The organism is Truepera sp. (genome assembly GCA_032027045.1).
Lineage (GTDB): Bacteria > Deinococcota > Deinococci > Deinococcales > Trueperaceae > JAAYYF01.
In genome coordinates this window covers 2,668,971-2,726,641 of the sequence record JAVSMU010000001.1, presented here as the reverse complement: position 1 = coordinate 2,726,641, position 57,671 = coordinate 2,668,971, and the positions used below count along the sequence as shown (strand labels likewise).

Annotated in this window: 45 protein-coding genes and 1 other annotated feature (1 of these 46 only partly in view); of the genes, 14 read left to right on the top strand and 31 right to left on the bottom strand. The window is 64.1% G+C overall.

The genetic code is table 11. The features are described 5' to 3' along the window. From brxL to ROY82_12265, 11 genes are all read right to left on the bottom strand, one after another. On the bottom strand, positions 1-1,180 hold the 5' portion of the coding sequence (gene brxL / locus ROY82_12315; GenBank protein MDT3683243.1) for a BREX system Lon protease-like protein BrxL. 905 nt of this gene lie to the left of the window's left edge; the window shows 1,180 of its 2,085 coding nt (coding positions 1-1,180); it begins with the start codon at positions 1,178-1,180; its stop codon lies off the left edge, out of view. A 5-nt stretch (positions 1,181-1,185) separates the two neighbouring features. After that, a complete protein-coding gene (locus ROY82_12310) occupies positions 1,186-3,711 on the bottom strand; it encodes a PglZ domain-containing protein (GenBank protein ID MDT3683242.1) in 2,526 nt (841 codons plus the stop codon). Beyond that, entirely contained in the window at positions 3,708-5,570 is a 1,863-nt protein-coding gene (locus ROY82_12305) for a DUF262 domain-containing protein (protein ID MDT3683241.1), read from the bottom strand. The genes ROY82_12310 and ROY82_12305 overlap by 4 nt, the downstream gene beginning before the upstream one ends. Then, complete coding sequence (locus ROY82_12300) at positions 5,567-7,441, bottom strand: hypothetical protein (protein ID MDT3683240.1); 1,875 nt, start codon at positions 7,439-7,441, stop codon at positions 5,567-5,569. Before ROY82_12300 ends, ROY82_12305 begins: the two co-directional genes overlap by 4 nt. Next, on the bottom strand, positions 7,438-9,285 hold the full coding sequence (locus ROY82_12295) for a hypothetical protein (GenBank protein ID MDT3683239.1): 1,848 nt from the start codon (positions 9,283-9,285) through the stop codon (positions 7,438-7,440). The genes ROY82_12300 and ROY82_12295 overlap by 4 nt, the downstream gene beginning before the upstream one ends. Positions 9,286-9,329: 44 nt before the next feature. Then, a complete protein-coding gene (gene brxC, locus ROY82_12290; protein ID MDT3683238.1) occupies positions 9,330-12,962 on the bottom strand; it encodes a BREX system P-loop protein BrxC in 3,633 nt (1,210 codons plus the stop codon). 23 nt (positions 12,963-12,985) lie between these two features. Continuing rightward, positions 12,986-13,561 carry a DUF1788 domain-containing protein gene (locus tag ROY82_12285; GenBank protein ID MDT3683237.1) on the bottom strand — a complete coding sequence of 192 codons (576 nt, stop codon included), beginning with the start codon at positions 13,559-13,561 and terminating at the stop codon, positions 12,986-12,988. Continuing rightward, positions 13,542-14,330: a DUF1819 family protein gene (locus ROY82_12280; GenBank protein MDT3683236.1), complete on the bottom strand. Its 789-nt coding sequence runs from the start codon at positions 14,328-14,330 to the stop codon at positions 13,542-13,544. Before ROY82_12280 ends, ROY82_12285 begins: the two co-directional genes overlap by 20 nt. Then, the gene (locus ROY82_12275) at positions 14,327-14,836 is read right to left on the bottom strand and encodes a BrxE family protein (GenBank protein MDT3683235.1); all 510 of its coding nucleotides are present in this window, start codon (positions 14,834-14,836) and stop codon (positions 14,327-14,329) included. The genes ROY82_12280 and ROY82_12275 overlap by 4 nt, the downstream gene beginning before the upstream one ends. 312 nt (positions 14,837-15,148) lie before the next feature. Then, positions 15,149-15,868, bottom strand: a complete 720-nt coding sequence (locus ROY82_12270; protein MDT3683234.1) for a CBS domain-containing protein — start codon at positions 15,866-15,868, stop codon at positions 15,149-15,151. Positions 15,869-16,510: 642 nt separating this feature from the next. Continuing rightward, a complete protein-coding gene (locus ROY82_12265) occupies positions 16,511-17,665 on the bottom strand; it encodes an ADP-ribosylglycohydrolase family protein (protein MDT3683233.1) in 1,155 nt (384 codons plus the stop codon). Positions 17,666-17,776: 111 nt separating this feature from the next. On the opposite strand from ROY82_12265, the gene ROY82_12260 reads away from it, so the two are divergent. The 3 genes from ROY82_12260 (at position 17,777) to ROY82_12250 (ending at position 20,317) form a co-directional block, all read left to right on the top strand. Next, a complete protein-coding gene (locus ROY82_12260) occupies positions 17,777-18,097 on the top strand; it encodes a hypothetical protein (protein MDT3683232.1) in 321 nt (106 codons plus the stop codon). Continuing rightward, positions 18,055-18,186, top strand: a sequence feature (AL1L pseudoknot). Its footprint overlaps the gene before it by 43 nt. Then, a complete protein-coding gene (locus ROY82_12255) occupies positions 18,109-19,050 on the top strand; it encodes an IS3 family transposase (GenBank protein ID MDT3683231.1) in 942 nt (313 codons plus the stop codon). Its footprint overlaps the feature before it by 78 nt. A gap of 130 nt (positions 19,051-19,180) precedes the next feature. Continuing rightward, positions 19,181-20,317, top strand: coding sequence for a glycosyltransferase (locus tag ROY82_12250; protein ID MDT3683230.1), 1,137 nt, complete (start codon positions 19,181-19,183; stop codon positions 20,315-20,317). Positions 20,318-20,622: 305 nt separating this feature from the next. Here ROY82_12250 and ROY82_12245 read toward each other — a convergent pair whose 3' ends face one another. The 3 genes from ROY82_12245 to ROY82_12235 all read right to left on the bottom strand — a co-directional run bounded on the left by ROY82_12245 (position 20,623) and on the right by ROY82_12235 (position 25,555). Further along, the gene (locus tag ROY82_12245) at positions 20,623-22,509 is read right to left on the bottom strand and encodes a right-handed parallel beta-helix repeat-containing protein (GenBank protein ID MDT3683229.1); all 1,887 of its coding nucleotides are present in this window, start codon (positions 22,507-22,509) and stop codon (positions 20,623-20,625) included. A 708-nt stretch (positions 22,510-23,217) separates the two neighbouring features. After that, complete coding sequence (locus ROY82_12240) at positions 23,218-24,483, bottom strand: O-antigen ligase family protein (protein MDT3683228.1); 1,266 nt, start codon at positions 24,481-24,483, stop codon at positions 23,218-23,220. After that, positions 24,461-25,555 (bottom strand): glycosyltransferase, encoded by a 1,095-nt coding sequence (locus ROY82_12235; GenBank protein ID MDT3683227.1) that lies wholly within the window; start codon positions 25,553-25,555, stop codon positions 24,461-24,463. Before ROY82_12235 ends, ROY82_12240 begins: the two co-directional genes overlap by 23 nt. Before the next feature lie 102 nt (positions 25,556-25,657). Between ROY82_12235 and ROY82_12230 the strand changes: the two genes are divergently transcribed. Further along, positions 25,658-27,076, top strand: a complete 1,419-nt coding sequence (locus tag ROY82_12230) for an oligosaccharide flippase family protein (protein ID MDT3683226.1) — start codon at positions 25,658-25,660, stop codon at positions 27,074-27,076. A 73-nt stretch (positions 27,077-27,149) separates the two neighbouring features. Here the strand turns inward: ROY82_12230 and ROY82_12225 are convergent, their stop codons facing one another. The 4 genes from ROY82_12225 to asnB (ROY82_12210) form a co-directional block, all read right to left on the bottom strand. Continuing rightward, entirely contained in the window at positions 27,150-28,769 is a 1,620-nt protein-coding gene (locus ROY82_12225; GenBank protein ID MDT3683225.1) for a CpsD/CapB family tyrosine-protein kinase, read from the bottom strand. Positions 28,770-28,846: 77 nt separating this feature from the next. Next, positions 28,847-30,040 (bottom strand): DegT/DnrJ/EryC1/StrS aminotransferase family protein, encoded by a 1,194-nt coding sequence (locus ROY82_12220; GenBank protein MDT3683224.1) that lies wholly within the window; start codon positions 30,038-30,040, stop codon positions 28,847-28,849. 218 nt (positions 30,041-30,258) lie between these two features. Further along, a complete protein-coding gene (locus ROY82_12215) occupies positions 30,259-31,380 on the bottom strand; it encodes a glycosyltransferase family 4 protein (protein MDT3683223.1) in 1,122 nt (373 codons plus the stop codon). After that, a complete protein-coding gene (asnB, locus tag ROY82_12210; protein ID MDT3683222.1) occupies positions 31,377-33,236 on the bottom strand; it encodes an asparagine synthase (glutamine-hydrolyzing) in 1,860 nt (619 codons plus the stop codon). The genes ROY82_12215 and asnB (ROY82_12210) overlap by 4 nt, the downstream gene beginning before the upstream one ends. A 169-nt stretch (positions 33,237-33,405) precedes the next feature. Between asnB (ROY82_12210) and asnB (ROY82_12205) the strand changes: the two genes are divergently transcribed. From asnB (ROY82_12205) to nadE, 4 genes are all read left to right on the top strand, one after another. Then, positions 33,406-35,409, top strand: a complete 2,004-nt coding sequence (asnB, locus tag ROY82_12205; GenBank protein MDT3683221.1) for an asparagine synthase (glutamine-hydrolyzing) — start codon at positions 33,406-33,408, stop codon at positions 35,407-35,409. Positions 35,410-35,486: 77 nt separating this feature from the next. Next, positions 35,487-37,085 (top strand): class I adenylate-forming enzyme family protein, encoded by a 1,599-nt coding sequence (locus tag ROY82_12200; GenBank protein ID MDT3683220.1) that lies wholly within the window; start codon positions 35,487-35,489, stop codon positions 37,083-37,085. A 63-nt stretch (positions 37,086-37,148) separates the two neighbouring features. After that, on the top strand, positions 37,149-37,409 hold the full coding sequence (locus ROY82_12195) for an acyl carrier protein (protein ID MDT3683219.1): 261 nt from the start codon (positions 37,149-37,151) through the stop codon (positions 37,407-37,409). Between the two features lie 12 nt (positions 37,410-37,421). Next, entirely contained in the window at positions 37,422-38,408 is a 987-nt protein-coding gene (gene nadE, locus ROY82_12190; protein MDT3683218.1) for an NAD(+) synthase, read from the top strand. A gap of 181 nt (positions 38,409-38,589) precedes the next feature. Here the strand turns inward: nadE and ROY82_12185 are convergent, their stop codons facing one another. The 6 genes from ROY82_12185 to ROY82_12160 all read right to left on the bottom strand — a co-directional run bounded on the left by ROY82_12185 (position 38,590) and on the right by ROY82_12160 (position 45,740). Next, the gene (locus ROY82_12185; GenBank protein MDT3683217.1) at positions 38,590-39,510 is read right to left on the bottom strand and encodes an NAD-dependent epimerase/dehydratase family protein; all 921 of its coding nucleotides are present in this window, start codon (positions 39,508-39,510) and stop codon (positions 38,590-38,592) included. A gap of 2 nt (positions 39,511-39,512) precedes the next feature. Then, on the bottom strand, positions 39,513-40,322 hold the full coding sequence (locus ROY82_12180; protein ID MDT3683216.1) for an aldo/keto reductase: 810 nt from the start codon (positions 40,320-40,322) through the stop codon (positions 39,513-39,515). 71 nt (positions 40,323-40,393) lie between these two features. Next, on the bottom strand, positions 40,394-42,295 hold the full coding sequence (locus ROY82_12175; GenBank protein MDT3683215.1) for a nucleoside-diphosphate sugar epimerase/dehydratase: 1,902 nt from the start codon (positions 42,293-42,295) through the stop codon (positions 40,394-40,396). A gap of 317 nt (positions 42,296-42,612) precedes the next feature. Continuing rightward, complete coding sequence (locus tag ROY82_12170; protein ID MDT3683214.1) at positions 42,613-43,629, bottom strand: NAD-dependent epimerase; 1,017 nt, start codon at positions 43,627-43,629, stop codon at positions 42,613-42,615. Next, entirely contained in the window at positions 43,629-44,927 is a 1,299-nt protein-coding gene (locus tag ROY82_12165) for a nucleotide sugar dehydrogenase (protein MDT3683213.1), read from the bottom strand. The genes ROY82_12170 and ROY82_12165 overlap by 1 nt, the downstream gene beginning before the upstream one ends. 195 nt (positions 44,928-45,122) lie before the next feature. Then, positions 45,123-45,740 (bottom strand): hypothetical protein, encoded by a 618-nt coding sequence (locus ROY82_12160; GenBank protein ID MDT3683212.1) that lies wholly within the window; start codon positions 45,738-45,740, stop codon positions 45,123-45,125. A 202-nt stretch (positions 45,741-45,942) separates the two neighbouring features. Here ROY82_12160 and murJ point away from each other — a divergent pair, with 202 nt between their 5' ends. Continuing rightward, the gene (murJ, locus tag ROY82_12155; GenBank protein MDT3683211.1) at positions 45,943-47,469 is read left to right on the top strand and encodes a murein biosynthesis integral membrane protein MurJ; all 1,527 of its coding nucleotides are present in this window, start codon (positions 45,943-45,945) and stop codon (positions 47,467-47,469) included. 96 nt (positions 47,470-47,565) lie between these two features. On the opposite strand, the gene fabF is transcribed toward murJ, so the two are convergent. The 7 genes from fabF to ROY82_12120 form a co-directional block, all read right to left on the bottom strand. Next, the gene (gene fabF / locus ROY82_12150; protein MDT3683210.1) at positions 47,566-48,795 is read right to left on the bottom strand and encodes a beta-ketoacyl-ACP synthase II; all 1,230 of its coding nucleotides are present in this window, start codon (positions 48,793-48,795) and stop codon (positions 47,566-47,568) included. 99 nt (positions 48,796-48,894) lie between these two features. After that, positions 48,895-49,134, bottom strand: coding sequence for an acyl carrier protein (gene acpP, locus ROY82_12145; protein MDT3683209.1), 240 nt, complete (start codon positions 49,132-49,134; stop codon positions 48,895-48,897). 161 nt (positions 49,135-49,295) lie between these two features. Beyond that, on the bottom strand, positions 49,296-50,045 hold the full coding sequence (gene fabG / locus ROY82_12140) for a 3-oxoacyl-[acyl-carrier-protein] reductase (GenBank protein ID MDT3683208.1): 750 nt from the start codon (positions 50,043-50,045) through the stop codon (positions 49,296-49,298). Then, positions 50,042-51,007, bottom strand: coding sequence for an ACP S-malonyltransferase (gene fabD / locus ROY82_12135; protein ID MDT3683207.1), 966 nt, complete (start codon positions 51,005-51,007; stop codon positions 50,042-50,044). The genes fabG and fabD overlap by 4 nt, the downstream gene beginning before the upstream one ends. Beyond that, the gene (locus ROY82_12130; GenBank protein ID MDT3683206.1) at positions 51,004-51,993 is read right to left on the bottom strand and encodes a beta-ketoacyl-ACP synthase III; all 990 of its coding nucleotides are present in this window, start codon (positions 51,991-51,993) and stop codon (positions 51,004-51,006) included. The genes fabD and ROY82_12130 overlap by 4 nt, the downstream gene beginning before the upstream one ends. Positions 51,994-52,138: 145 nt before the next feature. Beyond that, on the bottom strand, positions 52,139-52,324 hold the full coding sequence (gene rpmF, locus ROY82_12125; protein MDT3683205.1) for a 50S ribosomal protein L32: 186 nt from the start codon (positions 52,322-52,324) through the stop codon (positions 52,139-52,141). 105 nt (positions 52,325-52,429) lie between these two features. Beyond that, positions 52,430-53,011 carry a DUF177 domain-containing protein gene (locus tag ROY82_12120; protein MDT3683204.1) on the bottom strand — a complete coding sequence of 194 codons (582 nt, stop codon included), beginning with the start codon at positions 53,009-53,011 and terminating at the stop codon, positions 52,430-52,432. 88 nt (positions 53,012-53,099) lie between these two features. On the opposite strand from ROY82_12120, the gene hisA reads away from it, so the two are divergent. The 5 genes from hisA to ROY82_12095 all read left to right on the top strand — a co-directional run bounded on the left by hisA (position 53,100) and on the right by ROY82_12095 (position 57,628). Then, positions 53,100-53,801: a 1-(5-phosphoribosyl)-5-[(5-phosphoribosylamino)methylideneamino]imidazole-4-carboxamide isomerase gene (gene hisA / locus ROY82_12115; GenBank protein MDT3683203.1), complete on the top strand. Its 702-nt coding sequence runs from the start codon at positions 53,100-53,102 to the stop codon at positions 53,799-53,801. Positions 53,802-53,811: 10 nt separating this feature from the next. Next, a complete protein-coding gene (gene mutM, locus ROY82_12110) occupies positions 53,812-54,804 on the top strand; it encodes a bifunctional DNA-formamidopyrimidine glycosylase/DNA-(apurinic or apyrimidinic site) lyase (protein MDT3683202.1) in 993 nt (330 codons plus the stop codon). 13 nt (positions 54,805-54,817) lie between these two features. After that, positions 54,818-55,210 carry a thioesterase family protein gene (locus ROY82_12105; protein MDT3683201.1) on the top strand — a complete coding sequence of 131 codons (393 nt, stop codon included), beginning with the start codon at positions 54,818-54,820 and terminating at the stop codon, positions 55,208-55,210. Between the two features lie 325 nt (positions 55,211-55,535). Further along, positions 55,536-56,411, top strand: a complete 876-nt coding sequence (locus ROY82_12100) for an SDR family oxidoreductase (GenBank protein MDT3683200.1) — start codon at positions 55,536-55,538, stop codon at positions 56,409-56,411. Between the two features lie 152 nt (positions 56,412-56,563). Next, positions 56,564-57,628, top strand: a complete 1,065-nt coding sequence (locus ROY82_12095; protein MDT3683199.1) for a spermidine/putrescine ABC transporter substrate-binding protein — start codon at positions 56,564-56,566, stop codon at positions 57,626-57,628. Positions 57,629-57,671 lie beyond the last annotated feature (43 nt).

Below are 57,671 nucleotides of genomic sequence, written 5' to 3'. Positions count from 1 at the left end.
GGCTCACCTCTTCGTAGCGGTTGGTGGCTTTGAACTGGTGGTGGAAGGCCTCGGCCAAGTAGTCGGTGATGAAGCCGAAGCGGTTCGTTAGATAGGCGCTGCTGTTCTTGGGAAACTCCCAGCCAGGGATATACGCCGCGAACCGGTCCATTACTGCCAGGTCGAGCTCTGGCGGCAGTGGCTGGAACAGGTCGTACTGGCTGGAGTTCACGATCTGCTCGACCGAGAGGTCGATGTTGCCGACGAAGCTCAGGCTGGCGTCGGCGATCACTTCGACCCCACGGGAGAAGCGGCCGTTGGCCATGTAGTCCTTCATGATCTGGATGGTGTCGGGATCCTTGACTTTGATCCCGCCGACCTCGTCGAAGGCTACGGTGTCCCAGAACCCAACCAAGCCCACCTTGCGGCGTGCGTTGTTGTAGAAGAGCGTCGCCTTGGTGGCCTGACCGCCCGATATCAACGTGGCGTAGGGGGAGAACTCGCTGAAGAAGTACGACTTCCCAGTCCCGCGGGGGCCCAGCTCGATGTAGTTGTAGTTCGATTCAACCAGCGGCGCTAGCCGCGCGATGTAGTGAAACTGCACGCGCTTGTCGAGTTTGGTGGGCTCTAGGCCAACTGAACGCAGGATAGTAGCTAGCCACTCGTCGCGCGTGAAGGCTTTGCGACCCTCGGCGTACTGCTCGAAGTCGAAGCGGGCCAGCTGGACGGGTCGCAGGTCCTCAACGTAGAACGCGTAGTCGTCGTCTTCGATTTCGTTGAAAGCCAGCGTTACTTCAGCCCAAATACCGCCTTCCAGCAGGCGATCGTTATCGCGGTAGTACTTCTCAGAGATGGCGATGCGCTGCGAGCCGAAGTTCTCCAGCGCGGCCCAATGGCGCTTCTCCTTCTCGACGTAGCGAACGTGCACCTTGTCAATGAAGCGGTGCTTCCCCTTGGTGGCAACCTTCGATTGGGCGGCGTTGGCCTCGTCCGGACGGACGTAATTCTCCTGCAGCGTGTCTAGCACTGCTTCCATGCCGGCCTGGATCTCCGCTTCGTCGTTGCTGGCGCAGAACTTGGCCAGCAGGAACTCCAGCACGAAGGTAGGGACGTTGGTTCCCTTTTTGATGCGGTGCAGCAGGTCCTTGCGGAGCAGCTTGCCGTCGAAGCGCTCGTTGAGCTTCTGGTCCAGTTCGTCCATTCGACTCACTCCACGTAATCCGTTTCAAGTGCGAGGCTCGTGTAGGCCGCCATAGTAGTTGGGTTCAGCGCCACAATCTTGAAGGCACCGCGGAAGTCTTCGTCCATGCGCATTACTACCTGCGTGCGCCTGCCAGGCACCAGAGTAACGGCCCGCGAGGCTGGGTTAACGTCTCCGCCTGGGCGCGGCTCACCGACTACGTTCCCCTTGGTGTCTTGGGCTTCGAGGAGGATCTCTAGGCTCCTGTCTTGGGAGAACATGTCCGCTATAAGCGTTACATCGATGACAGGAACGCGCGTCGTGACTCGGTTGGCACCGTTCTTGTAAGAAACCTCGACATCGACGCGGCGGGTCTGTGCCGAGTCGCTCGAGCTAAGGCGAGCTACCAGGACCGGCACCACAGCCTCCTGCAGAGAGGCGCCACCGTGGAAGTAGAGATGCCCCGAGCGGTACGAGACCATCCCGCGTGGCATGGCCACCTGCGCGAAATCGCCCTTGATACCGAGCTTCTCTGCGCCGACAACCAGGTTGTGCCCGTCCGGCGTACCATCGCCCAGCAGCATGCGGTCGTGCGCGTTCACCAACCAGTTGCCCTGCGGCTTCATGCCCACGTCACCCGCGCCCGACGCCGCATTGAGGAAGAAGCCATGGTCAGTGACAACGATTGCCTCCTGGAAGCCCATACCGCGGAGCTTGTGGATTGCCGCGCGGATCCATCTTAGGGTGGCGGGGATGAGGCCCAGGGTGGTCTCGGGGTTGGTCTCCAGCTGCTTGTCGATTTCGGTCGAACGCAGCACCAAGAGGTCCACCGATTCCGCGACCTTGGTCTTGCTACGCGAGAAGTCGGCGAGAGTGAGCTCAGCGAACCGGTCACCGTAGCGCTTGGATAGGTAGCCCATGCGCTGCTGAACGTTCGTCACGGGGTTCTCACCCAGGAACGGAGCCAAAGCGCCGTTCGCCTGCCTCAAGGTGAGATCTGCATGCGCTCCGGGCAGCAGGCTGGCCATGCCCACCGCCGTAACGCTCGGCAGTTGGGCGTACGCGGCCTCGAGTTCGACCGGGCCGTCCTCAGACAACATCTTCTGCAGCGCGACACCGAGTTCGTAACGCAGGGCGTCGACCATGATGTAGGCGACCTTGCGCCCGTTGTCCTTGAGGGGCTCCGCCACCAGGCGATCGAAAGTGTCGGCATTGGCGTTGAGGCCCGAGGGGGGCCACCCGGAACCGTCTAGGTGCTTAACGAACGCACCCTGCACGACTTCGATGAGCTTCCCGTACCTGGCCCGGGCCTGGTCGATGACCTCCTGCATGAGTCCGTACGGGTCCAGCAGGTCACCGGCCGCCTGCTCGAACTCGCGCTGCAAACGGTCTGCTTCTCGCAAGTTGGACAGGTAGAAGGAGATCAGATCGCCCTGCGTCCGCACGAGGGCCGGCAGTTGCCGCTCAAGGTCCTCGCACGATTCCACCAGGCTCATGCCGGCGCGTACAAGCTCCCACTGTGCTTGGCTCTCGCCGCTGCCGGCCCACACCGAACCCTCGCGGGTGCTCAGCACTCGACGGGTAACGTCCAGGTCGCCGTTAGCCAGGCCTCTGATCGCTGCCTGCATAAGGCTGCGCTCTTCGAACGGGAAGGTATCCCGCGTGCCTAGGTCGTCGATACCCTCGCAGAGCTCCTCGAGATGGAGGTCCTGCTCGATGGCTTGGGCCCGTTCGATGTAGTCCGCGCGGCCGAAAGGGTCGGTACGCAGCTGGGTACATACGTCCTCGATGACCGAACGGGCGGTGTCGGGAGCATGTGGAACGCCTTGCAAGGCTTCGGGCAGCGCCACTGGAAGATCGAACACGAACTCGCTGAAGAGCACGTACCGCCACAGCTCATCGGCGATGGTCAACCACGACTTGCTGCGCGTCTTCAGGTCGAGACCGATGCTGGCGCGGAGGAACTCGCGAGCCTCGTGCTGCCAACCTTCGTGCGACGCCAAGGCATCACGCTGATGCACGGTTGGCGCCAGTAGGGCGCGGAGGATTTCCCTCGAGGACTCGGCTTTCAGGCTTGCCCGCAACTGCGGCCAATCGACGCCGCCGCCGATGGCATCGATGACTGCGAACGACGGGCCACCGGGAGTCGTGTCGAACACCTTGCGGATCTCGGTAGCGTAGTCCGGCTTAGAGCGCAGGCAAAGGCTCAGGTACTCGTCACCGTCGTCCTGCGGGAACATGGCGCCGACTTCCGCATAGACGGCGAAGGGGTCATCCTGCTTCTCATCTTCCGTTCGCGGCGCCTTCGTGGGAACGTACACCAGCAGCCCTTCCAGAGACGAACCTTGCCGGCCGAGGTCGCGTAGCGTAGCCAACGCCTGTTCACGACTCTCGATGCTGCTGGCAGAGGCATCGACCACGCACAGCTCGGCGCTAGCCAGGCTGAGGCACACGTCGCGGTAGCGCTCATCGGCGTCGTACACAACCAGGCAACCTGTCTTCTGCAAGCGTGGGCGCAGGACAAGCTCGCGGATGAACTCGACGATGCTCATGCGATGTACTCGGACGTCCCCGTGCTCTTGTCGCCGAACCGACTCCAAAGACCGTTTACGTCTACTTCTTGGCCTCTGGTAAGCGCTTCGACAGCGATCAGAACCAGGTTAGCGCGATGCCTCAGGAAGGTGTCGAAATCAGGGCTGAGCTCTTCCCGTAGCGCCTCGCCTTCCAGGTCTGCGTAACGGGCTCGTGAGAGCAAATCAAACGAGATCAGATGGGAACGAAGACGGTCTTGCACCACATCGGCATCGGCCCAGTCGATACGCTCTTGGAGGTATTCCAGCGGATCCTTACGCCCCAGCATCCGGTTGGTCTTCCAGGTTATGAGGGCGCAGTTTAGTGCTACGTCGGGGTCAAGCTCAGCTGCCTCTAGCAACGCCACTGGGAAGACGTGGTGGTACTCGCGGTTCTGGATACTCTCGTATGAAGCGCTCTTGTGATCCGCGAAGTCGATAGCGCCGAGGCGCGTCGTTACGGCCAGGATGCCCCGGTCCAAGATACCGGCAGACCTTGGCCACCCTGCGCCCATCATGGCATCGACGTCGGCAAGGGGGTGCTCCGAACGGTTCAATACCGGTACAGAGTCGACCTCCTCTTCCGTGAAGCCCGGAGAGCTCAGCAATGCCTTCAAAGCCCGGAAATCGTTGAAGGCTCGAGAGGCCGCCGAGTTCTCATATCGGTCTGTGAAAAACGCCGACCAGAGGTAGCGGCGCAACAACTTCTCCGCTTTGCCTAGGAAGTCTCCATGATCGGGGATTGAATCGTAGGCGGCAGCGATGACTGCGAGGACAGCATTGGTGGGCAGCCGGATAGAGTCGAACACTCCTTGGCCCTCTAAGAACGAGGCCATCCGCTCGAGTCCGCGCTGCAGCTTGGGCCAGTACTCGAGGAGCAGGCCTTTATCCATCTCGACCATGCCACGCGTGTTCGGAAGCTTGTCCTGTAGTAGCGCCGAAGTGGTGAGAATCAGGTCTGAAACTTCCCCGTATCGGCTCGCTTTGGGGCATGCCTGATCTAGGCTCTCTACAAGTGCGTGCAGCGACTTACCGGCCACGCTTTCGACCTCGGCGACGATTATGTCGTAGAGGGAAAGCGGCTTACTGTTCGTGTTCATGTTGATGAACACCTGAAGGGCCACGTCCTTGCTGGTATCGGCCGGCAGCGAAAGATAGGGCAGGTTGAAGTGCGTTACCCGCTCGCGCATCGTGGTTATCTCCGCCTTTATCTGGCTCTTCTTCTCGAAATAGGCCACGTACTTAGTGCCGACATCCGGGTCCTGCGGTGAGGGTTGTAGGGGTGAGGTAGCAGCATCTATCCACCTATCGATCTCGACGGCCATATCTCCCGGCCGCAGAAGCGAGATCGGGATATAACCCCTCCTCAGGCACTGCGCTGGCTCGTCGGCCCACCTAGGCATCCGGTGACCGTTCTTGTTGTTCCAGCGCCTTACGAACCGCACCTCCAACGCATCAGATGAAGGGTCACTACTTTCGGCCAGTTGTGGAACGAAGACGAAGTATGTCTCTTGCTCGTAGTTGTTGTGGATTGCGCGCCAGAACGCTGTCAGCCGCTGCTGACCGTCTAGCAAGTGCTGAGTGACGGTTCCCGGCTTCTCCGGCTCGGCCGTAACGAGGTAGCGGGAGGCGAACTTCTCCTTACCGGCCACCTCAAGAGCAAGCGTTACCCCCACCGGCAAGTTATTGATGATGGTGTTCAGGAAGCTTGCAATCCGCCAGCGATCCCACGCCTCGAAGCGCTGGAAGCGCGGCAGCTTCACCCTTCCTTGCTGAATGTCCTGGAACCAAACGCCTAACGTGCGGTCCTGGGCTTTGCTCGACTGCTGCAAGATGCTCACTTGCTCGGTCCCCCACTCTGTCCACTTCGCCTGCTCGAAGCGGGCTCGGGCTCTTCGTAAAGATCCTCTAGCCCGTGGGCCATGGCGAGCGACTTATCGCTCCGGCACGTCTCCCGCACCCGCTCCGGCCAGTAGTTCATCGCCAAATGCGCCCAGTCGTAGTCGCCCTTCTCCAGCTTCGCCCACGTCTCCTTCAACACCTTCTGCCATGCCCGGTGACGGAACAACGACCACAACGGCGCCGCGCTGATCTGCACCCCATCATCATGCTTAGGCTTGTAAGTCGGCGCGAGCCTCAGGAGCGCATCACGCAGCTCGATAAGCTCCAGCTCGAACGCTTGCAGCTCCTCGAAGCGCTTCTCCTCAGCCCGCGACCGCCCCGTCCCCTTCTCGCGCAACGCTCGCGCCTCAGCCGCAACCTGCCCAAGCTTCGGCTCCACGAAGTCGTTCACCGCTCTATACAACGTCTGATCCGACAGGCTAGGGTAGTACAGCCACAGGGTGTAGCTGCCCGAAGCCGTGGACAACGGCCAGTAGATGGGCGCCTTGCGCCGGCTCTTCGAGTACCGCTTCAGGTGGAACTCGAAGAATTCACGCCCAAGCCAGCGCCGCACCTCGTCTGGCACGGCCACATCCACCCGCACCAGCACCTCCTCCACCAGACGCGCCAAGTCATGCGGGTGCCCCGGATCATCGACCAGGATGCCAGCTTGCGCGTGGAACGGCTCCGCTCCCTCCTGCAACATGCCCGGGCTCCGCGCCGGCAAGGGATCGAACGGCTCAGGCTCAGCCGGCGCCGCCCGCTCGCCCGTCGCCAAACGCCAGTCGAAGCGCCCGAAAGCCACCCCCACCGCCCACGACAACAACCCATCCACCGGCGGCGCCTCAGGCTCGGAAGCTTCCTCCTCTTCGTCAGGCTCCTCATCCGAAGCCTGACCCCCACCTACCGACTCCAACGCCGCCAAACGATCGGCCGCCGAGAAGCCGTAAAGGTCGAACGCTATCTCATCGATCTCCGCCTGAATATGCGCCAACTCCGCCTCGATCGCAGCGGGATGGAACCCCCCAATACGCCCCCGCAACGCCAACGGCAACAAGAACGCATGCGACGTCTCCGTCGTCGTATCCAAAGCCCGCTTCAACGACCACGCACGCCGAGCCAAAGCGGCCAACTCCACTTCCTGCTCAGGCAGCAGGTTAGGAACCGGCGTCCGCTGAATAACACCAACCTCATAAGAGCCAAAAGCCATCTGCAAAGATACAAGTAGACCGAAAGCACGGCTATTCGCAGTGGCGAGCAGCGCTAGCAATGCAGGATGATCGTCTTCTGCTACAAATATACATGGGCCCTTGTGTCCGAAAATCGAATTCCTCGGTAACGCACGAATACTCAACCCGCTCTGCGTGCGCAGGGGCCAGGTCAATCCGGGGCGGAAGTAGTACCCAGGATTACGAATTACGCTCCCAGCGAACGAGGATAGCTCTGCTCCTTCGGCCTGCCAGTTAACCACCAGATAGACATCTGCATAGAACCGTGAGAAGGCGCCTCCCTTAGCAAATGAGAACCACCCTTCATTCCCAACATTGGCTAAAACCTCCCACCAACCACGCACGAATCGAAAGTCATCCGCTGTGGCTAGTCCTTGCTTAACCGCTCGGCTGTCCCCTTGAAACAAAGGTAAGCGACGGAAGGCCTCACGCACCTCTTCGCCAACCCAATACGCAAAGGGCTTGCCGGGCACCGCATCAAAGGCCTCTGGCTGCACAAAGAACTTTCTTGTGTCTCTATTGCCAACCCGAAGGCGTTCGCTTACCGCTGCCAGCGCCAATGCTTTGTCGTCTTCACTCAGCAATCTCAAAAAGTAGCTCACGCGCGCTTCTCCAGCACATAGGCCGCCGCTTCTACCATCGCGTCATCCATCACCCCATGCCCTAGATCGGCCATGACCTCAGGATGGGCGATGCCTAGCACCACTTCCTCTCGCCACTTCTGGTAGCTCGAAAGGAAAAAGCACGTGCGCGAGGTTATGGCCCCAAGGCGCCCTCCAGAACGCATCAACTCAAGGCCTCGTTCGACCATGATCGCTAGAAGGTCGTTCTTACTACGCGGATAGGCCTTGGTGAGATGCGCCTTCGCCCCCGCGGGTAGCGCACCGAACGGCGGGTTCATAAGGACAACATCGAAGACCTCGCGGCATAGGTCGATCAGCCGAAGCCCCTGCATCGCGTCCTGGGCGAAGAGCCGTCCCTGGAAAGTAGATTGTGAAGCCTGCGCGAACTCTGTTAAGGCGGTACGGAGTCGCGCCTCGGCTTCGCTCCAGCGCTCGGCGTCTTGCTCTTCGTAGAGTTGCCCGTGCTCTCCAAAAACCTTCCGGACGAGCCTAGGAATCTCTTGCTCCACCCGTAGGAGCACTCCCATCTCGGCCACGTCCTCCAAGAACTTGAGGCTCTCCTCAAACAGCGTCGCGTCTCGGGAGTCGAGGGTGGCCGCTACCTGCTCACGAAGCGCCTTCTCGGCAGGCGGGGCGATTGCAGCCACCACGTTGCCATGGCCGACAGCCGGACGTTCCTTAGCCTTCACGCCGGCTTGATGCCACGCACGCTGGGCACGAAGCCAGAGCGCCAACGAGGCGATCTGAGCCGCTCGCGGATCGATGTCGACACCGTAGAGGTTGTGCTCGATGATGAGCCTGGGAACGTCCCGTAGGAATTCGGCTTCATCAGCGTAGGTGTTGCTTATAGGCCCGAAGTCGGAATCTGGATGCGTCGAAAAATCAAGCGATCCCGGTCCGCATTCTTGCTCCCAATCCCACGCTTCCTTGTAGATCTGCTCGAACAGGTCGAAGGCGTATAGGCCGAAGTGCATGGAGCCGCACGCCGGATCAAGGAGCTTCAAGGTCCGTGGGTCTCTAAGCTTCCTTGTGGGTGCCGGCTCCTCGTCAGGGGTCACCAGCAGGTACCGGCACCGGTCACGCAGCTCGGTCTTGCCTCTAGTGGCGTTGAACCACAGCCGCCCCAAGGAGTTGTCCACCAGGAACTCCACCACGTAGCGTGGCGTGAAGAACTGGTTCCGTACCGCCAGTTCCCGACTGTTCCTGGGCGCCTGACTCGCCTTGCGCATCGCGCGGCGTTCTTCGGCCGAGTTGAAGTACTGATAGATCCAGCCGATGGTCTCGTCCTCGGACCATAGCGGCTCGATCTCTGGATTATTGATAAGGTCCAGCAACTCCAGTAGCGTCGTTTCACGCGGGAAGAGGCGCCCCTGAGGCGAGTACCGGTCGAACAGGGCCGGCATGTCCTGCGCCAGCTCATCGAACACGCTGAACAGGTATACACGGTAGGCCTCACCGGTCTCGCCCAGGCCGCTACCGGCAAGGCGAGAGTACAGCTGGAATCCCATCGCCCTGAACCCGTTGCCAACCGACTCAACCAGCAAGCCGCGGGCCTCAGCCATGCGCAACGCAGCAAGCCGGTTGAACACCGTGAAGGCCTGCTCGCGCACGATGCGGTCCAGCCCTTGCGCCGCGGTCGTGCCGCCGCCAGCCATGTAGTGGGCGAGGGTGGCCCGGAGGATGCGCGCGGTCTCGCGTTGCGCGTCGTCAATGTGGCGCAGGCTGTCGAGCTGAGCTAGCGAGCCAGTGTCCGGGTCTAAGCCGAAGTCCTGCCGTAGCTGACGCGCGAACTCCTCTTCGAGCAGAGCGCGCGCCTCGCCCACGAGGCGCTGAAGGCGGTTGCGGGTAGCCTGATCGAACGCCATGGTCAGTTACCACCCTCATCGACCGAGAAGCGGATGTCGGCCTCAGCGTAGAAACCCATCTGGGCCTTGATCTCATTGAGAGTCTTGATCACCGAGTCGAGGTCGGCGGCGGTAGTTGCCTTCGCGGGTACCTTCACGGTCTTCGACAGCTTCGAAGGCCCCGTCTTCCCTTCCTTCTCCCGCTCCTCCTCCAAGCGCGCACGGAGGCGTTCCTGGCCCTGCCGCTGGATGGAGCGTTTCAGGTCCTCTACCGTGCTGCCGATGTCGTAATCACGCGTGAGCAGCTTCTTGAGGCCTGCAAGGTCCTGGCTTACCTCGATCACTAACGATTCGAGGTGGGCTACCGCGCCGGCTCGCTCCGTTTGGCTCAGCTCCTCCCAACCTAACGTCTTCTCCAGCTCCTCAGCAGCCGCCTCTATCCTTGCTTGCTGGCGCTCCGACAACTTCTCAACTGCCTCGCGCACACGCGCCTTGAGGCTCGTGAGCTGCGAATGAAGGTCGTTCGCATGATTGAAGAACTCCTCGGAGGCCAGTCGCTCGGACAGCGCCTCTAACTCAGGGGCTACCTCCTGCCGTAGCTCTCCGGGGATTCCGGTGTCCGGCAGGTTTCCGATCTCCGATCGGTGTACTTGCAGATCCCTCAGAACTTCTTCCAGCCCATCCCGAAGCGCACTGTTAGCTTCCTGGGCCCACGTGAGGTTGTCGTACAGGGACGAAGCCTCGGCTCCCAAGAGCGTGGGAGCGTCCGAGGCGTCCGTAAACAGCAGATCGGCGATTTCGGAGTTCAGGCTACGGACACGTTCGCTGCCTGTCACTCCTAGACTGTTGAGTCGCTCTGCCAACGGTGCGTAGTCGTGCTGGAACTTGAGGAAGCTCTTTGCTACCGCTTTGCTGATCTCCTGCTCTAGCGGCAGGATCGTATCGCCCAACAGGTCGGTCAGTCGTACAGCGGCCCGGCTCAGCGTCTCGTTGGAAGGACGTTCATCGCGCAGCGAAATCCCAATGTTTTTGAAGGCGTTGTTGCTCTTGAGCGCCTCAACGGCCTGTTGCCCAGCAGCCGTGACCTCCCGCCCGGAGACCTTCAGCTTCAATTCGCCCGCCATCAGCATGGCGGCGAGAATGTAACGGGTCGTATCTGGCGACCAACCGAAGGGGTCGTTGCTGAAGTGGTCGAGCAGCCGCTTGCCTTCGACGGAGCCGTGCTTCTCGAGGTAATCGCGGATGCTGACGATCGCCTTGTGGTCGGTATCGAACTTGGGCGAGCCCGCGCTCGTTTGCACTAGGCTCAACGGGTCCAGCGCGCTCGTGATGGCGGCCGGGTTAGCGATCTTCAGGAACTTCTCCGCCACATCGGTGGTTACGCGCACCGGGGCTTCGACGTACCGGTCGAAAACCTGGGCCGAAACATCCGACAGAAGCTTCTTCGAGGCCTCGAGGAGGTCAGTGTCCAGCGCCGACACCGCGGTGGCCTGACCCCGGAACACGAAGGAGCCAGCCTGCAGCGTCTGCTTGATCTTGCTCTGCAGCTGTGTGGCGAGCCTCGCAGCGCGCTCGAGCTGCCCCGCGCAGTAGTCCTTGACCTCCTGGTCGGGTTCGTTGCGGTGCAGCTCAACGATGCGGTGGCAGCGGTAGATCTCCCCGGCTAAGTCGTCGAGTTCTGGCCCTACGCGGGCGAGCAGCCAGATGGAATTCCTCTCGGAACGGTTGCGCGACTCCTCCACGAGCCGGCTCTTCGCGGTTTCGTACTCGGCCGGCGGCACCGCCTCGACGATGGTCTGGATGGTGTTCTGCTCGCCAGCGAGGGCGCTGGGCCCGGTGGCCCCCAGGACCTTCAGGCCTGTGGCCACCGTCATCGAGCCCTGATGCGTCACGCGCGGTAGCGGGTCGAACGTCGCCCGGAGCGCCTCGTTGAACACCCGCCTGACCTCCACCGTGCGTAGCGGGATGGCTCCGCGTTCCTGCTCGATGTCCCGGAGCTTCTCGCTCAGGAATACTAGATTTCCGTCCTTCTCGCCCAGAGGCACGAGCGGATCGTTGAGGAGCTCCTGTACGGCCGCCGTCACCGCGTCGAGCTGCGATTGTGCGTCGACGGAAGGATGCATGAGGCTAGCCACGTTGTGCAGCGTCACCGGGAGGTTGCCGAGGATCTGCAGAACTGCGACCGTCTTGGCCACGTCGTGGTGGATCTGCGAGTCTGGGAAGCGGATCTTCACCTTGCCCACGGCTTGGTGCACGGAAGCGAAGGCGCGTTTGATGTCCGTTTCGAGCTCGTCATAGAGCGTGACCGACGTAGCCAGCCAACCTACCGGCTGATCGGCCATGGCTCCGCTGCCGCCCTCGCCCCTAAGGACGTCCTGGATGACCTTGATGGCGGATCGGAGGCCGATGCCCCCAGTGGACTTCGCGAGGGCGCCTAGCAAATGGAGCAGGATGTCGAAGTGCGCTGGCAGGAAGGGATAGAGGTTAGTGAAGGTCTCGCGCGTGAAGTCCGCGTCGTAGTACTTCGCGTCTTGCAGCCTGGTGTTGTGCCGTAGGGCCTGGCCTTGGGTGTCAAACAGGCGGCACAGTTCCGTCTCGCCGGCCGGCGACTTACCCAGCAGGCGACGGTAGACGATCTCCTTGATGTCGCTCGACTCGAGGTCGATCTGGATCGGGAAGCGGTCCTTGAGCTTGAATAGCTGAGGCGAGTTGAGGCTTGCCCGCGGGTCATCCTCGGTGAGCGTCTGCTGCGCGGTGCAGACGAGCCACGCCTTGCCTTGGCCGAGCTGCTTGAGGTTCTTCGCCAACCCATCGAGGTTGAGGATCAGGTTGTCGCGGGAGGCAACGTACTGCCCGACCTCGTCGATGACGAAGATGACGTTCTCCTTGCCGCTCTTCTCGCGGATGATGTCGAGCATCTCTTGCACGCGCTCGGCCTCGAACTGGGAGAACCCCTCCGTGTTAGTGGAGAACGACTTGGCGTCTGGGAACAGCGTCGGGTACATCTCGTGTGCGATCTGGGGCACGAGACCGTCGACCACGAGGGGGTCATTCTGGAGCTCCTTCCACGGTACGCCCGGCAGCGCGGCGGCGAGCTTCTCCTCGAACTCCTGGGTGCGGCCGTCCTTCTCGATTCTGCGCTCGAGCGCTGCTACCTTGACATTTCGCGAGTAGCCCGCCCACTGAAGGATCTTGTAGTGCAGGACGGTGGAAACGTCCGCCATCGTCGACCCCGCCAGCATCTCGCTTGCCAGGTCCAGCATCACTACGGCAGATGGGAAACGCTTCACGACGGAGTTCAGCAGCGCTTTGGATTGTGGAGTTCGTAAGCGCGCGTGTAGATGCTCGACGAACGGCGCGCCATCGACGGTGATCGACTCGTCGAAGGCGAAGCCCAGGTACTTGGTGAACGAGCTCTTGCCCGAGCCGTAGAAGCCCGAGACCCATACGCCGATCTCGTTGTTGCCGCCGGTGTCCATCGCGAGCTGCATGCGATCGAGGAGCTTACGAAACTGCTCGTCGATGTTGTCGGTGACTACGTACTCGGAGATCTCCGCCTTTAGGCGATCTTCCTGCGCCGCGCCGTAGGTGATTACCTTTTCGATCGACCGGTAGATGTTCTTACTAGGGTCGAACAGCGTACTGATGGTCGTCATCTCTACTCCCCCGAACTCGCTGATCAGCCGCCGACGTGGACGGAGCGGTAGTTTCCGTCGTCGGGGTAGAAGCCAAGGAACTTAAGCCTGGTCTTGCCGGTCCGCACGCCCGGGTACAGGAAGACGGTAGGTACGTTGAACTCGCCCTGTAGATGCCCCTCGATGGCGCCGATGCGGATGTAGGGATGCAGCGCTTCGAGGTCCGTGACGAGCAGCAAGCCCTTTGGGTCCTCTTGCATCGACCGGAGTGCAGACTTCAGGCTCTCGACGAGTCGGTTGTCATACGTAAGGGCATTGGCGAGCGAGTCGTTGGTCCTTTTCCAGTTGAGTGGCGCCTGGCGATCCATCTGGAGCCATAGGTTACGTCTGCCATCGGCCTTGAGGATGCGGTCGATCTCCTCCGCCATCGATAGGGTCTTGACGTTCCAGCCGTCCTGCTTGAGCCTCGAGATCCAGGCTGGCGTCTGGCGTTTCACCGCTAGAACTTGCTTCGGTGGGAACACCAGGTAGTAGATCGGTTCGAAGCTGGCATGGTTCAGCTCGCGACCCTGCCGGATTCGCGTCCGGAGCTCGTCGAAATCAGCCTTGAGCGAGTACATCGCAGAGCGCCTCCATTCCACGGTGCTTCCAATCGATCCGCACCACGTCACCGGCTGCCTGGACGATGAAGTGGCCCTTCAACGAGTTGCGCTTCAGGGCCTCGAGAACGTCCTGACGCTCCAACCCAAACAAGCTCCAGTCCTCATGCGACAGGAGCGTGTTGTCCCCGATGCCCTTGAAGTGGAGGTCGTAGGCGAGGTAGGTGACCACGTCCGGTTCGATCGAGAAGGAGCGTAGGGGCCGGCCGGCAGTTGACGGCGGCCCAAGTAGCCCGAAGTCAGTGCAGCATCCGGTGAGATACCTCCCGACGCGCATCACCTGTCCGTCGGCCCAGCGGGAAGGCGTCTTGCCGTCGTCGATCGCCCGCCAGATGAACGTCTCCGCCATAGCCTTGGTCAGGAATGAGGCTGCCGATTGGTATGCCGGCCAGTAGACCTGTCTGACGAAGTCCGCGAAGATCCGGTTCGCGCGCGCCGTGTAGAGATAGAAGAGCTGCTCGAGCTGAGAAGCAGGCAGGGCGGTGACCAGATGTTTTAGGGCCGATGCTGGTTTGCCATCGTCGGTGAGGTATCGGTTTCCGAAAGCCCGTACGACGATATTGCGGAGGCGGTACGCGGATATCCGTGACAGGGCCCCAGACTCCAGAATTACCTCGTAAAGTTCAGGTGCGCTCATGGGAGGCTCCCAGGCATCCAACAACACCTTCGTTTCGTCTATTAGGCCCAGGCCCATGGCCAGGTTAGTGTCGTACTTTATACTTGCTGTCACTGCTTGCCGTCGAAGTATGGGAACACTTGCATCCCGTGCAGGAACGCACGCAGATAGGACCTTGCAACCGTAGTAATAGCCTCTGGCTCGAATAGCTGGTGCATTTCCCCAACGAGCATGGGGCCTTCGGAAGAATCCCCATTGGTCGCGCCAGAGATATCACGCAGCGTCTCTAATGCTTCGTCCTTACCACTAGGCGCCAACGAGGCGACCTCAGACCCTGCTACGCGCTTCAACTCGGCTAATAGGTCCTGCTCGAGTTCCTCTGGCAGCCTAAATAGGTGGAAACTTCCCACGCTCAGGCGCTCGTCATGGACGCGCCGACCGGCTTCAACCACACCATGATATTGGGCCCAGAAAGCCGTCTTTGGAAACACGGGCTCCAGGAACTGTTTACTTGCGGCCTCGAAAAACGCTGTGGACCACCACGCGAACTGAGCGCGTTCTCCTAGATAGGACACGGCCAGCCTAAGCTGAAGAAGTCGCCTGAGATGAGGCTCGTTCATGCATCGTCCTTATTCATCATCACGTATTTCTGTCTACAACCCACCAGCTGTAGCCTCCGATAATCATTACCTTTCGCTGCTGACAACGTTATGACAGGCCGTGCCCCGAGCATGATGGGATCCTAAGATCATCTACATGATCTCATGAATATGCGACAGGCAATGACGCAGCCTAGCCTCTGGACGTACCCAGGGCAAACACTCGAAACCCTATAGATCTCAGCGCGCCGCTGAAGTGGGCCAACGTCGTCCAGTCTAGGGCCTCAGAATCTGGCACCTAGAATCACTTGGTTCCCAATCGCAGACGCTCGATCAATCCACCATTCGATTCGTCACGTCCCAGATTGTGATGATGCCTAGCAGCGCCTCAGACGCCCTGCCGTTATGAGTGATCAAGACTGCCTCTAGTTCCGGGCGCTGACGGAAGTGGTCAAAAGCCTCAAGGACCGGTGTGTCGTGAGGCACGAAATGGTAGTTAGTTCTGCTTTCTTCGAAGCCTAGAATGCTCGACACAGGTATCTCGGAGAGATCAGTTAGAGGATCTTCATCAGCTAACCAGGCTAACCAACGCATGATTCCATTTCCGGTAATGAGCCCTTGAAACCCGTCGCTGCCGACAATTGGGAAGAACGTCACGTCCCTTTCGTGAACTATCCTTAGGAGGTCGGTAAGCGGTTGATCTGGGCTAAAGGCTGCCACTTCAGTTCTGAACGTGGGAGTGACCCGCTTAGGCCGGGCCAGAGATTCAGCGATTCGCTCGATACGATCGACCGTGTCTGGATGAGGCACAGCCGCAACGAATTCTGGGCGAGTACGGGTATGAACCAGGAAGTTTCTGATTTCGGCAAAGGTACTCATAAACGGTTCATGTGCTTGCCACCAACCTTGGTTCCTAGCTAAGGCGCGCGATGCCTCCCGGAAAGAAACCTCCGCTCCAACTCCGGTTCTCTTCCGCACCTCACCTTCCACTACATTGAATGCATTCAAGAATCGATCGACTCGATTGGATTCGTCGTCCGTGATTCTGGGCATAACTTACTATTGCCCTGATGCCCTGAGCGCGACGTCTAGATAGCCTCTTCCGCCGACAAAGTTCTTTGCTGAGGCTCTTGCGTCGGACAGCATCTTCACATTCATACGAATGCAAGAGCTGGTCTTGGCGCTACTAACCTGAGACCACGGGTTGCAACTGAGCAAGAGTGGGCGTGACCCACTTCATTGATAGCGGCAAGGGGGACTTTCTTGCGACTTATGCATAAAGCCAATTCGGTGACGGGCAAAGTAGATGTGGTTCCCGAACACTGGACTCTGCAAGCGAACCCGGTGACGGGCGCTTTCGAGTTTGCTCCGGTAGGTAGCAAGCCAGTGAAGAACCCAGTAAATGGGGAATGGGTGCTACGACTCCGGGGAGCGGTGCCAATTCTAAACCCCATGACAGGCGAGTACGAGATGGGCGAGGCTGGGTGGACACCTGTATTCAACAGCGTGACAGGTACGTACGTGATGAGGCCTCGGGGGTCGGTAATTAGTTGACGTGGCCATCCAGACCGGAATATAGAAATCCATTCTCTCTGCTTCCACCAGGCTCAGTAGAATTCTTTCTGAGAACTTTTCGAGTAAACCCTTGCAGACCCTATGCGCTTCCTTCCTTCGTTAATCGGTTACTTTAATTTCCTACTCCTCGAAGACCAATTGATCCGCGAATTTCTCAATGCGGTCGGACAGCGCAAGCAACTCCACCCATCTATCAGGGATCCCGGTGGCACCGTAGTAGGCGCCCGCCATCTGCCCGTACACGGCGCCAGTGGTGTCAGCATCATCACCCAGGTTCACCGCCAGTAATGCGCCCTCCTCGAATGAGCTGCTCCTCGCAAACGCCCACAACGCCGCCTCCAACGACGCCACCACGTACCCACTCCCCCGAATCTCAGGCGGCTCCTTACGCAAAAACGACCCACCCGCCACCTCAGCCACCTCGTCGCACAGCGGCCCCTCCTCCCACGAACCCGGACTCGGCGTGAAATAAGGGGCGAGCAACTCCTCCTTGCTAGCACCGTTGATGGCCCCAACAATCAGGCCGGCCATATAGCGGCAGGCGTCCACGCAGGCCCGGGCGCCGTGAGTGGTGCGCGAGCTCTCGCCCGCCAAGCGGATCGCCTCAACCGGATCATGTGCAAACGCTATTGGCATAGGCGCCAAACGCATGATGCTGCCGTTACCCGCCGAGTACCTATCGGTCGAGCCCGAGAACGGCTCGCCCGTCTGCTCAAAGCGCCGCAAGGCCGCACTTGTGGCGTTGCCGATGTCAAAGCAGTAACCCTTGACACTGAAGTGCCCCTCGCGCCACCACCGCACGTACCGCTCCATCTGATCCAGCAGATCGAAGCCCCCCTTCTCCACTAAGCTCTCCGCCAGACATAGGGCCATGCTCGTGTCGTCGGTCCACTCGCCCGCCTCAAGGTTGAACGGCCCGCCACCCACCATGTCGGTAAGGGGTTCGAAGGTGCCGGGCTGCTTGAACTCCAGGGTCGTTCCCAGGGCGTCGCCAACAGCCAGGCCGAGCAGGGCGCCGCGGCTGCGGTCGGCAGCGTCGTTTAGCGCCGCTGAAGAACGCGCCGGCACATGTTCCGCGGCCACCACATTGGGGCTCCTGGGCGCCAAGCGAATGCCTGCCTCCCGCACGTACGCCTGCTGGGTATGGTTCTCGACCGCGCGCGGCTGCGCTTCACGCACCAGGCGGATAGCTTCGTCGGGTGCGTGCCCGAACGTGCACAGCGCGATGGAGGCGATCGTCCCCGTGCGGCCCTGCCCGCCACGGCAATGCACCACTACGCGCTCGCCCGCCGCCAGAGAGTTTCGAACGGCCTGGACGAGTGCCGATACTGAACTGCCCTGGGTTTCGTAGAGGCTCCGTTCTCACGCGAAAGGAGAGAATGGAGCATGCGATTGAAGTACGACCAGGAAACCAGGGAGCGGGTCATCCGGGTGTTCTACGAGCGCCGCGAAGCAGAGCCGCAGGAGGCTGCCAGGGCGTCCTTGCGGCACCTGAGCGATCTTGTCGGCGTGCCGCCCGATACGATCCGCGGCTGGGTCGATAGGGCGCGCGTTGACGCGAAAGAGAAGCCGGGCGTGACGACGGCCGAGCGCGAGGAGATCAAGGTGCTGCGCAAGGAAGTCGCGGAGCTGAGGCGGGCGAACGAGATTCTGAAGACCGCTTCGGCGTTTTTCGCGGCGGCGGAGCTCGACCGCAAACTCAAGTAGTCGTCGCTTACATCGACGCGTACAAGGCGCGCTTCGGGGTCGAGCCGATCTGTGAGATCCTCAACGAGATGGAGATCCAGATCGCCCCCAGCACGTACTACGCGGCCATCAAGCGCCCACCTTCAGCGCGAGCCCTATCCGACGAGCGCCTGGTGCCGCTGGTGCGGCAGGTGCACGCCGCCAACTACTCCTGTTACGGGGTCAGGAAGATGTGGCACGCTTTGAACCGCTTGCAGCACGCTCTGGGACGTGATCAGGTGGCGCGCCTCATGAAGATGGCTGGGGTGCGGGGCCGCTCGCGGCTCAGGCGCGTGATCACCACCAAACGCGCAGCGGGCCGTGAGCGCTATCCCGACCTGGTGCGGCGCGAATGGGATAACGGCGCGCCGGATATCGTGTGGGTCGCTGATTTCACGCACGTCAGGACCAGCGAGGGAACCGTGTACGTGTCGTTCCTGCAGGACGCCGGCAGTCGGCGCATCCTGGGTTTCACCATCGCCAGCAGCCAGAGCGAGGATCTCGTCCTGAAGGCGGTGGATCAGGCGGTGACCGCGAGGCGCCGCTTCGATTCGCAGTTCACCGGCGAGGGCGTCATCCATCATTCCGACGCTGGCAGTCAGTTCACTGCCAATGCCTTCACCAGCGCGTTGCAGGCGGCTGGCGTGCAGATCAGCATGGATGGTCGAGGCGCCTGGAGGGACAACGTCTTCATCGAGCGTTTCTGGTGGACGTTGAAGCACGAGGAGGTCTACTTGCGGGCCTACGACAGCGTGTGGGAAGCCCGGCAATGCATCAGYAAYTACCTGGACTACTACAACGCTGACAGGTTCCATTCGAGCYTGGAGGACCAAACCCCRRTCGAGGCTTACACCCRCTCGCTACCAGCRGCYAAGGCAACGCTACTGCTGCCGGGACCGAGCCAACCCCAAGCGCAGGTCATGAGCCTGTGCTAGAACTTAAGAACCAAGAGGAACTGTCCAACAGGCGGGGTCCACCGCTTAGTACCTGTCGGTAGGTACGCCGACTTCCCATTCGAGACACGAACCAACGTAGAGAGATGTAACCCACATGGCGATTCCTCCGGTGATCGAGAACAACCTCAAACCCCGCATCACGTTCGTCATCATCAGCCTATTCAAGGGTGGTGCTGAGACCCAAATGGTCAGGCTCGCGGTCGCCCTAGCCGATCGCGGCTGGACCGTCCGGATCGTGACCTTGATGGACCTCAATGACTATGGAGGCGTCCTGAGCGAGAAGAACATACTGGTTGATAGCCTGGGAATACCCCGTGGTAGGTATGACCCACGCAGCCTACCGAAACTCGTACGGCTCTTTCGGAGGCACAGGCCAGATATCGTGTGTACTTTCTTGTACCACTCCAACGTTCTCGGACGCGTGGCCGCGCGCCTGGCGGGCGTACCGGTCGTCGTGAGCTCGATCCGGAACGCCGTGTTCGGCGGTTGGCTGGCCGACAAGCTCATGTCGATGACGGACAAACTCGCCACGAGGACGACCACCAATTCTGAGCTTGCCGCTAAAGCGCTACTGGAACGGCGCGTGGTTCGGCCCGAGAGGCTGCAGGTGATTCGTAACGCAGTCGAGCTCAGTGCGCCGGGGTCCGAGGTGAAGTCACGGGACCAGCTCGTTGGAAGGGCTTTGGGCTCGACGTGGTTGTGGCTCTCCGTCGGTAGGTTGGAGCCGCAGAAGGCGAACGAGGTCGCCATGAAAGCTCTGGCCAGGTTGAGGAAAGAGGGCAAGGACGTGCATTTGGCGATCGCAGGGAGCGGCTCTCAAGAAGGTGAGCTACTTGCGCTTAGGTCGGCCCTGGACCTGGACGACAGCGTTTCATTTCTCGGCAATCGCAAGGACATCGGAGAGCTGATGGCTGCGTCGGACGGTCTAGTACTGGCCTCCCGCTGGGAGGGGCTGCCGAACGTAGTACTGGAGGCATGCCTGGCCGGTTTGCCGGTCGTGGCAACTTCAGTAGGCGGTGTAACTGAGATCATCGAGAACGATCGAACGGGTGTCGTCGTAGTTCCTGACGACGAGGAAGCGCTTGCAGATGGAATGCGGCGACTAATGCAGCTTTCACCTGAGCAGAGAGCAGAGATGACCAGGACGGCTCGAGAGTACGTGGAGAGCGCCTTCGAGCCCCAAGCGGTGATGGACGTTTGGGAAGGGTTGTTCGAAGAACTCCTGGATGGTCGTCGGCGCCGCTGATGCGCCTGAATGGGCAACCGGTGTCTTGCATCATGTTACCCGTAGCTGAAGCGGACGCCACCGTAGTTCGCTAGGGCCCAGGGGGAGTAGGCCTAACACCGACAAGCAGCAGCCAGATCGGAGCGCATATGCGGGCACTCACGCCGCTAGCGTTTCAGAACGAGTTCCTAGATCGTGCCTGCTTCAATCTTGCTGTGCCCTTGACTAGGTTTGAACCGCGCTCCAGTTGGCCCTTGACGGCGGCTGATAAGTTTGTGAGCGAGCCGGAGATCGGGCGTCCGGCTCGCTCACAAATGCTCGAGCAATTACCTAAGGTTGGAGATCACTTCCGCCAGTTCGGCCATTCCAAAGGAGGGGTTGTTCACAAGCCCTGCAATCGTCATGGGGTACTGAAGGGCACCCAGGTCTGGAGCTGAACCTGAGAAGGGCAGCCCTACATCGGTGCCCGCATTCCTGGCCGGACTACTTTCGGCGAGGGCAAGGAATCCGGGATTCGAGGGTGATGTGCTTGCGAACGTGGGGTTGCGAATGCCGATATCCCAACTGTTGTGGCTCGACGAGGCGGAAGCGAGATCTAACCGTGTCGTGTCCGACAGGTTGTTCCTCAAAGTGGTGGACCTGTCTCCTTGGAATGCCACTCCGGCGTTACCAAATGCCGTGTTGTTCAGCATTTGCACGTTGCTTCCGCCGTTACTCGTGAAACCCCGAGACCTGTTGTTGAACGCTATCGAGCGTTGAACGATGGTGTTGCTCGACGAAACGGGCCCGCCCAATTTGAACCCGTTACCATCACCTTCAGCTAGGCGACCGTTATCGAAGCTGATTACGCTGTCAATTAGTGTATTGGTGGACGTCCAAGCGTCTATGCCATCGTCGGAGTTGGAGTAGGTAACCGTATAGCGGATGATGTTCCGGTCCCCCGACGAAATACCGATGCCATCAGCGTCCTCGCCGGCTTCTCCACGGGGGTTCTTCTCGTCGACGTTATCGTAAGTGATGATGTACTCCAATACGTTGCGACTGGAGTTCATCAACTGGATTCCCGAGCCATGGTTGCCGTGCGTGATCAGGCCATAGAACCGATTGTCGTTCGAGCCCTGAACAAGTACGCCCTGTTGAGGGCTGTTCCTCACTTCGAAGTTCGCGAACACGTTCCACGATGCGTCTCGTACCCATACCCTGTCACTGGCCGACCCACGCCTTAGGCCCGAGCCATCGAAGATGGCCCACTCACCCGGATATGAGGCCCAGATTATTGGTTCGGTCCTCGTTCCGGATCGAGTGAAGTAGTGGTTGAGCGGATAAACGCCTCCCCGAAGGTAGACCACGTCGCCTGGTCGAACGATGCTGGTTGCTGCTGCCAGCGTGAGAGGTGAGTCAACGCTCCTACCCGAGTTGTTGCTCGAGCCCGATGGCGACACGTAGAGGGTGGCCTGTGGCACTTCAAGCCTGGGCGCAGGAGCGGGCTCGGTGGGCTCCGTAGGTTGAGTTGGTGGTGTGGGATCGCTCGGCTCTGCCACTGATTTCTCCGGCATGTAAGCCAGGTCAGAGAACTCGGCTCTTACCTTCGGCAACTCACCCTCAGTCTCAGGGTTGGCGGTTACAGCCAGTCCTATCAGTACTGGCCCATCTAGGTTCAGCGTTACGCGACCCAGTTCACTCCACGCCGTTCCGTCTGTGGACAGTTCTGCGATGAGATCATCACCAGCTCGGGTGAGCCGCATGAATGAGCCAGGCTTCGTCGCGGAACTGGAGTTCTCGACCCTCGTGGACGCACCACTACTATCTCTGGTTTGAAGCACTGAGCCATTTGAACCGCTTATGTGCAGCAGTGCATTGGGAGCATCGTCTTCCAGGTTCTTCCGTATCATGATGCCGGCTTTGCTCCACGGGTTGGCGGGATCGAAAGAGCTGAGCCTGACCGATAGCGAGCCGTCGGCCTCGAGTTTGGTGTAGTAGTAGACGAACTCGTCTCTCGTGTTCCAGATGTCATGCCCAGAGGCGGTGATCGAGATGTCTTCTACCGCGCCCTCGCTCGTTGCTTGGACCTGAATGGGCGCTTGGCCACCGGCGATTTCTGCATCGCTATAACCAACGGCAACCCACGACCAGGCCGTAGTTTCTAGGCCGCCACGGCCGTTTGTCGCAGACAAGTCTTGTGTACATGAAGCGAGTACGAACGCGACAGCCAACAGTACTAGTGAAATTGGGATACCTCGACGTATTGGCTGCTCCGTGTTCGAGCTAGAATTCCCCAATCGCGAAACTCGGGAAATCTTCACCGGAATCAACTCCTGATTTTACCGAAGCAACCATCTTCGAATTAGGGCCGGTTGCATCACTGGCTCCACGCTTCCCATGATGCCCATCTCGGGATTCAGCGTTTCATCGCCGCCTTGCGCCCATCAGACGCTGTTTGCCCTCAGCACTGCCAAGGACGTCAAGCTGACCTCTCGGTCAAGTCTTGGGGGCCAGCCTATCCAGCCATCATGAGAAGCCAATCTACTGGGAGTGAGAATCCGGAGGTGAGGGTTCGGTTGCGGGTCTCGGTCTTCGAAGGCTGCGCGCGGGCCTGCTCCGATCCTCGCGACGGTTAAGCGTTTCCTGCGTGCAGCACCACAAATCTCATCCGCGAACATCTCCGGGTGCTCTCAGCCAGAAGGTCGAGCGGAGCCAGAAGTGACAAACAGCACAAGTGTAGTGGGTCTGACCGACTTGCACGGGCCTGGCCACTGCAGTTGGTCAGCATTCCGGAAGTCCGGCGTGACCCGCGCTCCGGGTGGCAAGGTGGGTTTCCCCCAAAACCGCGGGAACGTGGGTGTCCATGGACCGTTTTCCGCGCCCCCGTATTCGCGTCCGGCACTGACCATCCGTGATTTCCCAACTGGCCTACGTTCAAGTCAGGGCCGTCGCTCCACCGCGACTTCCTGGGCGCTGCCATCACTAACCGGGGCGGCAGCGGATCCGGGGGCGGTGAAGCGACCGACCAGAACGCCGCGCGTCAACAATAGAAGCGCGATGACCAGCCATGTCGGCTTCCGGAACTCCCAGGTCAGAGGAACGATTCCAATCAGCAAAGTAGCGAACAGCACGATACTGGGCATCGAGCGCGCGTTGAAGGCACGTAGGTGCGGGGTAATGGCCACCGCGAGGATGGCGACGAAAAGCACGAAGCCGACGGTGCCGGTCTCGACAGCAACGGAGATGAACGTGTTGTGGGCAGGCGAGCGCAGGCCGGACACTTTCTCGATGGCCGCCGGGAATGCACCGCCCCCGACGCCGATGATAGGCCGCCTCGACAGGGCCTCCATGCCGGCCGCCCAGAGCACCTCTCTTTCGTTCAGGGTTCCTGAGGTAATCTCCGTCCCGATCGTGCCGATCCGCTCGATGTTGCTGCCCACGACGGCTGCTATGTCGTTCCAGAACACGGGAACGGCCAGAGCGCTGGCGACCACCAAGCTAAGGACTGCGCGCCGTCCGAACCGGTCTAGCGTTCTTAGCCCCAGAGGCACCACCAGTAGCGCGACCAGGGCCGCGATGGTTCCGCCGCGCGACGCGGAAAGCACTATCATTCCCAGGGCCACAGGTATGAAAAGGAGGTTGAGGAAGCGCCACCAGCCGCGGCCCGTGGCGAACAATTGCCATGCCATCGGTATGCCTAGGGCGAGCGCGAGCGCGTAGTCGTTTGGATCCGTATTGGAAACGGCGAAGCGCCGGAAGACCGCCTCGTTGTCCAAGATGAAATTCCTGATCCCGTCTAGCCCAGCCAGTGTGCAGCCTATGACGTAAGCCTGCTGAATGGCTTGTACAGCCGCAGGATACGTACTCACCTGCCAGATGACGATGACGAATAGTAGAATCTGCGTGAACGTAGAGGCATAGTTGAGAGTACTCGAGGCTTCAACGCTCCAAAGCAGGCTGGCGAAAGTCCACAGAACGAAGAGGCCAAGGAGCACGACGACGAGGCTTTGGCGCCGAACAGCGAATGAACCTCGCGTCAGGAACGTGGGTATGGCACTTACGACCATCACCAGCCCGATCAATCGACTGAGACTGCCTACCGTCGGCAGTACGAACACGTTCTCGATCGGCAGTACCAGGACGAAGAGCAATACGCTGAGAAAAGCCAGACGTTGCGTAACGCTACCCATGGTAGCCGGCCGCATCAAGGTATTGTCTTGCGGCAGAGATCGGCGTGTAGACTTCCAGGAACTCGGGGTCTACCTTCTCATGGGCGCTGTCCAGGGCTTCCGCGATGGCTGTCGCGAGCGCCCCGATGTCCCCTACGGGAACCAGTCGCCCGAGGCGCCCCCCTTGCAGGATCTCGCGCGGCCCGCTCTCGCAGTCTGTGGACACCACCGGAACTCCCGAAGCCAGGGCCTCGATTAGCACGGTCGGCAATCCCTCGCGCACGGACGAAAGTACGAAGGCCGAGGCGCCGGCCATCAGCGCCACCGGGTTGCTGGCGAACCCGGGGAGCAACACGGAACCGCCCAGACCCTGTTCGCGAATCAGTGACTCGAGCGCTGAGCGTTCCGGGCCCTCGCCTATGATCATGAGGCGCGCCTCGCGCGTCTCACGTACGCGGGCAAAAGCCTTGATGAGGGTCGGAAAGTCCTTCGGAGCCACCAGCCTTCCGGCCCCCAAGACCACGGGCGGCTGGTCCGCTCCAAACCACGGATGCTCTGCGGGAACTTCGAGCGCCTGCCAGTAACGTTTCGCGAGGACGGGGTTGTAGATCACGTCAATGGTGCCTTCGGCAAGCCCAAGGTTGGCGACGAGGCTCTCTGCAACTCCCTTGGACACCGCCACTATCGACTCGGCGGAGGGATAGGCCATCTTTGCGAGGAGGCGGTAGGCGCGGTCTTTGAGGCCGGCCGCGGTGGCTGAGACGGTCGAGTGTTCCGTCAACACGAGTCGCGTAGGCACGCGGGCTAGCGACCTTGCAAGCAACGCCACCAGGTTCGTGTGCCCCATGTTCGCTACCATCACGGCCGGCCTACGCTTTCTCAGGTAGCGCGCAATGGGCAGCGGAGAACGCAACGCCCTCTCACACCGCAAATCCACCACATTAGCGCCTTCAGGAACCGCGCCCACCAAGTCCCCGGTTGCCGTGAAAAGCACCAGGTCTACTTCGCAGCCCAATTCGACGAGCCCCTCGATCAGGTTGAGAGTCACGCGCTCCGCTCCGCCTCCCGTGAGGCTTGGCAGCAGCAGGGCCACTCGTAGCGGCCGCATCGAATCGTCGTCCACGCCAAGAGAATACCCTGAGCCTCAGGATCCGCTGTGGGGCCGGGCTGGCGCGACGTCAGTGCGGGACCGAGTAGTAGGCTGTGCGGCATGCTCCTTCGTCACGGCGTTCATTACCTGGTGGCGCGGGGCTTGCCAGGGGTCCTCAACTTCTTGGCCATAGCCATCTACACTCGGTTGCTCAATCCGGATCAGTACGGCGCTTACACCCTTACGATCGCTGCGGTTGGCGCTGCTGACGCTGTACTCCTACGTTGGTTGCGCCTGACTCTACTTCGCTTCCTGCCCAAGGCCGGCAACGACGCCACGACCACCCTAGCGACTTTGTTTCGCATGTACTTGGCGCTCGCTCTAGGCGTGAGCGCCCTGACCATAGCCTCGGCCTGGTTGTTCATCGCTAACGATTTCACGCGGCAGCTCGTCCTTCTCGGGGCCGGCATATTCGTGGTGCAAGGAGCATTCGAGATCACCACGGAACGTGAGAGATCCGTGCTTTCGCCCATGCGCTACGGCTTCTATTCCGGTTCCAAGGCGCTCATCGGTCTCCTGATAGGCGCCGGCCTCGCTGCGGCCGGCATGGGCGCAATCGGGCTACTTATCGGTCTGATAGCTTCGATGCTGTTCCCCCTGATAGCCCTTGGTGGCGCAACAGAATGGCTGGCGGCCGCACGGAAAAGGTTCGACCCTGAACTCGCTCGGCAGCTCGCGCGCTACGGTCTGCCTTTGGCGGCAACGGGCGCCCTCGCGTTCGTGATCAGCAGCTCCGATCGGTTCATGCTTGCCGGCTTCATCGACCAAGCGGCCGCTGGGCAGTACGCCGTGGGTTACGACCTTGCGCAGTTCACGCTCGGCATGCTGCTCACCATCGTCAACCTGGCGGCCTATCCCCTGATAGTGTCGGCGTTCGAGAAGGAAGGCTCGGCAGCCGCGCAACAGATGTTGCGCTGGACGCTGCGTTTATTGTTGGTCATCGGGTTGCCGGCGGCCATCGGCCTCTCGATCCTTGCACAGAACATCGCGGCGGTGATGGTAGGCGCGGAGTTCAGAGCCGCCGCGGCCGTCATCATTCCTGGAATCGCCATCGCTGCACTCGTCGCCGGGCTGAAGTCCTTCTACCTCGACCTGTCCTTCCAACTGAGCGGGAGCACGATCATTCAGGTTTGGATCGTGATCATCACCGCGTCGCTCAACGTTGGCTTGAACGTGTTGCTGATTCCCAGGGTGGGCATTCTGGGGGCGGTGTACGCCACGTTGGCGGCTCAACTCGTGGCAATGCTGCTCTCCTGGGGGTTCGGCCGTAGAGAGTTCGTGGTGCCGCTACCCGACAAGGAGGCCTTCCCGATCTTCCTGGCTGCCGCGGCCATGGGAGCCGGCCTCGTGCTGATCAGCGGCTGGCGGGGTCCGCTCGCCCTTCTCGCTCAGGTAGCCATCGGCGTCACCTTGTATGCCCTGTGCCTGCTGATCATCGACCGCCGCTTCTTCCACAAGCTGGCCTCATACGGCAGTTAGCCCAGGTTGTCTAGCCCAGGTTGTCTAGCCCACGTTGTCCTTGGACCAGTTTCGGAAGGTGAACGACCAGGACTTAAGCTCCGCGCCTCGGCCGCTGCACGACCTTGGCGCGAGCCGCATGAGTCACTTGCGTCGACTTCATGTCGGGGCTGGCAGTCATGGCCCCCCGTCTCGGCGCCTTCGAGCCTCGCAGCGGGGCGCCCACTCCGGCCAGGACGGTTCCGATGAAGCTGGACCCGGCGCGCTTGAGTTCTCTGACCGCTTCCTGCGCTGCCGCGATTCGCGTGCTGTTCGCTTTGGCCACCAGTACTACGGCATCTGCGTCGCGGGCCATTGATAGGGTCCCTGCAGACGCCGCTAGCGCCGTGGAGTCGATGACCACCACGTCGTACTTCGAGCGCCACCGGCCGATGAGCCACGAGATCCTGCGGCCCAACAACAGTGCGCCTCCGTCGATCGGCACCGTACCGGCAGGGATCAGATCGAAATGCGTGCCCGAGCCGTTCGCAATGGAGCCCGGGCCGGCGTCTTCGACGCCTCGCAGGAGCTCGACCAACGACGTCGTCAGCGGCGCAGCCGACAGCGAGGCCGAGATGAAACCTTCTTTCAGATCCGCGTCCACCAGCAAGACGCGCCATCCCGCCCTCGCGTATGCCATGGCCAGATGCCTCGCCAACAAGGAGCGCTCACGGACGGTGGTGGGTGACGTCACTACGATTACCTGTCCCGCAGCAGGGGAGGTGCCACTTGTGGGGGCGGTAAGCGCCGCCGTCGTCGGCAGCGGTAGCGCCAAGCGTGCCAGGGCCTCGAGGAACGCAGGCCCCCGCCTCTCGTCGGGGAGTGTGGTCATGGGTTCGATGCCCGTGGCCTTCGTCAGATCATCCGTGTTCCTGATCCTCGGATCGGTGATCCCGGCGAAGAACATGACGACGTAGGAGAGGACGAAGAATAGTGCGAAGGCGATCACCGTCATGAAGAGGGCCTTGTCGTTCACGGGATCGGGCTCGACGACTGCGGACTTGAAGGGTTCGAGGAGCCCCAGCACGACGGCCGAGAGGTTGAGGGCGTCTGCTGCCCTCAACTGACCTAGACGCTGATCCCTCGTTGCCTTCAACACCTGGGCCGTTGCGTCGTCACCCGCCTGCTCCGCGGTGGCGATCTGCGCCCCTAGCAACGCGACCGAACGACTCAGGGCCGTTGCCGTGGCTTGTAGGTTCCTGGTTACCCTGTCCCGATCCCATGCCAGGAGGGAGTCCGACAGTGCATTCGCGACGTGGGCGGCAACTTCCGGGTCCTTGTCGTCAACCTCGATACGGACCAGGCCGGAGATGAGGTTCTCGTCGACTCGGACCCGGACGCGCCGCCGCCATTCCGTCAACTGTTGAATAGACGGCGTCTCACCGAACACGTTGGCCAGCGCCGCCTCCAATAGGCCGCCCTGGACGATTGCCGAGCGGTAAACGTCCGGATCGACCTGGGTGGGCTCGAGGATGTTGACCGAGCCCGAGTAGCCGGTCGCCGGGCGAGTTGCAAGGAGGATTGCGGTCGAGCGGTAGATCGGCACTGGGTCACGGGTCGCGAAGTAGGCCAACAGACCTGCTGCCACGGCCACGGCCAGGGCCGGAAGGAAGCCACGAACCAAGAAGTGGAACGCTTCTCTGAACGAGATCTTTACAACCTGTTGTTCGGTCACGGGGCCATCGACCCACCGTCACTTAAGGAGCTGACATCCATGAAGGTACTAGCATAGCCCACACGCACCGCTATAGCTCAGCGAGTGGCTCGCGCCAACACGTCGTTTACCGCGTCTGCCGCCTGCCGCAACGAGGCTTCCGCAAGCCCGGGGTGGACCTGGAACATCAGCGATGTCTCTCCAAGTTCCTTGGCAAAGGGTAAGGGTTCAGCGGGATTCATGTTCAGCGCAGTGAACGCGACCTCGTTGTAGATCTCACTGCAACTGCCTGAGGTCACGGGCACGCCGGTAGCATTCAACTCGACCTGTACCCGGTCCCTGCTCCAGTCGTCCTTCAAAGCCTCAGGCACCACGTAAACGTAGAACTTGTAATAGGCATGGATGTCCGGCGGCTCGACCGCGGGGATACGGAGCGCCGGCTGTTCCGCTAGCGCTTCGCGTAGGATCTTCGCGTTCTCGTTGCGCACCCTAAGGGTCTCGGGGAGGTCGCGTAGTTGGAGTCGCCCGAGCACTGCCTGGATCTCGGTCATCCGCCAGTTAGTGCCGAAGCTCTCGTGCAGCCAGCGGAATCCGGGCGCATGCTCCCTATGAAAGACGGCGTCGTAGCTCTTCCCGTGGTCCTTGTAGGACCAGGCCACGTTCCACGCCGCCTCGTCATCGAGCGCTACCATGCCCCCCTCGCCGCCAGTGGTGATGATCTTGTCCTGGCAGAAGGAGAACGCCGCAGCGTCGCCGAACGATCCGACCGGCCGGCCCTTGTGGCTTGCGCCATGGGCCTGCGCGCAGTCCTCGATAACCAGGATCCCGTTGGCCCTGGCGAGGCGCATGATGGCGTCCATGTCGGCCGGCCACCCGCCCAAGTGCACCACGATGATCGCCTTCGTCCTTGGCGTGATCACTTTCTCGATGGTGTCGGCCGTTATGTTGCCGCTGTCGCGGTCGACGTCCGCGAAGACCGGAGTGGCCCCCTGCAGCACCGCGGAACTGGCGGAGGCGATGAAGGTCCTCGGGGTGGTGATGACCTCGTCACCCGCACCTACACCCAAGGCCTTCAGTGCGAGTTCAAGAGCGGCCGTGCCGTTCATGACGGCAACGGCGTGCGCACGCCCAAGGTAGGAGGCGTAGTCCTTCTCGAACTCTCGGACCTCGGAGCCGGTCCACTGGTTGACGCGTCCGGACCGAAGAACGTCTGCTACGGCTTGAACCTGTTCTTCGTTGAATGTGGGCCATGGGGCCCAATCGATGTTGGGCGGAGTGAGAACTGTGCTCATCGAAAAGCCTTTCTGTCGCCACGAACCGCGGGCTGCATCCTTGCGCCAATAACGGGCGCCGATCCAGCCCCTGAAGCCGGTTTCGTACGGCTAGCTGCGGCTCATGATATCTACATGCCGGAAGGTGGCATGATGATGGACGTCACAACAAAGTTCCCTCTCTTGAGCGAGGAATGCTGCGCTTCCCGAGCATGACGGCAGTTGGACCAGAACGGCCGTCAGCCCTTTGGCTGCAGCCCCAGGTGATGTAGCATGTCTGCGTTCACGAACCTCACGTCGTACCTGGTGCGCGCTAGTTCGAGGCCCGCGAGGCCCATCCTGGGTACGAGTTCTGGGTCGAGAATGAACTTCTCCATCGCTTCCGTCAGCGACCGGACATCCCTAGGTATGACGAGGAAGCCGTTGACGCCGTCCACCACGGTCTCGCGGCACCCGGGAGCGTCGGTCGTGACTATGGGTCGTCCGGTGGCGAGCGCCTCCAGGACCGTGCGCGGGGTGCCTTCACGGTAAGAAGGAAGGACGAAAACCGAGGCGGCGTGGAGGAAGGGTCGAACGTCATTCGTCACTCCCATGTACTCGATCACGCCTGCACGCTGCTGCTCGTCTATCCACGATGGTGAGACGGCTGTCGGGTTCTTGTCCGTCGGACCGAGCAGCTGGAAGCGTGCTTCCGGATAGCGCTCCTTCAGGTCTCGCGCTGCTTCGACGAACTCCTCGATGCCCTTCTCCCTAATCAGCCGCGCGATCAAAAGGAAGACAGGCGGTGGGGGTGGAGGCTCGCTGCTCGTGAACCGGTCCAGATCCACGCCGGACCCAGCCACGACGGTGGCCAGTGACGGATCGACGAGGCGCCGGCGTATGAACTCGCCGCGGTCGTCAGGGTTCTGGAAGAAGACCACTCTCGCCCCTGCCAGGGCCAAAGCGTAAAGCACGCTCGCGACAAGGCCGACCAGCCGCTGCTTCAGTCCGTCGTCGCCGAAGGCATAGCCAAGGCCCGTGATCAGGGCGCCACGGGCGGGCACGCCGGCGAGGCGAGCCCCAAGATTCCCGTAGATGACCGGCTTGATCGTATACCCGAGGAAGACGTCAGGCCGTTCCTCGATCATCAGCCGCCGCAGGGCGCACATGAAGCGTAGATCCGAGGCTGGGTTGAAGCCTGCCCGGTCGAGTGGCACCCAGCGGTACTTGACGCCCAGGCGGCTAAGCTCCTCCTCGTAGTGGAGGTCCTCCTCCGGAGCCACGGCCACTACCTCGTGGCCGAGTTCCACCATCGCGTGAAGTAGGGGCCCTCTGAAGTTGACCAACGACTGGACGATGTTGCCCACGACCATGACCTTCATGGCTTCACGTTCCTGAGCCATAACTCGAGCACCAGAAACGCATAACTGATGTAGGCCTTGTTGCGGTCGCCGAAGGAGTTCGGGTCGAGCACTCGCAGAATGAGCGACCTGTCGACAAAGCCCAGTGTGCGGGCGTCACTAGCGCCAAGAGTGTCATTGAGGAGCTGACGCCAGGAACCTTCTAACCAGTTGGCCAGTGGCACCTCGAACCCGCGCTTCTTGCCCCGGACCACTTCCTGGGAGAGGACGTCTGCGTACGCGTCACGAAGTATGGCCTTCGGACGGCGATTCCTAACACGGAAGTTGGGCGGCAGGGTGAAAACGAAGTCTGCGAGCTCGTTGTCGAGGAGAGGAGACCGGCCTTCGAGCGAGTTCGCTGAGGTAGCTATATCCATCTTCACCAGCAAGCTACTTAGGAGGTTCAGGTGGAGCTCGGCGTTCGTTTGCATGTCGAGGGCGCCGAGGTGGCGGTCTAGTTTGTCGAGAACGAGGTTCTCGGTGGCTCGCGCCTCGCCATGCCAGGTCTCGCGCTTGTCGGCGTCCAGCAGCATGTCCGACGTGAACACGAGATAGCGCTCCTCGGGTGGGAGCGCAAGGCCCCGGAGCATCCGCCCCACCAGTCCTAACGGCGAACGCCGGGACCGCTTTTCCGGTGCCAAGAGGGCGGAAAGACCGGCGGTGAGCGGGCGCGGGAGCCAAGCGAAACCGGCCATGGTCTCGATTGCCACATGGCGCCGATAACCTCCAAAGAGCTCGTCTCCACCATCCCCGTTGAGCACGACGGTCACTTGCTCACGCGCCGCGCGTGATACTTCCAGGCTCGGAATGGCGCTTGCGTCGGCGAACGGCTGGTCGTACGCCTTGACGAGGATGCCGAGGTCGCGGACCGGGTCGATGTCGAGATGTAAGACGGTGTTATTCACCCCAAGCTGCTTGGCTGTGCGGCTTGCGACGCCCGACTCATCGAGGTCCGGGTCCTCGGAACTCACCGTGAAGGTCTGGAGCTGGTCACCGACGAGCTTGGCTGCTTCATAAGTGACGATGCTGCTGTCGACTCCGGCGGAGAGAAAGCAACCGAGGGGCACATCGCTGCGGAGCCGTATGCGCACCGCATCCTCTATCTGCCGACGCACGGCCGCTTGTGCTTCTTCGTAAGTGCCACTGAACTTGGGTCCGAACACCGGCTGCCAGTAGGACTTCAGCTTATGGCCGTCGCGATCTGCGATGAGGAGGTGGCCAGGCGGAACCGCTGCGACACCCGCGTAGACGGTCGATGGCTGGGGGATGGAACCAAGTGAGAGGAAGTCGTAGATCGCCTGCGGGTCGATCTCCGGCCGCAGACCTTGTGACCTCAACAGAGGGAGCAGCCCCTTCAGCTCTGAGGCGAAGAGCAGTCCGTTGCCTGGCGTAAGCGCGTAGTGGAGAGGTTTCTTCCCGAAGCGGTCGCGCGCGAGAACGAGCCGTTGCCGGCGCCTGTCGAAGATGGCGATGGCGAACATCCCACGGAGGCGCCCTACGAAGCCTTCCGGGTCCTCCTCGTACAGGTGGACGATGGCCTCGGTGTCCGACCGTGTCCTAACCGAGTGACCCCTATCTCGGCACTCCTGCAACAGCTCGACGTAGTTGTAGATCTCGCCGTTGAACACGACGCCAACGTCGTTGGTCTCGTTCCAGATGGGCTGCTGGCCGCTTGCAACATCGATAATGGCGAGGCGGCGGATACCGAGGGCCACACCCGGCTCGATATGCATCCCCTCGGCGTCGGGGCCCCGGTGAATCATCGCGGTAAGCGACTCCATCAGGGCTTCCCTCATCCCTGGTTCATGAGCTTGCCACGCGCCGCTGATTCCACACATAGGTTGCCAAGATACCTGAACCTAGCGGAGAACGATCCGCGGTGTTGCACACCTGACCCAGCGCCGTGCTGGCTGACCAACCGGCCGCCGCGTGCCGGGGGGCCGTATACTCCGCCCGAGGCCTTGACGGCTCTCATGACCTTATTGCCGAGGAGTGATCGCAGGACACATGTGTGGAATCGCCGGCATTTACACGAGCCAACGGTCTGAGCGCGACCTGCTGCTGGCCATGGCCGGCGAGCTGGCGCACCGCGGACCGGACGGTGTCGGCCTCTACCTCGACGGACCCTTCGGCATGGTCAACACCCGACTGTCCATCATCGACCTGTCAGGCGGCGACCAACCCCTCTCGAACGAGGACGGTCGCTACTGGGGAATGCAGAACGGTGAGATCTACAACTACCCCGAACTCATGGCGGAGCTCGAGCAGCTCGGGCACCGCTTCCGCACGCGCTCGGATACTGAGGTCTTGGTCCACGCCTTCGAAGAGTGGGGTCCTGGGTTCCTCGACAAGCTGAACGGTGAGTTCGCACTGGCCGTTTACGACAGGGAGACCAAGCGCTTGTTCCTGGCCCGCGACCGCTTCGGGATCAGGCCTCTGTTCCTCGCCGACTACGGGGGCGACTTCGTGTTCGCCTCCGAGGCCAAGGCCCTGTTGCGGCACCCTCGCGCCGAACGGCGCATCGATCCGTTCGCGCTGGTCGAGACGTTCACCATCTGGGCGGTTCAGCCCGACCGCAGCGCGTTCGTGGGCGTGCGTGAGTTGCCCGCCGGTCACTTCCTCTGGGTTGGGCCCCGTGGCGCCGAAGAGGCGGTGCGCTGGTGGGACATCCGCTTCGGCCCGCGCGAGGGCACCCGCTCGGCGCCCATGGAGGAGCTGCAAGAGGAGCTGCTCGGCGTGCTGGACGACGCCACGAGGATAAGGCTCCGCGCCGACGTGCCCGTGGGCGTTTACTTGAGTGGCGGTCTGGACTCCAGCGCCACCACCGCGCTGGCGCGCCGTCACACCCGCGGTCCGCTGGAGGCCTTCAGCGTTGCTTTCGAGGACCCGCGCTTCGACGAGTCGCCCTACCAGGACCGCATGGCGGCCGAGCTTGGTGTGAACCTGCGGCGCATAGTGGTCTCCGACGCCGACGTGGCCGCCGTGCTGCCGGAAGTCATCCTCCACGCCGAGAAACCCATGCTCCGAACGGCACCCGGCCCGCTCCTGCTGCTCTCGCGCTTCGTGCGCAGCGCCGGCTTCAAGGTCGTGCTCACGGGCGAGGGCGCGGACGAGCTCTTCGGCGGCTACAACATCTTCCAGGAGGCCATGGTGCGGCGCTTCTGGGCGCGGCAGCCCGGTTCCACGTTGCGCCCCAGGCTGCTCGGCAAGCTCTACCCCTACCTCTCGCGCGACCTGCAGCGCGGCGGCGGGTTCATGGCCGAGTTCTTCAAGGCCGGCATGCTCGAACTGGACGACCCGCTCTACAGCCACCGGCCGCGTTTCCGGACCACGGCACGCAACCTGCGCTTTCTCAGCGCGGACACACTCGCCACCAGGACTACGGTGGGCGACCCGGAGGAGCGCGTAATAGACCGCCTGCCGCCGGAGTTCGCGAGCATGGGGCCCCTGGGCCAGGCCCAGTACCTCGAGATAGCTACTTTCCTCACGGGCTTCCTCCTCCACTCGCAGGGCGACCGCATGCTCATGGCCAACTCGGTGGAGGGACGGTTCCCGTTCCTCGACATGAACGTGGTCGAGTTCGCCGCTTCGTTGCCCGAACGCCTGCGCCTTCGCGACATACGTGAGAAGTATCTGCTGCGCAAGTCGCTGGCCAAGGTCCTGCCCGACGAGATCAACAGGCGCCCCAAGCGCCCGTACAGAGCGCCGATTCTAGGAGCCTTCTTCGGCGAAGGGGCGCCCGCCTACGTGGCGGAGCTACTCGCGCCTAAGCGCGTGGAGGCCAGCGGGTTGTTCAACCCCGCAAATGTCGCCAGGCTGGCCGAGAAGGCCGTGCGCTACGCCGACGTGGGCTTCAGCGAGAGCGACGAGATGGGATTGGTCGGGGTGCTGTCGACGATGCTCCTCGACGAGCAGTTCATCACCAACCCGACGCTCGCCCCGGCCGCGGTCGCTACCCGCGAAGTGGTGGGCAAGGAAGTCCTCCGGGGCGGCGGAGTAAGTGTGCCGTGAGGCCCCGCGGATAGACTTCTTGGGCGTGAGCGGCCGCCGGCGAGGTGGGGTTCACGTCGAACGGAAGGGCGGGTTGGATGCTACCGAGGTACCCAAGGCTGCTGCATGACAGCCTGACGCTGAGCGCGGCCAAGTACCAAGACAAGGTCGCCGTGATCACTGCGGACGAGCGCGTGACGTACGCCGAACTGCAAGCGCGAGCCCTGCGCTTCGCGGCCCTGATTCAAAGCGTCGGCGTGAAGCGCGGAGACCGCGTGGCTATCTTCTTGGAGAACTCCGTCGCCACGGTGGTGGGCATCTACGGCGCGCTGTTTGCGGGCGCTGCGTTCATCGTGGTCAACCCCCAGACGAAGGAAGACAAGCTGCATTACGTGCTGGCCGACTCGGGTGCGGCGGCCGTTCTAAGCCAGGGACGCCTCGCGCGCATGGTGGCTGATCTCATGACCAACGAGGCGACCGCCCTCCCGAGCCTCGAGGCGCTCGTACATGCCGACGAGGCCGTCGGTGGCGTGACTACCGCGGCCGGCGCGGCTCCGGCCTTCGCTGAGATGAGCCTCGCAGCGGCGACGAGCACGGACGTGGCCGCGGCGGGGACTATCCCGTTGGACCTCGCCGCGCTCGTCTACACCTCGGGCAGCACCGGCAACCCCAAGGGCGTCATGCTGAGCCACCAGAACATGGTGTTCGCCCAGGGGAGCCTCGTCGAGTACCTGCGGCTCGACGCCTCGGACCGGATACTGAACCTGCTGCCCCTGGCCTTCGACTACGGCCTCTACCAGGCCCTCATGGCGGTGCACCTGGGCGCCACGCTCGTGCTCGAGCGCACGTTCGCCTTCCCGGCAGCCATCGTCAAGCGCGTGGTGGAGGAGGGCGTGACCGTCTTCCCGGGCGTGCCCACCGTGTTCGCCACCCTGCTATCGCTCCACCGGAACTCGCCCGTCTCCATGCCCAGCGTGAGGCGCTTCACGAACACGGCGGCGCACCTGCCCGACGACTACGTGCCGGGCCTGCTGGAGATGAGCCCCGGCGCCCTCGTCTACAAGATGTACGGCCTCACCGAGTGCAAGCGGGTCTGCTACCTCGAGCCCGAGCTGGTGCTAAGCAAGCCGTCGTCGGTGGGTAAGGCCATCCCCGGGACCGAGACTTACTTGCTGGGAGATGACGGTTTGCCCGTGGCGGCCGGCACCACCGGCACCCTCTACGTGAGGGGACCGCACGTGATGCTGGGCTACTGGAACCTGCCCGCCGAGACCGCCCACATGCTCAAGCCCGGCAAGTACCCTGGTGAACGGGTGTTGTGCACCCACGACTTCTTCCGCACCGACGAGGACGGCTTCCTCTACTTCATGGGCCGTTCCGACGACATCATCAAGAGCCGCGGCGAGAAGGTCAGCCCGGTGGAAGTCGAGAACGCGCTGGCCGCCGTGCCCGGCGTGCGCGAGGTGGCAGTCATCGGCGTGACCGACGAGCTGCTTGGGCAGGCCGTGCGTGCATACGTCGTACTGCACGCGGAGGTCACTTACACCGAGCAGGCGTTCAAACGTGAGGCCATGGCGCGACTGGAAGGCTTCATGGTGCCCCGCGACGTGCGGTTCGTTCCCGACCTACCCAAGACCGCTTCCGGCAAGGTGCGCAAGAAGACGCTGGTGGAGGAAGCGGCCGCCGAGGGCCGGTGAAAGCCTATTTACCCGCTGAGGCTCGTATGCGAAGCTTCGGTCGTGACAAGGAGCAGTGACAGCATGGCAGCCGACGTGGCCACGATAGACAAGGACGTTCGCCAGTTCCTGGCCGACAACTTCATCCTCGATGACGGCGGCGCCGGCCTCGAGGCGGACGAGTCCCTCACCCAAGCCGGCGTGCTCGATTCCATGGGCGTACTCGAACTGATCATGTTCATCGAGCAGCACTTCGAAGTGAGCATCCCCGACGAGGACACGTTGCCCGAGAACCTCGACAGCGTCTCACGCATCGTCGGTTACGTCTCCCGGCGCTTGGCATAGGTGGTGTCACACATGAGCGAGGCCTTCGGCCCGCAGGTCCTGAAGCTGGCAGACCCCGAGGCCACCATCGAGGAGATAGCCGCCGGCATGCGCCGCGAAGTGAGGGCGTTCCGGCGTAAGGGGGGCGTGCTCGGGCTGTCGGGAGGCATCGACTCGAGCGTGGTGGCCGCCCTGGCGGCGAGGGCGTTCGGCCCCGGCAACGTGCTGGGGGTACTCATGCCCGAGGCGGATTCCTCGCCCGATACGTTGATGCTCAGCCGCCTGGCAGCGAAGAGCAGCGGCATAGAGACCGTCCTCGAGGTGATAACTCCGATACTGGAGGCCGTCGGGTGCTACCGCCGCCGCGACGAGGCCTTCGCGCGCGTGATCCCGGATTACGGCCCCGGCTGGAAGGCGAAGATCGTTCTCCCCAGCGTCGTCGACTCGGACGCCTTCAGGATCTTCTCGGTCGTCGCCCAGGCGCCGGACGGCAAGGTCGTGAAGGAGCGCCTGCCCCTCGAGGAGTACCTGCAGGTCGTTGCGGCCACCAACTTCAAGCAGCGCACGCGCAAGATGCTCGAGTACTATCACGCCGACAGGCTCAACTTCGCCGTGCTCGGGACGCCGAACAGGCTCGAGTACGACCAGGGCTTCTTCGTGAAGAACGGCGACGGCGCCGCGGACATCAAGCCCATAGCCCACCTCTACAAGTCACAGGTCTACCAACTGGCGGAGGCGCTGGGCGTGCCCGCCGAGATCCGCTCCCGCCCGCCCACCACGGACACGTATTCGATGCCGCAGAGCCAGGAGGAGTTCTACTTCTCGCTGCCGTACGACGAGATGGACCTGTGCCTGTACGCCGTCGACCACGGTATCGGGGCCGATGTGGTGGCAGGCGCGTTGGGCCTGAGCGCCGAGCAGGTCGAGCGCGTGTTCCAGGACATAGCCGCCAAGCGCCGGGTGAGCCAGTACCTGCACGCCGCGCCGCGGTTGGTGGTTGGCGACGAGGCGGGGGCTTGAGATCGGTGGCCTGTGGGCTCGGGCCTTCGAAAACGGAAGAGGTTCCCGGGGGCATTGGCTAACGGCGGGCGATCAGCGGCAAGGCCATGTCCGGAAGCCGCTCCCTGAGGCACTCACGACCTCGTCCGTAGGGGCGCCCGCTCAGCCGCTGACCATCGCCCTCTGCCGCTGACCATCGCGCTCAGCCGCTGACTATCGCCAAGAGACCTTCTGCCAGCGAGGTACGCGGGGCCCAGCCGAGCGCGCCTTTCAACTTGTCGGGGTTCGCCAGGGAATGCCGGATGTCGCCCTCGCGGGCCGGAGCGTGGTTCACCTGCAGCGGCGCGGTGACGCCCGGCAGCCCGCCAACCACCTCCAGTAGCGCCTTCAGCGTCACGCTCTCTCCCCTGCCCACGTTGTAAACGGGCATCTCGCCCGCCTCCCCCTGCAGCTCCAGCGCGGCCAGCAGCGCCGCCACGACGTCGTCCACGTAAACGAAGTCACGGCTCTGCTCACCGTCCCCGAACACCGTTATGGGGGCGCCGCGGCCGGCTCGGTCCAAGAAGATGCTGATGACGCCCGAGTAGGGGCTCGAGGGGTCTTGGCGCGGCCCGAACACGTTGAAGAACCTGAACGCAGTGGCGTTCAACTTGCCGCTACGGTGGTAATGGGCGAGGTAGTACTCGCCTGCAAGCTTGTCGATGGCGTATGGCGTGAGGGGCCTAAGCTCGGAGTCCTCCGCTAGCGGAAGCGTCTCCGAATCGCCGTAGACCGCGGCAGAAGACGCGTACAGTCCGCGCCTCACGCCCTGCCGTGCCGCCTCCTCGAAGAGCTGGATGCTCCCTTGCAGGTTGGTGCGGTGGGTCACGAGCGGCTCGCGCACGGAGCGCTCCACCGAGGCCACCGCCGCGAGGTGCGCGAACGCCGCGCACCCAGCAAGGGCCTGGGCCACCGCTACCCCGTCGGCCACGTCGCCGACGATCAGGGTAAGACGCTCGGACGCGGGCAGGTTCTCCCGTTTTCCGGTCGAGAGGTCGTCGAGGACCACGACCTCGTCGCCGCCGTCCAGCAGGGCACGCACGAGGTGAGAGCCTATGAAGCCGGCGCCCCCGGTCACGAGCACCCTCAAGCGTCCCACTCCACGTCGCCATCGGCGCCCACCAACCGCTGGCCGCGCGCCAGGCGCGAGACCGCGGCCATCTCGGCGTCAGAGAGCTCGAAGTCGAAAACGTTCAGGTTGGCCGCGCGCCGGGCCGGGTCGGCCGACTTCGGGATCGTGGTCACGCGAGGCTGCTGCACCAGCCAGCGCAGCGCGACCTGTTCGGGCGTCTTGCCGTGCCTTGCCCCGACCTCCCGCAGGACGGGCTCGGCCCCCGTGAGTCCCGCGGCCAGTGGGCGGTAGGCCGTCACGATCATGTCCAGCCGCTCCGCTTGCTCCAGCACCTTCGTCTGGGCGAGAAACGGGTGGTACTCGACCTGGTTGCAGAACACGCGCGTCACCTCGTTGGCGGCGGTCACGAGCGCCGTGGGGAAGTTGCTGACGCCCACCTGTTTCACGGCGCCCTCGCGCTGCAGCCGGGCCAGAGACTCGAGCGCCCTGGAAACCGAATCCGCGTCCTTGGGCCAGTGAAGGAGCATGAGGTCGACGTAATCGGTTCCCAAGGCCGCGAGGCTCTCCAGCGTCGCCTTCTCGGCCACGCCGTAGTTGGAGGGCCGGAGCTTGCTGACGAGGAACACGTCGGCCCGCGGCACGCCCGAGGCGGCGATCCCCTTGCCCACCTCGGCCTCGTTCTCGTAGCTCTGCGCGGTGTCAACGTGGCGGTAGCCCAACTCCAGGGCGTGAGCCACCCCCTCCGCGCAGTCCGCGCCTTGCAGTCGGTAGGTTCCGAACCCTAGGGCCGGCACGGTCGTGCCCTGAGCGGTCTCATGCGTCATGCTTGATGGTAACCGCTGGCCGCCGAATCCGGTGCGGCCGCCCTGCCGGACGGACGCGGCGGTGCCGAGAGCTACGAGACCAGCCTGGCCTCGGACGGCAGCCGAACCTCACTGTCCTTGTCCGGTACTGCCGGCGATAAGTAGCAGCCCTCGAGGAAGCCCTCGAACAGCGCCCGGATGCGGGCATGGTCGGAGCGCATGGCTGCGCCCTGGAGCGCGTCGATGGTCGCTGCGAGCGCCTCGGGATCCGCGGTCTCGGTATGAGCCACGAAGATCTTCTGATGTGCCGTTTGCGACGCACGCTCCGCTTCGGTCATGAGCTCTTCGACCAAGCGTTCGCCGGGTCGGATGCCCGTGTAGCTGATAGGGATATCTACGTCGGGTTCGAAGCCCGAGAGGCGGATGAGGTCGCGGGCCAGGTCGACGATGCGCACCGGTTCCCCCATATCGAGGATGTACACCTCGCCGTTGCGGCCGTTGGCCGAGGCCTGGAGCACGAGCTGGGAGGCCTCGGGGATGGTCATGAAGTAACGCACCATCTCGGGATCCGTGATCGTAACGGGACCACCCGCCGCGATCTGGCTCTTGAAGATGGGGATGACACTACCGCGGCTTCCCAAGACGTTGCCGAAGCGGACGGACACGAAGGTCTGGCCGGGGCCCGCCCTGCGCGACGCATCCATCACCAGGAGCTCGACCGTGCGCTTGCTGGCGCCCATGACCGAGGTCGGGTTCACGGCCTTGTCCGTCGAGATGTTCACGAAGTGAGTCACGCCGTGTTTTAGCGCGAGGGCGATGAGGTTGCGGCTGCCTATGACGTTGTTGAAGACGGCCTCTTCGGGGTTCTCCTCCATTAGCGGCACGTGCTTGTGCGCTGCGGTGTGGAACACGACGTCCGGGCGGTAGCGAGTGAAGACGTAGTCGAGCCGCGCTCCGTTCTGGACGGCGCCGATCACACCGTGATAGAGGACTTCGGGCCAGTCACGATCCAGTTCACGCTCCAGGGTGTAGATGCTGTTCTCACCGTGGCCGAAGAGGATGAGTTCGCTGGGGTCGAAGCGGCAGATCTGCCTCACCAGTTCCGACCCGATGGACCCGCCGGCACCCGTGATCATGACGCGCTTGCCGCTCAAGTAGCCCAGGATCGGCTCGGTATCGAGCTCCACGGGCTCACGGCCGAGAAGGTCGTCGATCTCGACCTCACGGATGTGCTTCACGTCCACTCTCCCCGAGAGGACCTGATACAGGCCGGGGATGATCTTGTAGGTGAGGTTGGGCTTGGCCTGGCGCATCTGCTCGAGGACCCTACGCACCGTTCGCCCACCCTCGGAAGGCATCGCGATGAGCACCTCGTCTATCCCGAGGGTGACGATCACGTTGGCAGCGTCATCCAGAGCGCCCATTACCGGAACGCCCGAGACGCGCTGTCCTTGCTTGCGCGGGTCGTCGTCGAGGAATGCCACGGCCTCGAGCCCCGTCTCCGGATGCTTGTGAAGTTCACGCACGACCAGTGCCCCCGCCTCACCGGCCCCCACCACCAAGACGCGCTTGCGGAGATCCGGCCCGATGATCCTGGCGACCCCGAGCTCGTGACGGTAGCGCGTGAGGGCGCGGGCGCCCGCCATGAGCCCGAACGTCATCAACCCGTCGAGTAGAGGGATGGACCTGGGGACAGCGATGCTGTTACCGAATAGGGCTTGGCCAACGATGCCGATGAGGACCACTGTTGAAGCCAGCAGGACGAGACTGCCCAGGTCCCGGAAAGTCAGGGCGGTCCATGACCTGTGGGGGAGCCCTATGATCAGGGCCAGCAGCGTTTTGAGAGGAACCAAGACCGCCAACGCGATCAGCATGGGACCGGCGGGCCCGAGGTCGGCTTCGTAGCCGAGCGCGAAGGCGAGGGGAGTAGCGGCGAGGAACAGCAGGATGTCCACCAAGAGCTTGACGGCCGGCCTGGCCGGCAACCGCCTCATGGTGTCTCGATCAGCACGGTCGTCGCCACCGTTCGCAGGGGTCATCCGTCTGTGACCGACCGTGGAGTGCGGTGCGCGGTAAGGGAACCCAGCCGATGCGAACCCTTGTGCGTTCGGCGTCGGCACCGAACCAGGCCGGAGATGGGCTGGGTTTCAATCGCGTCGAACACCCTCCCATCTTGCCATTTCGGTGCCGCCCTTCAGGCCAAGGAAGCCGACGTCGACCTGCCGCTCGAGTGGCGTGAGCACCTCACGGTGGCAGGGTTCGAGGTTGGCCAGACCGGTACGCCGCCTAATGCCGTTCGAGAGCCCGCGCCTCACACCCCATAGAACTCCCGGTACCACGCCACGAACCGCTTCACGCCCACGTCCAGCGGCGTCTCCGGCTTGAAGCCCACGTCGGCCACCAGGTCGTCGACGTCGGCATAGGTGGCGGGCACGTCCCCCGGCTGCATGGGCAGGAAATTCTTCTCCGCCTCCACCCCCAGCTCCTCCTCGATCAGCGCGATTAGCTCCATTAGCTGCACGGGTTGGTTGTTGCCGATGTTGTAGAGCCGGTAGGGGGCGTTGCTCGTGCCGGGGTCGGGGTCGGCGCCGCTCCACTGCGGGTTCGCGGTGGCCACGTGATCGGCGGTGTGCACGACGCCCTCGACGATGTCGTCGATGTAGGTGAAGTCGCGCTGCATGTCGCCGTAGTTGAAGACGTCGATGGGGCGCCCCTCGAGGATGGCCTTGGTGAAGAGGAACATGGCCATGTCGGGGCGGCCCCAGGGGCCGTAAACGGTGAAGAAGCGCAGTCCGGTGGTGGGCAGGCGGTAGAGGTGCGAGTACGTGTGCGCCATCAGCTCGTTGGCCTTCTTGGAGGCGGCGTAGAGGCTGAGCGGATGATCCACGTTGTCGTGCACGCTGAAGGGCACCTTGGTGTTGGCGCCGTACACGGAGCTGGACGAGGCGTAGACGAGGTGCTCCACGTCATGGTGGCGGCACGCTTCCAGGACGTTCACGAACCCGACGAGGTTGCTGTCGACGTAGGCGTGCGGGTTGGTGAGCGAGTAACGCACCCCGGCCTGGGCGGCGAGGTTGACCACCACCTGCGGCCGCGCCTCGTCGAAGACGCGCGTGAGGGCGGCGCGGTCCGCCAGGTCGAGCTTCTCGAAGCGGTGGCCCGGGTGGCGCGCCAGCCGCGCCAAGCGCGCCTCCTTGAGGCTAACGTCGTAGTAATCGTTGACGTTGTCGACTCCCACCACGCTGTCGCCCCTTGCGAGGAGGCGTTCCGCCAAGTGGTAGCCGATGAAACCCGCGGTGCCGGTGACCAGGAAACGCCTGCCCGCCATCACAGGCTCCAGTACTTGAAGCCCGCGGGCAGCTTGGCGCCCTTGAGCACCGACTTGACGTCGGCCACGATGCCGCCCGGCTTGACCAGGCGCGGGAGTTCCTCGAGCACCAAGGTGTCGAAGCCGCGATGCGCCACCGCGATGATGAGGGCGTCGAGGTCTTGGAACTCGCTCAGATCCGCGAGCTCGACGCCGTACTCGCGCCTGGCCTCGGCGGCGTCGGCGATGCCGTCGTGGACCACGGCGGTCACGCCGTACTCCGCCAGCTCCTCAAGGATGTCGGGCACCCGGCTGTTGCGCAAGTCGGGGACGTTCTCCTTGAAGGTGAGGCCGAGCACGCCCACGCGCGCGCCACTGATGCGGCCGCCGGCCGAGGCGAGGAGCTTGACGACCTTCTGCGCCACGAACGCCCCCATGCCGTCGTTTATCCGGCGGCCGGCTAGGATGACCTGCGGGATGTAACCGACTTCCTCGGCCTTGGTGGTGAGGTAGTAGGGGTCCACCCCGATGCAGTGGCCGCCCACCAGGCCCGGGCGGAACGGCAGGAAGTTCCACTTCGTGCCGGCCGCCTCGAGCACCTCCAGGGTGTTGATGTCCAGACGGTCGAAGATCATGGCCAACTCGTTCATGAGGGCGATGTTTAGGTCGCGCTGCGTGTTCTCGATGACCTTGGCCGCCTCCGCCACCTTGATGCTGCTGGCACGGTACACGCCCGCCTCGATGATGGCGCCATACACGCCGGCCACGCGCTCGAGCGTTGGGGCGTCCTGACCGGCAACGACCTTAACGATGCGCCTCAAGGTGTGTTCCTTGTCGCCGGGGTTGATGCGTTCGGGGGAGTAGCCGAGGGTGAAGTCGATTCCGGCCTTCAGCCCCGAGGTCTCTTCGAGGATCGGACCGCAGAACTCCTCGGTCACGCCCGGGTAGACGGTCGACTCGAAGACCACCACCGCGCCCCGCGTGAGGGCCCGCCCGACCACCAGGCTGGCGGACGCCAGGGGCCCAAGGTCGGGGCGCTTCACGGCGTCTATGGGAGTGGGAACGGCGACGACGAAGAACGTGGCACCCTTGAGGTCCGCCTCGTCCGCCGTGAACTCCACGGTGGTGCGCGCCAACTCTTCCGGCGGCGCCTCGCCGGTCGGGTCGTGGCCCGCCCTGAGCCGGGTGATCTTGGCGGCGTCCGTATCGAAACCCACCACGCCCTCGAACGCTTCGCCGAAGGCGAGCGTGACGGGGAGGCCCACGTAACCCTGGCCGATGACGGCTATGCGTTCGGCGGCGTCATGCGTTGTCGACACGAGTAGACCAACTTTCTGCGCGCGGCCGACCCCCGACCGGGCGAACGACACTCTATCGGGGAGTTAGCCCCCGCGTTTGCGCCAAAACTCACGGCCTGAGCGTCCATCGCGGTCGGCTCTTCGATCCAAGCGCAACAAGGCCGAACGAGCCTCACGCGGAGACCCGCCAGCCTACGCACCGGCAACACTAAGCCGCTAACGGCCCTGAGGCAACCAGTCGCCGTTGTCGGCGTGCCACACGCTGAGGCTGCTCGGTTCGAAACGCTCGAGCGCCGAGCTGGCGTCGGCCTGCTTCTCCGTGTTCGTGTACACCGAAACGAACGTGCGGGTGTCGGGCGTGCCGCTCGGGTGCTCGGGGGGCTCGGGGTGCGGGAGCGGACTGTTGAAGATGAAGCCCGCCAGCGCGAACGCGAGGCCGAAGACGCCCCCGCCGATTACGGCGGCCCAGAAAGGACCCACGGCCTGCGCTTGCTCCTTGCCGAACAGGTCGACGAGGCCCGAGCCCATCAGGAGGCCCAGGAAACCGCAGCCGAGCATCCCCGCCACGAAACCCAAGACCGCCCCGTTTGCGGGGGGCACCTCGCCGCGCTCCATGACGTTCGGATCGGCCTGGCGCTGGGCGCGCAGCACGTCGTCGGACGCGCCGGCGACCAGGCTGACGTCGTCCGACCCGAAGCCGGCGCCGTGGAGGGCCGCGGCGGCGTCGCGAGCGGCGGACGGGTGGTCGTACTGGGCGGTAACGGTGACGCGCGGCTCGTGGCGGTGACCGCCCGCGCCGGCAGAGGCACTGGTGTGCGAAGTTTCGTCGACCATGGCGCTCCTCTCGCTACCCATGCGCGCCCCGCTGGGCAGCTTGCCGCTGCGGGGGCCTTGCAGGTCGCGGCCATGATAGCGCCATTCACGCGCCGGCGGCGAGCCAGGTGCCGCAGCGGTTGCTGCGCCGCGAGCTGAAGCCACGGGCAACGGCGCCGCGCACTGCCCGCCGCCGGTTCGGCATGATGCGATGATGAGCCACGTGACCGAACGGAAGAGCAGCCGCCGCGGGGCAATGACCCTGATGGTCGGGACCCTCGCGAGCCGCGTGGCGGGGCTCCTCAGGAACTCGCTCCTGGCCCAGTTCTTCCCGACCGCCGTCATCGACGCCTTCGTGACCGCCTTCAAGGTGCCCAACCTGTTCCGCGAACTGCTGGCCGAAGGGGCCCTGACCAACTCCTTCATCCCGGTCTACAAGCGCCTCGAGCCGGAGGAGGGCCGCCGCATGGCCGGGGCGCTCCTCGCGCTGCTGCTCATCGTCAACGGCCTGCTCCTCGTGGGCGCCTACCTCAGCGCGCCTTTCCTGGCGCGTCTGCTCATCTCGGGCGCAGGCAACGTGGACGTCGAGCTGACCACCCGGCTGGTGCGGATCGTCTTCCCGTTCCTGCCCGCGATCTCCCTATCGGCCCTCGCCATGGGCGTGTTGAACGCCGAGGAGCGCTTCCTCGCGCCCGCCTGGGCGCCCGTCGCACTCAACGTGGTGACCGTCACCCTCATGGCCCTGTTCCCGGGCCAGGCCGTCATGTTGGCCGTCGCGCACGTGGTGGGCGGCTTGGCCCAGCTCGTCGTGCAGGTGCCGGTCCTGGCGCGCTCCGGCCTCCTGCCGCGGGTCACCTCTCTGTGGCACCCGGCGTTGGGGTCGGTGCTGCTGCTCATGGTGCCGTTCGCGTTCACGGCCGGCGGCCGTCAGGTGCTCAACGTGGTGGCGTCCAACGTGATAACGAGCATCGACGCCGGCGCGCAGGGCGCCTTCTACCTCGCGGACCTGTTCTTGAGCCTCGCCCTCGGGCTCTTCAGCATCTCTCCCGCGCTGGCCTACTACTCGCGGCTGTCGGAACACGCGGTGAAGGGGCCGGAGCAGTTCGCGGCGACGCTGGCGGAAGGCCTCCGCTTCATCACTTTCCTGACGGTACCCGCGGGCCTGGCCCTCGCCCTGTTGGCCGCGCCGGCCGTGGACGTGGTGTACAACTGGCGCTCGCTGCTGGGCGCCCCCATGGACGCCCAACTGCGCGCGTTCACGATCGCGGCCACCATGCCGCTCGGTTTCGCGGTCTTCCCGATCGGGGTGTTCAACCTGCTCATCCGCACTTTCTACGTGCGTGGCCTGGTGCGAACCCCGGTGCTGTTAGTGCTGTCGTTCCTGAGCATCCAGGGGCTCTTGTACTGGACCCTCTCGAAGGTGTGGGGCATCGCGGGCGTGGCGTGGGCCACCGCCTTCACGGCGTGGCTGCAGGTAGCGGTCGCGGCGTTCCTCGTGGGTAGGCGCGAGGGCTTCGGCTTGGCCGAGTGGCTCGCGGACTCGGCCAAGGTCTGGCTGGCCGCGGGGGCCGGGGTAGGGGCGGCGGCCCTGATCTTGGCGCTGGTGCCCCTTGGCGCCGATTGGTGGGGTCAGCTGGCGCGCGTGGCGCTTGGCGGGGTGGTGCTGCTAATCACGTTCGCTGTCGTCGGCTACGCGCTGAGGCTGCAGGAAATCGCCGCGCTCGTCAGGCGGCTGCGGCGGCCACGGTGATGTGGGAGGTGCGGCTCGGCGTGAGGCCTGACGCGAGGCGCGACACGAGACGCCAGGTGAGGCCTCTGCCGTGCGGCCCGAGGTGCGGCCCGCCGCCTAAACCCGCTTGAAGACGACCGCGGCGTTCTGCCCGCCGAACGCGAAGTTCGTGGAGATCGCCACGTCGACCTGCTTCTCGCGTGCCTCGTTCGGGACGTAGTCGAGGTCGAGTTCCGGGTCCGGGTCGAGGTAGTTGCGAGTGGGGGGCAGTACCCCGTGGAAGAGCGCCTGGACGGTCGCTATGGCCTCGATGCCACCCGCCGCGCCGAGGGTGTGCCCCGTCATCGACTTGGTGGAGGAGGCGGGAGGCACGCTCTCGCGGCCGCCCCAGACGGCCTTGAAGGCCAGGGTCTCGTTGAGGTCGTTAGCGGGCGTGCTGGTTCCGTGGGCGTTGATGTAGCCGACCTGGTCCGCTGACAAGCCGGCATCGGCCAGGCCGCGCTTGATGGCGGCGATGGCGCCCGTGCCGCCCGGGGCGGGTGCCGTGACGTGATACGCGTCGGCGCTCGAGCCGAAGCCGACGACCTCGGCGTAGATGCGGGCGCCACGCTTCACGGCGCGCCCATACTCCTCGAGGATGAGGATGCCGGCGCCCTCGCCCGCCACGAAGCCGTCGCGGCTGGCGGTGAACGGGCGGCTGGCGGTCTCCGGGCTGTCGTTGCGGGTGGAGAGCGCCTTCATGACGGCGAAGCCGCCGATGCCCATGGGTGTAATCGGCGCCTCGGTGCCGCCCGCGAAGACGACCTCGGCCTCGCCACGCTGGACCATGCGGTAGCCCTCGCCGATGTTGTGAGAGCCGGTGGCGCAAGCCGTGACGACGCTGGAGCTGGGGCCCGTGAGGTGGTAGCGCATGGCGATGTGCCCGCTCGCCATGTTGACTATGAGCATGGGGATGAAGAACGGGCTGATGCGCATGGGAGAGCGCTCGAACCTGACCCTGGACTGGGCCTCCCAGGTATCGAGGCCGCCGATGCCGGAGCCCACGCACGTGCCGCCGATGTCGCCGGTGACGTCCTCGGCAGTCAACCCCGCGTCCTGCAGGGCGAGCTCGGCGGCCACGAGCGCGAACTGGACGAACCGGTCGAGCCTCTTGGCATCCTTGCCGGTGAAGTACTGGTCCATGTCGACGTCGACCTGGCCGGCGAACCTCACGGACAGGTCACTCGCGTCGAACAGCGTGATGGGTCCGATGCCGTTCTTCGCTTCGTGCTGCGCGCTCAAGAAGCCGGCGGCGCCGACGCCGATGGGGGTGACGGGCCCAACTCCTGTGACGACTACTCTTTTCATGGTCACTCCCACGTTAACGCGCGGGGAGTCCCGGACTAGTGACTTGGCCCGCGGGCGCTTTACCCTCGCCGCTCGCGCAAGGTCGCTTGCCGGTGGCGCCTACTGCTTGTCGGAGATGAAGCGGACCGCGTCACCGACGGTGCGGATGCCTTCGGCCTCGTCATCGGAGATCTCGACCCCGAACTCGTCTTCCAGGCCCATGATCAACTCGACGACGTCGAGGGAATCGGCGCCCAGGTCATCCATGAAGCGGGAGGCCTCGGTGATGTCGCCCGGGTCGGCGTCGAGCTTGTCGGCCACGACGTCCTTGATCTTCTCCAGAATTTCGTGCTCGTCCACGGTGTTCCCTCCTCGGCGTCGGCATCGAGCCGCGCCATTGTCGTACTCGTCTTGCGGGAGTCTAGCACGGGTTCTACCGGCGTCTTCCTGTGTTTCTTGCGGCGCCATGGGCCGCGGCCGAGCACTTCCGGGTGGTCCGGGAGCGAGAGGCCTTGCAGATGCTAGTGCATGACCATCCCACCGTCAACCACCAGGGTCTGACCGTTGATGTACGCGGCGTCGTCGGAGGCCAGGAAAGCCACCGCGTTGGCAACGTCGGCGGGCGTTCCGAAGCGGCCTGCCGGGATCTCCGCGAGGTAGGCGCTCTTCAGCTCCGGTGCCAGGGCCGCCGTCATGTCGGAGTCGATGAACCCCGGAGCCACGGCGTTGACGGTCACGCCCTTGGCGGCGTACTCGCGCGCCAGCGCCTTGGTCAGCCCGATGAGGCCTGCCTTGGCCGCGACGTAGTTGGCCTGGCCCACGTTGCCGCGCAGGCCCACCACCGACGAGACGTTGATCACGCGCCCGAAGCCCGTCCTGAGCATGCCCCGCAACGCCCCGCGAGCCAGGTAGAAGGCCGCCGAGAGGTTCGTGTCGATCACGCTCTGCCAGTCTTCGTCCTTCATGCGCAGCGCCAGCGTGTCCTTGGTGACGCCGGCGTTGTTCACGAGCACGTCGAGGGCGCCGAAGCGCTCCGTGACCGCCTTGACGAGGCCCTGGCACTGGCCGGGGTCCGCGACGTCGGCGGCGAACGCCTCGGCCCGCCCCCCTGCGGCGCGGATGGCCTCCACGACCTCGTTGGCCGGGCCGGCCGACCTCACGTAATGCACGGCGACGTCCAACTGGCGCCTGCCGAACGTCTCGGCGATGGCGCGGCCCAGCCCACGGCTGGAACCGGTCACGAGTACCACCCGCCTACGCTCCCCGGTCATCCGGCCGCCTCCTCGCCGACGGGCGCCACGGCAGCGGCCAGAGACTCGGAGTCGGTGACGGCCATGCCGAGCGCGCCGGGAAGGATGCGCTCCAGCAGGCCGGTCAGGACCTTGCCGGAACCGAACTCCACGAAGCGCGTGGCGCCCAGAGCGTGCAACTTCTCCACGCACTCGACCCAGCGCACGGGGGCGGTCACTTGTTCGACGAGCAGGCGCTCCGCCGCGGCGGCTTCAGCGATGGGCTCCGCGGTCACGTTGCTGACGACGGTGATCAACGGTTCGCCGAAGCTCACCTCTGCGAGGTCGACGGCGAGCCTGTTGGCGGCCGGCAGCATGAGGGGCGAGTGGAAGGGCGCGCTCACCTTGAGGGGTATCACGCGGCCACCCCTGGCCTTGAGCGCCTCGGTGGCTCGCGCCACGCCGCGCGCCGTGCCGGAAACGACCGTCTGGCCGGGGGCGTTGAGGTTGGCGATGGCCACGAGGACGCTGCCCGGTTCCTCAGGGCCGACGGGCAGCGCCGCCAGCACCTCGCGGATGTCCTGCTCGCTCAGCTTGAGAACGGCGGCCATGGCGCCCTCGCCCTCGGGGACGGCCTCCTGCATGTACTCGCCGCGCTTTCGGACGAGTTGCACCGCCGTGCCGACGCTCAGGCTGCCCGCGGCGACGAGCGCCGTGTACTCGCCGAGCGAGTGTCCGGCGGCCAGCTGGGGCTCCGCACCCTCTGCCTCGAGATAGGCGGAGTAAGCGGCGACCCCTGCGGCCACCAGCGCCGGTTGCTGGTTGGCCGTCAAGCGTAGTTCCTCGGCAGGCCCCTCCCACATGAGCTGGAGGAGTCCCGGCAGCGCCGCTTCGGCCTCGTCCAGCACGAGTTTCGCCGCCGGCGACGCTTGGTAGAGCTCGCGGGCCATCCCCACTTCCTGGGAGCCCTGGCCGGGGAACAGCGCGGCTACTTTCTGCGTCACGCGGGGCCCCAGGTGAGGACGGACGACGCCCAGGTCAGTCCCGCCCCGAACGACACCAGGAGGAGGTTGTCGCCCACGTTCACCCTGCCGTCGGCGACGGCGTCGCGCAGCGCCAGCGGGATGCTGGCGGTGGAGTTGTTGCCGTACTCGTCCACGGTCACCACGACGCGGTCTCGCGTCAGACCCAACCGCTCGCGCGCGGCCTCGATGATGCGCAGGTTGGCCTGGTGCGGCACGAAGAGCGAGATGTCGTCGACCGTGAGACCCGCCTTCTCCAGCGCCTCGATCGTGGCCGTATCCATCACGCGCACCGCGAACTTGTAGACCTCACGGCCGTTCATGTACAGCGTCTCGGAGAGGGGCGTGCCGCTCGGCAGGCACGGAGCGACGGCGCGCTTGTGGAGCTGATCGGCGCCCGAGCCGTCGGCGCCCATGATGACGCTCTTGATCCCGTACTGCTCGGGCACGGCCTCGATGATCACGGCGCCCGCCCCGTCGCCGAACAGCACGGCGGTCGAGCGGTCGTTCCAATCGATGATCTTGGTCAGCGCCTCGGCGCCGATGGCCAGCACGCGCTTGCACTGCCCCGACTCGACCAGGCCCCTGGCGATCCCGACCGCGTAAAGCCAACCCGGGCAGGCAGCCAACAGGTCGAAGGCGCCGGCAGACAGCTTGAACTTGTCCTGCACGAGCGCCGCCGTGGACGGGAAGAGCGCGTCCGGGGTGTTGGTGGCCAGGATGACCATGTCGACGCCGGCGAGGGCGTCGTCGCCGTGGCGGGCGAGCAGGTCCTCCACGGCCCGGAACGCGAGGTCGGAGGTGAACTCGTCGTCGGCCGCCAGGTGGCGGCGCTTGATGCCCGTCCGCGAGGTGATCCACTCGTCGGAGGTATCCAGCATCGCCTCAAGGTCTTGGTTGGTGACGATCTTGGCGGGCGCATACGCGCCTAGTGCGGTTACGCCCGCCCTGGTCTTCGCTTGGCTCACGCAGCACCTGCTTGTGGCGCGGTCGCGGGCTCAGCAAGGCGACCGGATGACGAAAGGACGGCCGTGGCCGTCCTGGTGGGGCCCCTCGGGGCTTTCGGGCTTTGGCGCAGCAGCCAGTTCGAGTACCGGCCGAGCTGCGGGAACCTCAAGCTTCCGCCACGACCTGACGGCCGGCGTAGCTGCCGCACTCGGGGCAGACCACGTGCGGGGGCTTCATGGCCTTGCACTGGGGGCAGGCCACCAGCGTGGGCTCGCTCAACGCGTGGTGGGAGCGCCGCGAATCGCGGCTCGAGCGCGACGTGCGCTTCTTGGGTACCGGGTGTTTAGCCATCTCGTCTTGACTCCTTCTGGTGGGCTCGCGGTTCGCGCGAGTGGTGAGTGGTGGTGCGGTGGCGGTTCCGTGACGGTCGCGGCGCTGGGCGCGTCCGCGGGCGGCTCAGGCCCGCAAGTCCAGGTCCTTCAGTGCGGCGAACGGTGAGACACCTTCCTCGACCACCTCGGCGTCACGCTCTCGCGCCAGTTCCGGGTGTTCGTTGAGGTTCACGCCGTTCTCGTTCAGACCGAGGCAGTCGGGCCGGCAGAGCACCGTGATGGGCACTTCTATGGCCAGGAGCTCGGTGAGGAACGCGCTGAAGTCCACGGTGGTCGAGCCGAAGACGAGCAGTTCGTCGTCGCCCTCGTCGCCCTCCTCGTCGAGCAGCAGCGGCAGATCCGACGGCCGGTACTCCATGGGGTAGACGAACGAAGCCCTGACCTCCGTATCCACGTCCTCGAGGCAGCGCCGGCACTCCATGACGACCGTGCCCTTCACCGAACCCTCGAGCACGAAGTCGTCGTCGCCTCCGGCGTTTATCGCGGTCAGGCGCCACTCCAGAGGGCCCCTGAGGCGCATGCCGTCGGCCTCCAGCAGGGCCTCCGCGGGCTCCAGCAGCCCCTCGCCACGCACGTCGAGCGGAGCGCCCGGCGCTTGCTGGAGTAGGGGGGCCAAGTTGAGGGTTGCCGAACCGCTAGACTGCATCCCTTGAAAGTATAGGCCGGGGTGGGGGGATGTCAAGGTAAGCGGCCACGAAGGGGCCGCTCCGAGTCAAGGTTATGCTCGGCCGCACATGTTCTTCGTCATTCCGGCAGTCGACATCCAGCAGGGCCGCGCCGTCCGCCTGTTCGAGGGCGATCCCGAGCGCGAGACCGTCTATTTCGAGGACCCCGTGGAGGCGGCGGCCAAGTGGGACGGCCTGGGAGCCGAGTGGATCCACGTGGTCGACCTCGACGCCAGCCTCGGCCGCGGCGACAACACCGACCTCGTTACCCGCCTGGCCGCGAGCGTGAACGCCAAGGTCGAACTGGGCGGCGGCGTGCGCAGCTTGGAGACGGCGAGGAAGTGGCTGGGGATCCTCGACAGGGTGGTGCTGGGCACGGTGGCCATCACCCGGCCCGAGGTCGTCAGTACGCTCGTGACAGAGTTCGGGCCGGAGCGCGTGTGCGTGTCCATCGACGCCCGCGCCGGCCGCGTGGCCGTGCGCGGCTGGGCCGAGACGACGGAGGTCGACGCCCTCGACCTGGCCCGGCGGGTTACGGCGTTGGGCGTGACGCAGGTCATCTATACCGACGTATCTCGCGACGGCACCATGCTCGGCGTCGACGAGGAGCCCGTGGCGCGCATGCGCGACGCGTTCCAGGGCAGCCTCGTCGCCGGCGGTGGTGTCGCCACCGACGCCGACCTGGCGACTTACGAGCGCCTTGGCCTCGAGGGCGCTATCGTCGGCCGGGCCCTATACGAGGGAAGGATCAGCTATCCCCGAACTGCCTGAGGTAGAAACGGTGCGCCGCGAGCTGGCGCCCTGGCTCACGGGCCGCGAACTGCTGGAGGTGGAGCTGCTGGCCCCCCTCGGGCCCAAGTACGTCGGCCTGCCGCGGGCCCTGGGCAGGCGCGTCGAGTCCGTCGGGCGCCGCGGGAAGTTCCTCCTCATGCCGCTTTCGGGCGGCCTCGAACTGGTGGCGCACCTCGGCATGACGGGCGTCATCGCCATGAGCGAGCCCAGCGAGCGTCAGGCCGGCTACGTGCGCGTTCGCGTGCGACTGAGCGGCGACGCGCCGAACGTCCTCTACTTCCTCGACCCCCGCCGCTTCGGCCGCTTCCTGGTCGTCGAGCAGGGGCAGTACGAAACGCTGCCGACGCTGGCGGCGCTCGGGCCCGAGCCGCTCGAGCCGGAGTTCACGGCGGCGGGCTTCGGCGCGGCGTTGGCCCGGTCGCGCATGGCAGTGAAGGCGTACCTGTTGAGCCAGCGGCCCGTCGCCGGCGTGGGCAACATCTACGCCGACGAGGCGCTGTGGCGCGCCCGCGTGCACCCCCTCACCCCTGCCGCCGCGCTAAAGCCGGAGCAGGTGGCGAGGCTGCACCACGCCGTGCGCGAGGTCCTGAGCGCCGCCCTTGCCGCTCAGGGCACCACGCTGTCCGACTACCGCACCGTGCGGGGCCGGCCCGGCGAGTACGCCAAGGAACTCGACGTCTATGGCCGGGGCGGCGAGGCCTGTCCCGCCTGCGGCGCCACGCTCGAACGCCTGGTGGTGGCACAACGTGGGACCACCTACTGCCCGGCGTGCCAGGCGTTGCCGCGCGGGGGCAGCCGGCGCAACAGAAGCTCGGGCGGCGGAAGCTCGGGCGGCGGAAGCTCGGGCGGCGGAAGCTCGGGCGGCGGAAGCTCGGGCGGCGGAAGTTCGGGCACCGGTAAGGCGCGCAACCGAAGCCCGCGCGAGGGAAGCTCGCGCAGCCGGAGCCGGAACCACACGTCGGCGGACGGGGGGAGGGGTTGAGATGGAGTCGCCCATGAACAAGAGCGCCAGCCTCGACATCCAGGTGCGCTTCGTCGACACGGACGCGCTGGGGCACATAAACAACGCCGTTTACGCCACTTACGCCGAGCTGGGGCGCGTCGAGTTCGTGCGCTCTCTCGACCTGCCACCGGGTGGGTTCATCCTCGCGCGCCTGGCGATCGATTACCGCCTCCAGGTCCGCCTCGGCCAGCGCGTGCGGGTGGAGACGTGGGTGGAGCGCATCGGCACCAGCAGCGTGACCATGCGGCAGGTCGTTCACGCCGACGACGAACCGGCCGCCGAGATAGAGGCGGTCGCCGTGTGGTTCGACTACGACTCCAACCGCCCCGCACCCTTCCCCGCGGAGGCGCGGCGGGCCTTCGAGGAGTACAGTCGCGCGCAGTAGCGCGCCGGCGCGGGACGGACGTCCCTGGCGGTGCGGGTCGTGGTCGGCGTAACCTGGCCGTAAGCGGAAGGGGCGTAGGCAGCAGAAGGGCCTCGCCGGGTAGTGCAGATGAGCGAGGCACCTGCCCCGGACCGCGGTAGAGCTTCCGGGCCTCCAAGCAGGCCAAGAATGCTCTTCGGATGACACCGGGAGGCCCCCCGGTTCCGGAGGCCCGGAAGCTGGTAACCAAGGCAGTACCGGCGCCGACGCCGCGCGAATGCGTCGGCGCCGTTTCGTGCCGTGAATTCTCCGGGGGCCACGCTCGGCTCGCTGGTAGGATGTCGTCGTGCCGCGCGTCGAAGAGGCAAGCCACCAGCGCGTAGTCGTGGTGACGGGAGCGTCCACCGGCATCGGGCGCGCCACCACGTTGCTCCTGCTCGAGAAGGGCTACAAGGTCTATGCGGGGTTGCGCTCCGCGGCGGACGCCGAGAGCCTGATGTCCGAGGCGGGCGCGGCGGCGCAGCGCCTCAGGATCCTGGAGCTCGACGTCACCAACGAGGAGCAGACCGCGGGGGCGGCGCGGCTCGTCAACCAAGAGCTGAACGGGGGCCACTTCCATGGCCTCGTGAACAACGCCGGCATCGCGGTGGCCGGCCCCATGGAGTTCTTGCCTCTCGACGATCTGCGGCTTCAGTTCGAGGTCAACGTCATCGGACAGGTGGGCCTGGCGCAAGCGTTCATGCCACTTCTTCGCGAGCGTCCGGGCCGGCTCGTGTTCGTCGGGTCGGTCTCGGGCCTCATCGCTTCGCGGTTGCTGGGTGCCTACGCCGCTTCCAAGTTCGGGCTCGAGGCGGTGGCCGACGCCTTCAGGCGGGAGCTGCTGCCTTACAAAGTGCGCGTCTCCGTGGTGGAGCCGGGACGCATAGCCACGCCCATCTGGCAGAAGTCGCTGGTGGAGGGCCTCGACAGGATGGACCGCATGCCGCCTAAGTCCAAGGAGTACTACGGGCCGCTCGTCCAGGACCTTGTGGCCGGCGCGAAGTTCGCGGCGGAGCACGGCACCCACCCCGAGAAGGTGGCCCAGGCCGTTCACCGCGCCCTGTCGGCGCGCCGCTCCAGGACGCGCTACTTCGTCGGCTGGGACGCGCACCTCATAAACGTGCTGCGGCGGGTGCTTTCCGATCCGCAGATGGACCGCGTGGTGAGCGGGACCGGCCGCTGAGGCACGGGTAGAGCCCGAACACCCCGAACACCAAGCAAAGGGCGCGCGGACCCTTCTTCCGGGTGCTAACCTTCGGCTTGATCCGCGAGCTTGGAGGGGCCAACGGGGCTTCAGCCTGCCGCGGCGCGTGTACTCGACGACTCGGAGGATAGATGCGCAAACTCTTCGTCACCTGCCTGGCGGCGGTCGCCCTCTCGGCCGCCTACGCCCAGACCGCCTGGACCTGCCCCGCCGGCTATGCGGGCCAGACCCTCAACGTCTACAACTGGGCGACATACGTAGCTGAAGACACCATCTCGAACTTCGAGGCCGCGTGCGACGTTCGCGTCGTGTACGACACCTATGGCAGCGACGACGACATGCTCGTGCGCCTGCGCCAAGGTAACCCGGGCTTCGACATCGTCGTGCCGAGCGACTCGATCGTGAGGCTCATGATCGACGAGGGCCTCCTCGAGAAGATCGACCACTCCATGCTGCCCAACATGGTCAACCTCGACCCGCAGTTCATGGGCTTGCCGTTCGACCCCGCCAACGACTACACCGTTCCGTACCAGTGGGGCACGGTGGGCATCGGCTACAACACCGAGAAGATCCCCGAGATCACCTCGTGGGCCGACATGTTCGCCTACGACGGGCCAGTGGCCTGGCTCGAGGACACCTCGGCCATGATCGGCATGGGCCTCCTGATGATCGGTAAGGACCCGAACAGCGAGAGCGCGGCCGACATCGACGCCGCGGCGCAGTACCTGATCGACCACGGCGGCAACGTCGTGTACATCGCCCGCGACGACGGTCAGGAGATCCTCGCGCGGGGCGAGGCGGACGTGGTCGTCGAGTACTCGGGCGACATCTTCCAGATCATGGACGAGTGCGAGTGCGACACCTACGCCTACGTCATCCCGAAGGAGGGCACGAACTTCTGGGTCGACAACCTGGCCATCCCGAAGGGCGCGCCCAACAAGGCACTGGCCGAGGTGTTCATCGACTACATCCTCGACCCCCAGGTGGCCGCCGACATCTCCAACTACACCGCCTTCGGCACGCCCAACCGCGTCGCGCTCGAAGACGGCCTGATCGACCCCGACCTGGCCGATGACCCCGCCATCTACCCGAGCCCGGAAGCGAAGGAACACCTCTTCTTCGCCCTGCAGTCGGCTGAGCGCGAAGCGTTGCTCAACGACGCCTGGGACATGATCAAGATCTTCATCGGGCGCTAGCTACAGGACGCGCGAGGCGGCGGGCCGCGGACTCGAGTTCCGC

What these genes read in the sequence shown, in the direction of transcription:
- ROY82_12310 (MDT3683242.1), bottom strand. Translation starts at nt 3,711, where the DNA reads ATGAGCATCGTCGAGTTCATCCGCGAGCTTGTCCTGCGCCCACGCTTG.
- brxC (MDT3683238.1), bottom strand. Translation starts at nt 12,962, where the DNA reads ATGACGACCATCAGTACGCTGTTCGACCCTAGTAAGAACATCTACCGG.
- ROY82_12285 (MDT3683237.1), bottom strand. Translation starts at nt 13,561, where the DNA reads ATGTACTCGCTCAAGGCTGATTTCGACGAGCTCCGGACGCGAATCCGG.
- ROY82_12275 (MDT3683235.1), bottom strand. Translation starts at nt 14,836, where the DNA reads ATGAACGAGCCTCATCTCAGGCGACTTCTTCAGCTTAGGCTGGCCGTG.
- ROY82_12270 (MDT3683234.1), bottom strand. Translation starts at nt 15,868, where the DNA reads ATGCCCAGAATCACGGACGACGAATCCAATCGAGTCGATCGATTCTTG.
- ROY82_12260 (MDT3683232.1), top strand. Translation starts at nt 17,777, where the DNA reads ATGCGATTGAAGTACGACCAGGAAACCAGGGAGCGGGTCATCCGGGTG.
- ROY82_12240 (MDT3683228.1), bottom strand. Translation starts at nt 24,483, where the DNA reads ATGCGGCCGGCTACCATGGGTAGCGTTACGCAACGTCTGGCTTTTCTC.
- ROY82_12235 (MDT3683227.1), bottom strand. Translation starts at nt 25,555, where the DNA reads ATGCGGCCGCTACGAGTGGCCCTGCTGCTGCCAAGCCTCACGGGAGGC.
- ROY82_12230 (MDT3683226.1), top strand. Translation starts at nt 25,658, where the DNA reads ATGCTCCTTCGTCACGGCGTTCATTACCTGGTGGCGCGGGGCTTGCCA.
- ROY82_12220 (MDT3683224.1), bottom strand. Translation starts at nt 30,040, where the DNA reads ATGAGCACAGTTCTCACTCCGCCCAACATCGATTGGGCCCCATGGCCC.
- ROY82_12215 (MDT3683223.1), bottom strand. Translation starts at nt 31,380, where the DNA reads ATGAAGGTCATGGTCGTGGGCAACATCGTCCAGTCGTTGGTCAACTTC.
- asnB (MDT3683222.1), bottom strand. Translation starts at nt 33,236, where the DNA reads ATGTGTGGAATCAGCGGCGCGTGGCAAGCTCATGAACCAGGGATGAGG.
- asnB (MDT3683221.1), top strand. Translation starts at nt 33,406, where the DNA reads ATGTGTGGAATCGCCGGCATTTACACGAGCCAACGGTCTGAGCGCGAC.
- ROY82_12200 (MDT3683220.1), top strand. Translation starts at nt 35,487, where the DNA reads ATGCTACCGAGGTACCCAAGGCTGCTGCATGACAGCCTGACGCTGAGC.
- ROY82_12195 (MDT3683219.1), top strand. Translation starts at nt 37,149, where the DNA reads ATGGCAGCCGACGTGGCCACGATAGACAAGGACGTTCGCCAGTTCCTG.
- nadE (MDT3683218.1), top strand. Translation starts at nt 37,422, where the DNA reads ATGAGCGAGGCCTTCGGCCCGCAGGTCCTGAAGCTGGCAGACCCCGAG.
- ROY82_12180 (MDT3683216.1), bottom strand. Translation starts at nt 40,322, where the DNA reads ATGACGCATGAGACCGCTCAGGGCACGACCGTGCCGGCCCTAGGGTTC.
- ROY82_12175 (MDT3683215.1), bottom strand. Translation starts at nt 42,295, where the DNA reads ATGAGGCGGTTGCCGGCCAGGCCGGCCGTCAAGCTCTTGGTGGACATC.
- ROY82_12170 (MDT3683214.1), bottom strand. Translation starts at nt 43,629, where the DNA reads ATGGCGGGCAGGCGTTTCCTGGTCACCGGCACCGCGGGTTTCATCGGC.
- ROY82_12160 (MDT3683212.1), bottom strand. Translation starts at nt 45,740, where the DNA reads ATGGTCGACGAAACTTCGCACACCAGTGCCTCTGCCGGCGCGGGCGGT.
- fabF (MDT3683210.1), bottom strand. Translation starts at nt 48,795, where the DNA reads ATGAAAAGAGTAGTCGTCACAGGAGTTGGGCCCGTCACCCCCATCGGC.
- fabG (MDT3683208.1), bottom strand. Translation starts at nt 50,045, where the DNA reads ATGACCGGGGAGCGTAGGCGGGTGGTACTCGTGACCGGTTCCAGCCGT.
- rpmF (MDT3683205.1), bottom strand. Translation starts at nt 52,324, where the DNA reads ATGGCTAAACACCCGGTACCCAAGAAGCGCACGTCGCGCTCGAGCCGC.
- ROY82_12120 (MDT3683204.1), bottom strand. Translation starts at nt 53,011, where the DNA reads ATGCAGTCTAGCGGTTCGGCAACCCTCAACTTGGCCCCCCTACTCCAG.
- hisA (MDT3683203.1), top strand. Translation starts at nt 53,100, where the DNA reads ATGTTCTTCGTCATTCCGGCAGTCGACATCCAGCAGGGCCGCGCCGTC.
- ROY82_12105 (MDT3683201.1), top strand. Translation starts at nt 54,818, where the DNA reads ATGAACAAGAGCGCCAGCCTCGACATCCAGGTGCGCTTCGTCGACACG.
- ROY82_12095 (MDT3683199.1), top strand. Translation starts at nt 56,564, where the DNA reads ATGCGCAAACTCTTCGTCACCTGCCTGGCGGCGGTCGCCCTCTCGGCC.